Origin of the sequence: Cellulosimicrobium sp. KWT-B (genome assembly GCF_002127155.1) — a bacterium.
Taxonomy (GTDB): domain Bacteria; phylum Actinomycetota; class Actinomycetes; order Actinomycetales; family Cellulomonadaceae; genus Cellulosimicrobium; species Cellulosimicrobium funkei.
On sequence record NZ_NEDO01000001.1, the window covers coordinates 1372655 to 1422465 of the forward strand.

The 49811-nt window shown below is 75.9% G+C and carries 51 protein-coding genes and 1 pseudogene (1 of these 52 cut by a window edge); 21 read left to right on the forward strand and 31 right to left on the reverse strand.

Annotated elements, in window-relative coordinates; all coding sequences use genetic code 11:
* The 3 genes from B9L22_RS05945 to B9L22_RS05955 form a co-directional block, all read right to left on the reverse strand.
* On the reverse strand, positions 1 to 46 hold the start of the coding sequence (locus B9L22_RS05945) for a dipeptide/oligopeptide/nickel ABC transporter permease/ATP-binding protein (RefSeq protein ID WP_086149536.1). 2054 nt of this gene lie to the left of the window's left edge; the window shows 46 of its 2100 coding nt (coding positions 1–46); its start codon is at positions 44 to 46; its stop codon lies beyond the left edge, outside the window.
* Between the two features lies 1 nt (position 47).
* Positions 48 to 1004, reverse strand: coding sequence for an ABC transporter permease (locus B9L22_RS05950; RefSeq protein WP_021481963.1), 957 nt, complete (start codon positions 1002 to 1004; stop codon positions 48 to 50).
* Between the two features lie 132 nt (positions 1005 to 1136).
* A complete protein-coding gene (locus tag B9L22_RS05955; RefSeq protein ID WP_086149537.1) occupies positions 1137 to 2741 on the reverse strand; it encodes an ABC transporter substrate-binding protein in 1605 nt (534 codons plus the stop codon).
* A gap of 100 nt (positions 2742 to 2841) precedes the next feature.
* On the opposite strand from B9L22_RS05955, the gene B9L22_RS05960 reads away from it, so the two are divergent.
* From B9L22_RS05960 to B9L22_RS05985, 6 genes are all read left to right on the forward strand, one after another.
* Complete coding sequence (locus B9L22_RS05960; RefSeq protein WP_086149538.1) at positions 2842 to 3597, forward strand: FadR/GntR family transcriptional regulator; 756 nt, start codon at positions 2842 to 2844, stop codon at positions 3595 to 3597.
* Positions 3594 to 4661, forward strand: coding sequence for a Gfo/Idh/MocA family protein (locus B9L22_RS05965; RefSeq protein WP_086149539.1), 1068 nt, complete (start codon positions 3594 to 3596; stop codon positions 4659 to 4661). The genes B9L22_RS05960 and B9L22_RS05965 overlap by 4 nt, the downstream gene beginning before the upstream one ends.
* Entirely contained in the window at positions 4658 to 5740 is a 1083-nt protein-coding gene (locus B9L22_RS05970) for a Gfo/Idh/MocA family protein (protein WP_086149540.1), read from the forward strand. Before B9L22_RS05965 ends, B9L22_RS05970 begins: the two co-directional genes overlap by 4 nt.
* On the forward strand, positions 5740 to 6522 hold the full coding sequence (nagB, locus tag B9L22_RS05975) for a glucosamine-6-phosphate deaminase (protein ID WP_086149541.1): 783 nt from the start codon (positions 5740 to 5742) through the stop codon (positions 6520 to 6522). The genes B9L22_RS05970 and nagB overlap by 1 nt, the downstream gene beginning before the upstream one ends.
* A 270-nt stretch (positions 6523 to 6792) precedes the next feature.
* Positions 6793 to 7464, forward strand: a complete 672-nt coding sequence (locus B9L22_RS05980) for a hypothetical protein (protein WP_076406800.1) — start codon at positions 6793 to 6795, stop codon at positions 7462 to 7464.
* 220 nt (positions 7465 to 7684) lie between these two features.
* Entirely contained in the window at positions 7685 to 9901 is a 2217-nt protein-coding gene (locus tag B9L22_RS05985) for an exo-alpha-sialidase (protein ID WP_086149542.1), read from the forward strand.
* A gap of 32 nt (positions 9902 to 9933) precedes the next feature.
* On the opposite strand, the gene B9L22_RS05990 is transcribed toward B9L22_RS05985, so the two are convergent.
* From B9L22_RS05990 to B9L22_RS06005, 4 genes are all read right to left on the reverse strand, one after another.
* Positions 9934 to 10602: a YrhK family protein gene (locus tag B9L22_RS05990; protein WP_043653552.1), complete on the reverse strand. Its 669-nt coding sequence runs from the start codon at positions 10600 to 10602 to the stop codon at positions 9934 to 9936.
* Positions 10603 to 10654: 52 nt separating this feature from the next.
* The gene (locus B9L22_RS05995) at positions 10655 to 10966 is read right to left on the reverse strand and encodes an SHOCT domain-containing protein (protein ID WP_086149543.1); all 312 of its coding nucleotides are present in this window, start codon (positions 10964 to 10966) and stop codon (positions 10655 to 10657) included.
* Positions 10967 to 10989: 23 nt separating this feature from the next.
* Positions 10990 to 11466, reverse strand: a complete 477-nt coding sequence (locus B9L22_RS06000; RefSeq protein ID WP_021480863.1) for a DUF6325 family protein — start codon at positions 11464 to 11466, stop codon at positions 10990 to 10992.
* A gap of 103 nt (positions 11467 to 11569) precedes the next feature.
* Positions 11570 to 13909: an arylsulfatase gene (locus tag B9L22_RS06005; RefSeq protein WP_086149544.1), complete on the reverse strand. Its 2340-nt coding sequence runs from the start codon at positions 13907 to 13909 to the stop codon at positions 11570 to 11572.
* Positions 13910 to 14331: 422 nt separating this feature from the next.
* Between B9L22_RS06005 and B9L22_RS06010 the strand changes: the two genes are divergently transcribed.
* A complete protein-coding gene (locus B9L22_RS06010) occupies positions 14332 to 14766 on the forward strand; it encodes a hypothetical protein (protein ID WP_143317094.1) in 435 nt (144 codons plus the stop codon).
* Positions 14767 to 15219: 453 nt separating this feature from the next.
* Here the strand turns inward: B9L22_RS06010 and B9L22_RS06015 are convergent, their stop codons facing one another.
* Positions 15220 to 15591 (reverse strand): hypothetical protein, encoded by a 372-nt coding sequence (locus B9L22_RS06015; RefSeq protein WP_086149546.1) that lies wholly within the window; start codon positions 15589 to 15591, stop codon positions 15220 to 15222.
* 152 nt (positions 15592 to 15743) lie between these two features.
* On the opposite strand from B9L22_RS06015, the gene B9L22_RS06020 reads away from it, so the two are divergent.
* The 5 genes from B9L22_RS06020 to B9L22_RS06040 all read left to right on the forward strand — a co-directional run bounded on the left by B9L22_RS06020 (position 15744) and on the right by B9L22_RS06040 (position 21341).
* Entirely contained in the window at positions 15744 to 16700 is a 957-nt protein-coding gene (locus B9L22_RS06020) for an L-lactate dehydrogenase (RefSeq protein WP_086149547.1), read from the forward strand.
* 134 nt (positions 16701 to 16834) lie between these two features.
* The gene (locus B9L22_RS06025; protein ID WP_086149710.1) at positions 16835 to 18001 is read left to right on the forward strand and encodes a YihY/virulence factor BrkB family protein; all 1167 of its coding nucleotides are present in this window, start codon (positions 16835 to 16837) and stop codon (positions 17999 to 18001) included.
* Positions 18002 to 18103: 102 nt separating this feature from the next.
* Positions 18104 to 19195 carry an acyl-CoA dehydrogenase family protein gene (locus tag B9L22_RS06030; RefSeq protein WP_233139754.1) on the forward strand — a complete coding sequence of 364 codons (1092 nt, stop codon included), beginning with the start codon at positions 18104 to 18106 and terminating at the stop codon, positions 19193 to 19195.
* Positions 19192 to 20601: a PIG-L family deacetylase gene (locus tag B9L22_RS06035; protein WP_233139757.1), complete on the forward strand. Its 1410-nt coding sequence runs from the start codon at positions 19192 to 19194 to the stop codon at positions 20599 to 20601. Before B9L22_RS06030 ends, B9L22_RS06035 begins: the two co-directional genes overlap by 4 nt.
* Complete coding sequence (locus B9L22_RS06040; RefSeq protein WP_086149549.1) at positions 20598 to 21341, forward strand: glycosyltransferase family 2 protein; 744 nt, start codon at positions 20598 to 20600, stop codon at positions 21339 to 21341. Before B9L22_RS06035 ends, B9L22_RS06040 begins: the two co-directional genes overlap by 4 nt.
* 39 nt (positions 21342 to 21380) lie before the next feature.
* Here B9L22_RS06040 and B9L22_RS06045 read toward each other — a convergent pair whose 3' ends face one another.
* Entirely contained in the window at positions 21381 to 22352 is a 972-nt protein-coding gene (locus B9L22_RS06045) for a LacI family DNA-binding transcriptional regulator (protein WP_086149550.1), read from the reverse strand.
* A 157-nt stretch (positions 22353 to 22509) separates the two neighbouring features.
* Positions 22510 to 23028, reverse strand: coding sequence for a VanZ family protein (locus B9L22_RS06050; RefSeq protein WP_086149551.1), 519 nt, complete (start codon positions 23026 to 23028; stop codon positions 22510 to 22512).
* Between the two features lie 55 nt (positions 23029 to 23083).
* Between B9L22_RS06050 and B9L22_RS06055 the strand changes: the two genes are divergently transcribed.
* The 3 genes from B9L22_RS06055 to B9L22_RS06065 all read left to right on the forward strand — a co-directional run bounded on the left by B9L22_RS06055 (position 23084) and on the right by B9L22_RS06065 (position 24793).
* Positions 23084 to 23941, forward strand: a complete 858-nt coding sequence (locus B9L22_RS06055) for an MBL fold metallo-hydrolase (protein WP_086149552.1) — start codon at positions 23084 to 23086, stop codon at positions 23939 to 23941.
* A 67-nt stretch (positions 23942 to 24008) separates the two neighbouring features.
* The gene (locus tag B9L22_RS06060; protein ID WP_086149712.1) at positions 24009 to 24308 is read left to right on the forward strand and encodes a hypothetical protein; all 300 of its coding nucleotides are present in this window, start codon (positions 24009 to 24011) and stop codon (positions 24306 to 24308) included.
* Entirely contained in the window at positions 24281 to 24793 is a 513-nt protein-coding gene (locus B9L22_RS06065) for a hypothetical protein (protein WP_086149553.1), read from the forward strand. Before B9L22_RS06060 ends, B9L22_RS06065 begins: the two co-directional genes overlap by 28 nt.
* 19 nt (positions 24794 to 24812) lie before the next feature.
* On the opposite strand, the gene B9L22_RS06070 is transcribed toward B9L22_RS06065, so the two are convergent.
* Entirely contained in the window at positions 24813 to 26561 is a 1749-nt protein-coding gene (locus tag B9L22_RS06070; RefSeq protein ID WP_086149554.1) for a SpoIIE family protein phosphatase, read from the reverse strand.
* Positions 26562 to 26666: 105 nt separating this feature from the next.
* On the opposite strand from B9L22_RS06070, the gene B9L22_RS06075 reads away from it, so the two are divergent.
* Entirely contained in the window at positions 26667 to 27401 is a 735-nt protein-coding gene (locus B9L22_RS06075; protein ID WP_086149555.1) for an aminoglycoside phosphotransferase family protein, read from the forward strand.
* A gap of 157 nt (positions 27402 to 27558) precedes the next feature.
* Complete coding sequence (locus tag B9L22_RS06080; RefSeq protein ID WP_143317099.1) at positions 27559 to 27945, forward strand: hypothetical protein; 387 nt, start codon at positions 27559 to 27561, stop codon at positions 27943 to 27945.
* Positions 27946 to 28007: 62 nt separating this feature from the next.
* Here the strand turns inward: B9L22_RS06080 and B9L22_RS06085 are convergent, their stop codons facing one another.
* The gene (locus B9L22_RS06085; protein ID WP_086149557.1) at positions 28008 to 28718 is read right to left on the reverse strand and encodes a LysE/ArgO family amino acid transporter; all 711 of its coding nucleotides are present in this window, start codon (positions 28716 to 28718) and stop codon (positions 28008 to 28010) included.
* 11 nt (positions 28719 to 28729) lie between these two features.
* Between B9L22_RS06085 and B9L22_RS06090 the strand changes: the two genes are divergently transcribed.
* Positions 28730 to 29644: a LysR family transcriptional regulator ArgP gene (locus tag B9L22_RS06090; RefSeq protein ID WP_086149558.1), complete on the forward strand. Its 915-nt coding sequence runs from the start codon at positions 28730 to 28732 to the stop codon at positions 29642 to 29644.
* 24 nt (positions 29645 to 29668) lie between these two features.
* Here B9L22_RS06090 and B9L22_RS06095 read toward each other — a convergent pair whose 3' ends face one another.
* From B9L22_RS06095 to B9L22_RS06170, 16 genes are all read right to left on the reverse strand, one after another.
* On the reverse strand, positions 29669 to 30016 hold the full coding sequence (locus B9L22_RS06095; RefSeq protein ID WP_143317101.1) for an STAS domain-containing protein: 348 nt from the start codon (positions 30014 to 30016) through the stop codon (positions 29669 to 29671).
* Positions 30017 to 30061: 45 nt separating this feature from the next.
* Complete coding sequence (locus tag B9L22_RS06100) at positions 30062 to 30325, reverse strand: GlsB/YeaQ/YmgE family stress response membrane protein (RefSeq protein ID WP_009863124.1); 264 nt, start codon at positions 30323 to 30325, stop codon at positions 30062 to 30064.
* Positions 30326 to 30471: 146 nt separating this feature from the next.
* Positions 30472 to 31914, reverse strand: a complete 1443-nt coding sequence (locus B9L22_RS06105) for a condensation domain-containing protein (protein ID WP_143317103.1) — start codon at positions 31912 to 31914, stop codon at positions 30472 to 30474.
* The gene (locus B9L22_RS06110) at positions 31911 to 32609 is read right to left on the reverse strand and encodes a 4'-phosphopantetheinyl transferase superfamily protein (protein WP_086149561.1); all 699 of its coding nucleotides are present in this window, start codon (positions 32607 to 32609) and stop codon (positions 31911 to 31913) included. The genes B9L22_RS06105 and B9L22_RS06110 overlap by 4 nt, the downstream gene beginning before the upstream one ends.
* Complete coding sequence (locus B9L22_RS06115; protein WP_086149562.1) at positions 32606 to 33304, reverse strand: HAD-IA family hydrolase; 699 nt, start codon at positions 33302 to 33304, stop codon at positions 32606 to 32608. The genes B9L22_RS06110 and B9L22_RS06115 overlap by 4 nt, the downstream gene beginning before the upstream one ends.
* Complete coding sequence (locus tag B9L22_RS19940) at positions 33301 to 35361, reverse strand: hypothetical protein (protein WP_086149563.1); 2061 nt, start codon at positions 35359 to 35361, stop codon at positions 33301 to 33303. The genes B9L22_RS06115 and B9L22_RS19940 overlap by 4 nt, the downstream gene beginning before the upstream one ends.
* Positions 35358 to 36746 (reverse strand): MATE family efflux transporter, encoded by a 1389-nt coding sequence (locus B9L22_RS06125; protein WP_158097155.1) that lies wholly within the window; start codon positions 36744 to 36746, stop codon positions 35358 to 35360. Before B9L22_RS06125 ends, B9L22_RS19940 begins: the two co-directional genes overlap by 4 nt.
* An 82-nt stretch (positions 36747 to 36828) precedes the next feature.
* The gene (locus B9L22_RS06130; RefSeq protein ID WP_086149565.1) at positions 36829 to 38067 is read right to left on the reverse strand and encodes an acyl-CoA dehydrogenase family protein; all 1239 of its coding nucleotides are present in this window, start codon (positions 38065 to 38067) and stop codon (positions 36829 to 36831) included.
* A complete protein-coding gene (locus B9L22_RS06135) occupies positions 38064 to 38831 on the reverse strand; it encodes an acyl-CoA dehydrogenase family protein (RefSeq protein ID WP_086149566.1) in 768 nt (255 codons plus the stop codon). The genes B9L22_RS06130 and B9L22_RS06135 overlap by 4 nt, the downstream gene beginning before the upstream one ends.
* Positions 38828 to 39745, reverse strand: coding sequence for a hypothetical protein (locus B9L22_RS06140; RefSeq protein ID WP_143317105.1), 918 nt, complete (start codon positions 39743 to 39745; stop codon positions 38828 to 38830). The genes B9L22_RS06135 and B9L22_RS06140 overlap by 4 nt, the downstream gene beginning before the upstream one ends.
* 73 nt (positions 39746 to 39818) lie before the next feature.
* Entirely contained in the window at positions 39819 to 40103 is a 285-nt protein-coding gene (locus B9L22_RS06145) for an acyl carrier protein (protein ID WP_021482864.1), read from the reverse strand.
* A 73-nt stretch (positions 40104 to 40176) separates the two neighbouring features.
* A complete protein-coding gene (locus B9L22_RS06150) occupies positions 40177 to 41487 on the reverse strand; it encodes a type III PLP-dependent enzyme (RefSeq protein ID WP_086149568.1) in 1311 nt (436 codons plus the stop codon).
* Positions 41484 to 42941, reverse strand: a complete 1458-nt coding sequence (locus B9L22_RS06155) for an ATP-grasp domain-containing protein (RefSeq protein ID WP_143317107.1) — start codon at positions 42939 to 42941, stop codon at positions 41484 to 41486. Before B9L22_RS06155 ends, B9L22_RS06150 begins: the two co-directional genes overlap by 4 nt.
* Entirely contained in the window at positions 42938 to 43978 is a 1041-nt protein-coding gene (locus tag B9L22_RS06160) for a 3-oxoacyl-[acyl-carrier-protein] synthase III C-terminal domain-containing protein (protein ID WP_086149569.1), read from the reverse strand. The genes B9L22_RS06155 and B9L22_RS06160 overlap by 4 nt, the downstream gene beginning before the upstream one ends.
* A complete protein-coding gene (locus B9L22_RS06165) occupies positions 43975 to 44241 on the reverse strand; it encodes an acyl carrier protein (protein ID WP_051028423.1) in 267 nt (88 codons plus the stop codon). The genes B9L22_RS06160 and B9L22_RS06165 overlap by 4 nt, the downstream gene beginning before the upstream one ends.
* Positions 44238 to 46058 (reverse strand): fatty acyl-AMP ligase, encoded by a 1821-nt coding sequence (locus B9L22_RS06170; protein WP_158097156.1) that lies wholly within the window; start codon positions 46056 to 46058, stop codon positions 44238 to 44240. The genes B9L22_RS06165 and B9L22_RS06170 overlap by 4 nt, the downstream gene beginning before the upstream one ends.
* A 229-nt stretch (positions 46059 to 46287) precedes the next feature.
* Here B9L22_RS06170 and B9L22_RS06175 point away from each other — a divergent pair, with 229 nt between their 5' ends.
* Positions 46288 to 46944, forward strand: a complete 657-nt coding sequence (locus B9L22_RS06175) for a LuxR C-terminal-related transcriptional regulator (RefSeq protein ID WP_198947209.1) — start codon at positions 46288 to 46290, stop codon at positions 46942 to 46944.
* Between the two features lie 130 nt (positions 46945 to 47074).
* Here the strand turns inward: B9L22_RS06175 and B9L22_RS06180 are convergent, their stop codons facing one another.
* Positions 47075 to 47593 carry a hypothetical protein gene (locus B9L22_RS06180; protein ID WP_233139759.1) on the reverse strand — a complete coding sequence of 173 codons (519 nt, stop codon included), beginning with the start codon at positions 47591 to 47593 and terminating at the stop codon, positions 47075 to 47077.
* 167 nt (positions 47594 to 47760) lie between these two features.
* Positions 47761 to 48180, reverse strand: coding sequence for a VOC family protein (locus B9L22_RS19945; protein WP_086149572.1), 420 nt, complete (start codon positions 48178 to 48180; stop codon positions 47761 to 47763).
* A 61-nt stretch (positions 48181 to 48241) separates the two neighbouring features.
* Here B9L22_RS19945 and B9L22_RS06190 point away from each other — a divergent pair, with 61 nt between their 5' ends.
* Positions 48242 to 48871 carry a putative glycolipid-binding domain-containing protein gene (locus B9L22_RS06190; RefSeq protein ID WP_233139760.1) on the forward strand — a complete coding sequence of 210 codons (630 nt, stop codon included), beginning with the start codon at positions 48242 to 48244 and terminating at the stop codon, positions 48869 to 48871.
* A gap of 102 nt (positions 48872 to 48973) precedes the next feature.
* Here the strand turns inward: B9L22_RS06190 and arfB are convergent, their stop codons facing one another.
* Complete coding sequence (arfB, locus tag B9L22_RS06195) at positions 48974 to 49411, reverse strand: alternative ribosome rescue aminoacyl-tRNA hydrolase ArfB (protein WP_061268884.1); 438 nt, start codon at positions 49409 to 49411, stop codon at positions 48974 to 48976.
* 255 nt (positions 49412 to 49666) lie between these two features.
* Between arfB and B9L22_RS06200 the strand changes: the two are divergent.
* Positions 49667 to 49811: pseudogene (locus B9L22_RS06200) on the forward strand (superoxide dismutase); the annotation flags it as partial.

The following is a 49811-nucleotide window of genomic DNA, read 5'->3' on the forward strand; positions in this document are numbered from 1 at the left end:
GGCGCAGCCCGGGGGTCGAGAGTCGTTCGGTGAGCTGTCGGCGCACGTCACACCGTCCTGATCCGCGGGTTGACGAGCACGTAGAGCATGTCGACCACGATGTTGATGAGCACGAAGGCGAGCGCCACGGTGAGGGTCACGCCCTGCACGAGGTTGGGCTCGTTGTTGGTGACGCCGTTGAGGATGAGCGTGCCCATGCCGGGCAGCGCGAAGATGATCTCGATGACGACGGCGCCGCCGATGAGGTAGCCGACGCGCAGGCCGAGGACCGTGATCGGGGTGATGAGCGCGTTGCGCAGCACGTTGCGCCCCACGACGACGTGGCGCGGGATGCCCGCGCCGATCGCGGTGCGGACGTAGTCCTTGTCGAGCTCCTCGACGACGGACGTGCGCACGACGCGCGTGAGCTGGCCGACGACGGGGATCGCGAGCGCGAGCGCGGGCAGCGTCATGCGCGCGAGGTAGCCGCCGAGGTCCTCGGACGGGTCGGGCAGGGGCCCGCTCGCGGGCAGCCACCCGGCGCTCAGCGTGACGACCTGGATGAGCAGCACCGCGAGCCAGAACGACGGCGTCGCGAGGGACGCGACGGACACGACGCGGATCGCCTTGTCGGGCCAGCGGTCGCGGTAGAGCGCGGCGAGGATGCCCATGACGAGCGCGGCCACGACGGCGATGACGAGGCCCATGAGCGTGAGCTGCAGGGTGATCGGCAGGGCGCGCGCGACCTCGTCGGCGACGGGCACCTGGCGGGCGCTGAACGTGCCGAGGTCCCCGTGCAGGAGGCCGCCGAGGAACGCGACGTACCGGACGAGGAGCGGGTCGTTGAGCCCGTTGGCCTCGCGGTACGCCTCGCGCGCCTCGACCGAGGCGCCCTCGCCGAGGGCCTGGATCGCGGGGTCGACCTGCGAGAACGACATCACGAGGAACACGAGGAACGTGATGCCGAGGATCATGATCGGCAGCTGCAGGAGGCGGCGTCCGACGAGTCGCAGCAGCGCGCTCATGGTCGACCTCCTGGTGCGTCGGGGGTGCGGTGCATGGTCTGTCCGTTCTGGGTGCCGGGCGGGTACCGGGCCCCTCGCCGGGGCGGGCGAGGGGCCCGGGGTCGGTCGGCGCCGAGGGCTACGCGCCCGCGGCTACTTGACGAGGCCGGCGTCGAGGAACGACAGGCCCGTGATGGGCAGCGGCTTGAAGCCGGAGAGCGTGTCGCCGTCCCACGCGGTCGGCAGCTTGCGGTGCAGCAGCGGGTAGAGCGGCACCTCGGTGGAGATCAGGTCGAACGCCTGGTCCCACAGCTCCTGCTGCTCGTCGCCCGACGTGCGGACCGCGGCGTCGAGGATCGACTGGAGCTCGGCGAACTTCGGGTCGTCGTTCCAGCGGTAGCGCGACTGCGACCACACGTTGTCGCCGTACCACCAGCGCATGAGCAGGTCGGGGTCGTTGCCGAAGACGGACGGGTCGCCGGGCGCCACCATGACCTGCAGGTCGCCGTTGTCGACCTTGGTGTACTGGCCGCCGGACTGGCCGATGTCGAGCGTCGTGTCGACGCCGATCGCGTCGAGGTTCTCCTTGATGAGCGGCGCGATGTCCGCGACCCAGCCGGTGTCGGTGGTGAGGAGCGTGATGGACAGGTCGCTCACGCCGGCCTCGGCGAGCAGCGACTTCGCCTTCTCCGGGTCGTACGAGTAGACGGTCGACGCCTCGTGGTAGTTCGGGTGGCTCTGCGGCAGGAAGCTCGTCGCCGCGGCACCGTTGCCGAGGAGCCCGTTGTCGATGATCTTGTCCATGTCGAGCGCGTAGAAGAACGCCTGGCGCACGCGGACGTCGTCGAACGGGGGCAGGTCGGTGTTGAACATCATGAAGAGCGTGCCGAACGACTGGACCGACTCGACGTCCACGGCGCCCTCGAGCGTCGGGACGTCGATGTAGGGGACGTCCTCGATCGCGCTGACCGTGCCGGAGCTCATCGCGGTGACGCGCGCCGCGGGGTCGGACAGCAGGTTCCACACGAGGCCGGCGGCGAGCGCGGGGCGACGGCCGTTGTAGTCGTCGAAGCGCTCGAACGTGATCTTGTCGTCGGGCGTCGCCTGGGTCATCTTGAACGGGCCGGTGCCGACGGGCAGGGCGTTGAACGCCTCGTAGTCGGACTCGACGAGCGCCTTCGGGACGACCTTGACGACCGAGAGACGCTCGGGGACGAGGCTGAACGGGTACTTGAGGTTGATCGAGACCGTGTCGTCGTCGACGGGGGTGACGGACTCGATGAAGTCGATGAAGCCGGCGTAGAGCGACTCGCTCGCCGGGTCGAGCACGCGCTCGAAGCTGAAGACGACGTCGTCGACGGTGACGGGCGTGCCGTCGTGGAAGACCGCGCCCTCGCGGATGTCCACCTCGTAGTGGGTGTCGTCGACCTGCGCCGGGAGGTCGGTGCCGAGCGCCGCGTAGACCTCGCGCGTCGCGGGGTCGAGCTCGGTGAGTCCCTCGAACACGTGCCAGTTCGCGGCTACTGTCACGGCACCGGTGGTGATCATCGGGTCGAACCCACCGGAGAGGGAGTACGAGATGCCCGCCTCGATCACGGCGTCCTGGTCGATCTCGCCCTGGGCGGCGGTGCCCTCGGTCGGGTCGTCCTGCGCGGCGTCGCCACCCGAGCACGCCGCGAGGCCGAGCGCGAGCACGACGCCCGCGGCGACCGCAGCGACTCCCCGGCGACGGGGAGGTGAGCTGACGTGAAGCTTCATTGGTTCTCCTGACATGAGACCGACACTCTTCCGGAGAGAAGATGTCTGATGTCTGACGTTGTGTAGCATGACACTAGGACCAGAAACCGAAGGGGTCAAGATGGCGACACCACGGCGGAGGAGCTTCGCGACGCTCGACGCCTCCAGAGCCGGCAGCACCGGTGCGACCGCACCGCGGCGGACCACCACCGCCGACCGGATCAAGGACTTCATCCTCGGTGAGGGGCTGCGGCCCGGGGACCCGCTCCCCACCGAGGCCGAGCTGTGCGAGCACCTCGGCGTCTCCCGGTCGAGCGTGCGCGAGGCGATCCGCACCCTGTCGACCCTCGACATCGTCGAGGTCCGCCACGGGCACGGCACGTTCGTCGGCAGCATGTCGCTCGACGCGCTCGTCGAGGCGCTCGTCTTCCGCGGCGTCCTCTCTCCCGGCGACGACCTGCGGGCGCTGCGGGACGTCGTCGAGGTGCGCCAGGCCCTCGACCTCGCCATGGCCGAGCGCATCGTCGCGAGCCTCACCGGGACGTCGAACCCCGAGCTGCACGCCCTCGTCGACGAGATGGTCGCCGCGGCGTCGCAGGGCCAGTCGTTCCCCACCCAGGACCGGGCCTTCCACACCGGCCTGCTCGCGCGGCTCGACAACTCGCTCGTCGGACAGCTCGTCGCCGCGTTCTGGGACGTGCACACCGCCGTGATCCCCAAGCTCGGGCTCTCCGTCGCCGCCGACCTCGACCAGACCGCCCGCGCGCACGGCGCGATGCTCGACGCCGCCGAGGCCGGCGACGTCGACGCGTTCCGTGCCGCCGTCGCCTCGCACTACCAGCCGATCGACCGGGCCCTCGGGGTGACGACCGCGTGAGACCCCAGCACCTCCCCCCGGCCGGGCGACCGTCGAGCCGCCGCCCCGTCGGGATCGCCGTCGTGGGCATCGGGGCGTTCGCCCGCGAGCACCTCACGGCCCTCGCGGCGCTCGACGGCGCGGACGTGCGCTGGGTCGTCGGGCACGACCTGGAGCGCACCCGCGCCCTCGCGGCGCTCGTCCCCGGTGCCCGGGCGACCACGGCCCTCGACGAGGCGCTCGCGGACGACGCCGTGCACGCCGTGGACGTCGTCACCGCGACACCCACGCACGCGCGCGACACGATCGCCGCGGGCGAGGCCGGCAAGCACGTCCAGGTCGAGAAGCCGGCGGCGCTGTCGCTGCCCGAGCTCGACGCGATGGTCGCGGCGACCGAGGGGCGGGGCACGACGCTCGTCGTCGGGCAGACCGTGCGCTTCCAGCCCGCCGTGACGGCGCTCGCCGCCGCGGCCCGCCGGGGCGAGATCGGCACCCCGCGGCTCGCGCACATCTCCTGGTACACGGGACACGCGTGGCCCGCCGGGTGGCGCGGCTGGCAGCTCGATCCGGAGCTCTCCGGCGGGCACCCCGTGCACAACGGCACCCACATCATGGACGCCGCGACGTGGCTGCTCGACGACGAGCCGGTCGAGGTCTTCGCGCGCGGCTTCCGCACGTTCTCGCCCGACATGGAGTCGCCCGACTCGTTCCACGTGCAGCTCCGCACGGCGTCGGGCGCGCTCGCGACGCTCGAGCTCTGCTACGCGCTGCGCCGCCGCGGCGAGCTCGTGCGCCGGGTCGTGCTCGTGGGGACGGAGGGCACGCTCGCGCACTCGACCACCGAGGAGGACGGCCTGCACTCCGACGCCACGACCGCCCCGCCCGTCTCCGTCGAGGGCGCGCTGGGGATCCAGCTCGCGCACTGGCTCGACGTGGTGCGCGGCGACGCGACGCCCGTCGTCACGACGCCGCAGGTGCGGGCCGCGCTCGCGACCGCGCTCGCCGCGCAGCGCTCGCTCGTCTCCGGGCGGCGCGAGCGCGTCGCCGACGTCCCCGGCTACGCGACCACGGGGGTGGCCGCGTGAGCGCCGTCCTGCGCGTCGCGTTCGCGTCGGCCGTGCGCCACGCGGCCGACTACCTGCGCATCCTCGCCGCCGACGACCGCGTCGAGATCGTCGGCGTCGTCGAGGAGGCGGACGCGCCCGGCTGGGTGCGCGACGACTCGCGCGCCGTCGCCGAGCGCGCCGGGGTGCCGTACGCCGAGGTCGCCGACGTGGCCGCGGTCGCGGAGGCCCTGGGCAGCGCGGTCGACCTCGTCGTCGTGTGCGCCGAGCCGACCCGGCACGCGCGCCTGGCGGCGGCGCTGCTGGAGGCGGGCCTCGACGTGCTCGTCGACAAGCCCGTCGCGACGACCCTCGCCGACGCCGACCACCTCGTCGCCGTCGCCGCCCGCACGGGGCGGACGTGCGCCGTCGTGAACCGCACGCACGCGCCCGCGCTGCGCCGCCTGCGCGCGTGGGTCGACGCCGGCCACGTGGGCCTGCCGCGCCACCTGGACCTCGAGTTCCTCGCGTCCGGCGCCCACTTCGCGACGTCGGTCGAGCGCCCGGGCCTCGTCGTCGACCGCGCGCTCTCCGGGGGTGGCGAGCTGCTGAACTTCCTCGGCTACTGCGCCGACGCGGCGCACCACCTCACCGGGCTGCGCACCGTCGAGGTGCACGCGTTCGCGGGGTCGCTGTTCCTGGAGCCGCACCGCCAGGCCGGGGTCGAGGACACGGCGGTCGTCACGCTCGAGCTGGAGCGCGGCGTGACCGCGACGATCACCCTCGGGCGCGTCCCGTTCGCGCCCGGCGGGACGCCCACCACGTCGTCGGTGCGGCTGCTCGGGTCGCACGGCCACGCCGTCGCGGACGACGACGCCCCGGCCGTCGCGCGGTTCGGCGCGGACGGGCGGACGACGATCGCCGCCGACGCGGGCCAGGTCGCCGCGGCGGCGTACCTGCGGCACGTGGTCGGGGCGGTGCTGGCCGGCGGACGGCCGGACTACGGGATCGAGGAGGCGCGCGCGTCGCTCGCCGTGATCGACGCGGCGTACCGCTCGGTCGAGACGGGCGACGTGGTCGCGGTGGAGCACCGGACGGTGCCCGAGGAGGCGAGGGTCTGATGGAGGTCGTGATCGCTCCGGCGGAGCGGTTGGCGGTGCTGGCTGCGGATGCCGTGGAGGCGGTGGTGCGGTCGGGTCCGGGCGCGGTGCTGGGGTTGGCGACGGGGTCGTCGCCGTTGAAGGTGTACGACGAGCTGGTGCGGCGTCATGTGCAGGAGGGGTTGTCGTTCGCGGGGGTGCGGGCGTTCATGCTGGACGAGTACGTGGGGTTGCCGGTCGATCATCCGGAGCGGTACCGCAACGTGATCGAGACGGAGATCGCCTCGCGGGTGGACTTCGCCCCGGGTGCGGTGCAGGGTCCGGACGGCAACGCGCAGGACCTGGTGGCGGCGTGCGCGGCGTACGAGGAGTCGATCGCGGGGGCGGGGGGTGTGGACCTGCAGATCCTGGGGATCGGGACGGACGGGCACATCGCGTTCAACGAGCCGGGGTCGAGCCTGGCGTCGCGGACGCGGATCAAGACGTTGACGGCGCAGACGCGCGAGGACAACGCGCGGTTCTTCGGTGACGACGTGGAGCGGGTGCCGCGGCACTGTCTGACGCAGGGTCTGGCGACGATCATGTCGGCGCGGCACCTGGTGCTGCTGGCCACGGGCAAGGGCAAGGCGGAGGCGGTGCACCAGCTCGTGGAGGGTCCGATCAGCGCGATGTGGCCCGCGACGATCATGCAGATGCACCCGCACGCCACGGTCCTGGTCGACGACGCGGCGGCCTCGCGCCTGCAGCTCGGCGACTACTACCGCCAGACGTACGCGTCCAAGCCCGACTGGCAGGGTCTCTAGCCCGCCGCCCGGGCGGCTCGACACCGCCCGGACTTCACCCGCTCGAGAACTGGACGCCCGTCCAGTTGGGTGTCTAGGTTGAGGCCCAGCCGATGCCCGCACCACAGCCCCCTGCAGGTGCGGGCATCGGCGACGACGGCGGTGCCGCCTCATCGTGTCCGACACGCCCGTGCCCCTGCTGCCCCGGTCCCGCTGGTCCGCGGGGGTACGGCGGCGCCCGTGGACGACGACCGCCGAGACCCGACCGACCACGACCCGACGGGAACCACCATGAGCACCTCGACCGGGCGCCGCGCCGCCGGGCGGGCCACCGCCGCCGCCGCCCTCGCTGCCACCGCCGCGCTCCTCGCGGGGCCGGCCCACGCGGCGGAGGGCGACACCTACGTGCCGACCGAGCCCTCGATGCGCCTGACGACCCTCGCGCCCGTGTGCGAGAGCGACGCCGCGTACCTCGACTACGCGATCGAGGTGGAGGGCACGGACCACGACACCGCGACGGTCACGTGGATCAACCCCGACGGCGAGAGCGTCGTGCAGAGCGGGCTCCCGCTCTCGGGCCGCCTCCTGTGGCCCGGCGCGGTCGTCGACGACTCCGGCCGCGGGGTCGACTGGCCCGGCTGGCGCCTCGAGGACGGCCGGTGGGTCGAGGGCGACGAGTACGACTGGGTACGCCCCTCCGTCGACGTCCGCTTCGAGGTCAACCCCCACGTCGTCGTGACGACCGTCTACCCGCCGGCGTCCCCCGACTGCGCGACGAACCCGCCCGGGCTGGGCGACCCGGCCGGCGTCGTCCCCGTCTCGAGCACGGTCAGCGCCTCCGCGGCGAACCCGGGCCTCGCGGAGACCGGCGTGAGCGCGGCGCTGTACGCCGGGATCGCCGCGGTGCTCGCCGCCGCGGGCACCGCCGTCGTGATCGCGTCCCGCCGGACCCGCCGCGGCTGAGCCGCCGGAGAGCTCCGACCCCACCGACGCCCGTCGGCCGCGCACCCCGCGCGGCCGGCGGGCGTCGCGCTGTCCGCGCGCCGCCCTTGACCCTGCCGACCCGCCGGGCTACCTTCCTGACGTCAGACATCTGACATCATCTGTCCAAGCGTTCTCGGCAGCGTCGCCGCGTTCCCCCGTGACCGTCCGCCCGCGCCGAGCACCGACCGGAAGGAACGGCATGATCGGACACCTCCGCAGACCCGCGCACCGCGCGGTGACCGTCGCCGCGGCGCTCGCGCTCGCGGTGGGCGGCGTCGTCGCCCCCGCCACGACGGCGTCGGCCCACCACACGACCCTCGCCCCCGACTTCGACCTCGCGCCCGCCACCGGCGGACCGGGCTCGTACACCGAGCAGCAGCTCGCGACGAACGGCCAGGGCGGCTTCCCCAACTACCGCATCCCCGCGCTCACCGTGGCGCCCAACGGCGACGTCCTCGCCTCGTACGACGGCCGCCCCACCGCGGCCGACTCCCCCGGGCCGAACTCGATCCTCCAGCGCCGCTCCACCGACGACGGCGTCACGTGGGGGCCGCAGGAGGTCGTCGCCGCCGGGAAGACCACCGCGCCGATCGAGGGCTACTCCGACCCGAGCTACGTCGTCGACCGGGAGACGGGGACGATCTTCAACTTCCACGTGAAGTCCTACGACCAGGGCTTCGGCGGCTCCCGGCCGGGCGTCGACCCGACCGCGCGCGACGTCATCCACGCCAACGTCTCCGCCTCCACGGACGACGGCCGCACGTGGACCCACCGCACCATCACCGCCGACGTCACCGCGGACCTCGGGTGGCGCTCGCGCTTCGCCGCGTCGGGCCAGGGCATCCAGCTCCGCTACGGCCCCCACGCGGGCCGGCTCGTGCAGCAGTACACGATCATCAACGGCTCCGGCCAGTTCCAGGCCGTGTCCGTCTACTCCGACGACCACGGCGCGACGTGGCAGGTCGGGCAGCCTGTCGGCACGGGCATGGACGAGAACAAGACCGTCGAGCTCTCGGACGGGCGCGTCATGCTCAACTCGCGCGACTCCGCCGGGTCGAAGTACCGCAAGGTCGCGTACTCGACCGACGGCGGCGTGACGTACGGGCCGGTCACCCTCGACACCGAGCTGCCCGACCCGACCAACAACGCGTCGATCGTGCGCGCGTACCCGAACGCGCCGCAGGGGTCGGCCGAGGCGAAGGTGCTCCTCTTCTCGAACGCCGCGTCGCAGACCGGGCGCGTCAACGGCACCGTCCGCGTCAGCTACGACGACGGCGAGACGTGGCCCGTCGCGCGCGTCTTCCAGCCGGGCGGCATGGCGTACTCGACGCTCGCCACGCTCGCGGACGGGACCGTCGGCCTGCTCTACGAGCCCGGCGGTGGCGGTGGCGGCATCCGGTTCGCCAAGCTCGACCACGACTGGCTCCTCGCGGCTCCGAGCAGCACGCCGGGCGAGGTCGAGGTCACCGCGGCGAGCGTCACGAGCGCGACGCCGGCCGGCGGCTGGAAGGTCGGCGACGTCGTCACCTACTCGTTCACGGTGACCAACCTGTCCGACGCCGTGACGACCGTCTCGCCGACGGGGAACCTCGAGCGGTTCGACCCCGCGCAGGGCGCGCCGAACTGCCGCTACCGCAACCTCGGGGCGCGCGCGGCGTACACGTGCACGTCCGCCCGGCACACGATCACGCAGGCCGACCTCGACGCGGGCTTCTTCGCCCCGCGCACCACGTGGACGTCGACGTCCGGCACGACCGTCACCACCGTCGAGCACGAGGGTCCGGGCGTGTACTTCGGCGCGCCCGGGAACATCAGCGTGCGCGGGACGCACGCGAACCCGCAGCAGTCGTACGCCGTGGGCGACCGCCTGAGCTTCACGTTCGACGTGCGCAACCTCTCGACGGCCGCGACCCAGGTGGTGCCCACGGGCAACCTCGCCGGGCTCGACCCCGCGAACGCCGCGCAGAACTGCCGGTACCGGAACCTCCCGGCCGAGGGGTCGTACGCGTGCACGTTCGCGCACCACGTCGTCACGCAGGCCGACCTCGACCGCGGGTCGTTCACGCCCGCCACGACGTGGACCTCGACCTCCGGGTCGAGCGTGACGGTCGTCGAGCTCGACGGTCCGACGGTCGAGCTCGCCGCCGCCCCGGCCGCGCTCGCGGTCCAGGCGACGAGCCGCTGCCTCGCCGGCGGCGCGTACGTCGCGGTCACGGCGCGCAACACCGGCGACGAGCCCGCCGACGTCACGCTGCGCACGCCCTACGGCGAGCGCACGGTGGCGGACGTCCAGCCGGGCCGGGCGGCGTACCAGTCGTTCGCGGTCCGCGCGGCGTCGGTCGACGCCGGGAGCGCGAGCGCCGGGACGACCACGGCGGCCGTGGACGCCGACTACGCGGCGACCGACTGCTCCTGACACCGGGAGCGCCCGGCCGGGTGACGCGGGCGTCACCCGGCCGGGACGGCGTCGGTGCGGGCGGGGGCACCGGCCGACCGGCGCGAGAGCAGCGCGGCGGCGAGGAAGCAGACGGCGCCGAGGAGCGTCCCGGCGTCGTCCCACCACGCGCTCAGGTACGTGCCCGTGGACGGGTCGACGTACGCCCCGACGGCGGACGCCGCGAAGGCGACGGAGCCGATCATGTTCAGCCACGTGCCGTGCCACGTGCGCGCGTCGGTGTCCCACAGGTGGCCCCGGTCGCGCGTCGCGAGGACCGCGAGCGCCGACGACACGAGGAACGCGACCGAGCCGTAGGCGTCCGGCCTCCACCCCACCCACAGCGCGGTCGGGGCCTTCACGGCCGCGACGAGGGCCGCCGTCGTGCTCACGTTGAAGCACAGCGTCCCGACGAGCTGCACGGCCGCGGACCACCAGTCCCAGCGGTCGGCGGGCGGCGTGCCCGTGCGGGGCGGGCGGCGCCCGCTCAGGCCGAGCTGGACGAACGCCGCGGCCGTGAAGAACACCGAGCCGACGACGAACGTCACCCCGGTCGCCACGGCGCCCACCGCGCCCGCGTACGGCGGGAGCGCGCCGACGAGGAAGCACAGCGACCCCGCCGCGAACCCCCACGCCTCGCGCCGCAGGCGACGCCCCGGGTCGGCGGTGCGGGTGCGGGTCATGCTCGTCCTTCCGCCGTGCCGGGCCGGCCCGCGCGCCGGCGGACCGGCCGTGTCAGGCGAGGATGCGGGCCTTCTGGGCCTCGAACTCGGCCGGGGTGAGCACGCCCTGGTCGCGGAGCGCGGCGAGCTGCGTGAGCTGCTCGATGCGCGCGTCCGTGGCCGCCGGGGCGGGTGCCGGCGCGGCGTACTGCGGCGGCGGGGCCGCGTACTGCGGCTGCTGCGGCGGGGCCGCGTACTGCGGCTCCTGCGCGGACTCCTGGGCGGCCCAGCGGCCCGCCTGGCGGCGCGAGACACGGTTCGAGACGGCGGTCGCCGTCCCGGCGACGACGGCGGTACGGGCCACGCCGCGGAGCAGTCCTGGCACGGTGGTCTCCTTCCTGGCGCCGGTCAGCCGACCGGCTCGGTGGCGTCCAGCGACGCGATGAGCGCCTGGACCGGGATGCGCCCGCTCGCGACGAGCTGGGCACCGTTGCGACGCAGCGCGGTCGCGAAGGGCGCCGCCCACACGTTCTCGTACACCAGCACGACGGCCGTCATGCCGGGCTCGACGGCGTCCACCGCCTGCGCGAGGTCGTCGTCGTCGAGCAGCCCCGACCGCGCGCCCTCGAACACCGCGAGCTCCGTCGACCCGTCGTCGAGCTCCTCGAGCCCGACGGCCGTCACGCCGCCGTCGTCCTCGCGGCGCACGACCACCAGGTCGAGCACGCGGATGATGCCGCGGTCCACGAGGTCGACGAGGTAGGGGAACGCGGCGTCGCCCGTCGCGCGGTCCGTCGGGAGCTCGACGACGAGGAAGTCGACGGGCCCGCTCTCCCGGAGGTCGTCGAGCCCGTCACCGGGCCCGTCGCTGAGTTCCTGCGTCATCGTGGCGTCCTCCCCGCGTCCGTCCCGCGCGGCGCACGGGCTCGACCCCCAGGCTCGCCCCCGGGCGCCGTCCGCGTCCTCACCCGGGAAGTGTGAAGTCGCGTCACAGGTACGCGACGTGCACGCCGTCGATGCGCCCGTCGAGCGCGAACGGCATCCGGTCCGCGTACGCGCGCGACACCGCGCCCCCGTACGCGCGCCCGACGTCGAGGCAGTCGTTCGCGGAGAACAGCAGCGGCGCGCTGACGGGCACCGTGCCGGAACCGACCTCCTCGCCGTCGAGCCGCAGCACGACGTCGAGCGGGCCACCCGGCCGCGGCTCGGCGTACGTCGTGACGATCTCGACCGTGTGGTCGCCCGCGGTGAGCGGCGCGCCCGACCGCACCACGGTCCGCTGGACGAGGAACAGGTTGTACTCGTAGGTGAGGACGCCGTCGAGCAGGAAGCAGGTCAGCCCGCCGCCCGCGCCCCCGAGCTTGTAGAGCACGCCGTTCGCGGCGTCGGGGACGGAGAGCCGGATCTCGACCCGGTTCGGGCGGTTGCCCAGCGCCGGCGCGCAGAACTCCGGGATGCGCACGGTGTCCCCCGAGAGGTCCCACGCGGTGTACGGGGGACTGATCCGGTCCTCGGGGTGCATGACCGGCACCCACAGCCCGCCGCCCACCGGGAGCGCGTCGTTGCGTGCCGCCTCGATCGCGAAGAGCTCCTTGAGCTCGGCGAGCTTCTCGGGGTGCTCCGCGGCGAGGTCGTGCGCCTGGCTCCAGTCCTCGTCGAGGTGGTAGAGCTCCCACCGGTCCTGGTCCGGGGTCCACGTCTGGATTCCGGCCGACATCCCCTGGACCCACGGCAGGCGCGGGCCGGTCGCCGACGCCATCCAGCCGTCGGAGTAGATCGACCGGCTGCCCATGATCTCGAAGTACTGCGTCCGACGGCGGCCCTCGGCCCCGGCGTCGTCGATCGAGTACGCGAGGCTCGTCCCGTCGATCGGGTCCTGCGGGACGCCGTTCACCGTCTCCGGGTGGGAGATGCCGAGGATCTCGTAGATCGTCGGCACCAGGTCCACGACGTGGTGGAACTGGGTGCGCGGCACGGGGTCGGGCTCGATGTGCCCGGGCCAGCTCACGAACATCGGGTTCCGCGTGCCGCCGAGGTGGGACGCGAGCAGCTTCATGCCCTGGTACGGCGACGACCCGGCCCACGCCCACGCGGCGTGGTACTGGTTGTCCGTCGCGGGGGTGCCGAGCGCGTCGAGGCCCCCGAGCTCCTCCAGGGCTGCGATGTGCTGCTCGACCGTCGAGGGGATGCCGTTCTGGGCGAGCAGCTCGCTGATCGTCCCGTTCTGCCCCTCCCCCGACGAGCCGTTGTCGCCCCAGATGTAGACGACGATCGTGTCGTCCGCGTAACCGAGCCGCTCCACCTCGTCGAGCAGGCGCCCGGCCTGGACGTCCGCGTGCTCGCCGAACCCCGCGGCGACCTCCATGAGCCGTGCCTGGAACGCCTTCTGGTCGTCGGGGATGTCGTCCCAGCCGGCGAGGCTCTCCGGGCGCGGGGTGAGCTCCGCGTCGTCGGGCACCCAGCCCGCCGCCTTCGCGCCCGCGAGGGCCCGCTCCCGGTAGGCGTCCCACCCGTCGTCGAACGCGCCGGCGTACTTGTCCGCCCACTCCTTCATGACGTGGTGCGGCCCGTGCAGCGCGCCGGTGGCCCAGTAGACGAAGAACGGCTTGTCCGGCGCGTTCGCCTTGTGGTCGCGCAGCCACCGCATGGCGTCGTCGGCGATGTCCTCGCTGAGGTGGTACCCCTCCTCCGGGGTCCTCGGCGGCAGGGTCGGGGTCGTGTTGCGCACGAGGTGCGGCTCGTACTGCGACGCCTCGCCCGCGAGGAAGCCGTAGAAGTACTCGAACCCGTACCCGGTGGGCCAGCGGTCGAACGGGCCGGCCGTCGTCGTCTCCTCCGCCGGGGTGTTGTGCCACTTGCCCCACGCGCCGGTCGCGTACCCGTACTGGCGCAGCACCTCCGCGATCGTCGCGCTGCTCTTCGGGATGTGCCCCGAGTAGCCGTCCCAGTCGTTCGCGAGCTCCGCGATCTGGCCGTTGCCCACGCGGTGGTGGTTGCGACCGGTGAGCAGGGACGCGCGCGTCGGCGAGCACATCGCGGTCGTGTGGAAGCGGTTGTACCCGATGCCGTTCGCGCGCACCCGGTCGAGCGTCGGGGTGCGGACGGCGCCCCCGAGCGTCGTCGGGAGCGCGGGCCCCGCGTCGTCGATGAGGATCACGACGACGTTCGGCGCGTCCGGAGGCAGGTGGCGCTCCGGCGGGCGCGGGGAGTACGTCGACTCCTGGATCGTCCGGCCCGCGACGCTGCCGGAGCGGCGGGGCGGGAACGGCAACGACCGCTCCGTGGGCAGGGGCGGTCCGACGACCGTCCGGCGGGGCTCGGTGCTCATCCACTCTCTCCCGTCTGTCCTGGGCCGTGCGGACCGACGCCGTGGCCCGCCCCGGGTGCGGACCTGCCGAGGTGCGGTGGGCGGGTGCGACGTCGTCGCCGACCGGCGCGCAGGAGGTCGGCGCGGCGGAGGGCATCGGCTCGACCGTACGGACGACGAGCGAGGCGCGGCATCACCCGCGACGGGCGAACCGGGTGGGGTCGACGCCGCCGCACCCGACCTCCGCGAGGAGACGCGGACCTGCGGGGACGGGTGCGCACCGCATGACCGGGCGGCGGATCGGCCATGATGGTCCTCGGTGTCGCGCGGCCAGGGTCGTCCTCCGCGACGTGCACGGTACCGGGACCGGTCCCGCGACGAGGGGGGCACTCATGGAGGAGCAAGATGTCGACCGGGCGCACCGGCCGACGAGACCTCGGCGCGTGCGCCTGCCCGTCTGGGCGGGGACGAGCCTCGTGGTCGTCGGGGCGCTGGTCGTCGTGGCGCTCCTCGTCTCGCGGCTCTCCGGCGGCGCCGAGGTCTGCCCCGCGATCGGGTACGCCGATCTCCTCGAGGTGGTGCTGACCGGCGACACCGAGGAGGTGCACCATCTTCAGGTGCGCGACGGCGGAGGCGACGTGTGGCAACCACCGCTGCCGACGGGTCCCGACGCACAGGAGCCAGCCATCGCGACCTCGCGGGAGGGCGCCACCTGGTCCTTCAGTCTTTTCTTGCCGACGAACCCGGTCGGGCTGCGCGCCCTCGACGAGACCGGAGCCGTCCTCGCCGAGACCGAGAAGTCCGTCGACTGGGTCCGCGTCGGAGGGTCGGAAGCGTGCGGCGGCCCGATGGAAGCCCGGGTGGGCTGGACGCTCTGATCACCTCCGAGCACGGACCGGCCGTCGACGACCCACCCGTGGGGCCCGAGCGTCTCCGCGTGCCCTGCCGCCGCCCGATCAGCCAGCCAGGCGACGCAGAGCAGGACGGTCGCGATCGCGAACAGCTCGACGGCCGGGCGCGCAGCGCGAAAGCCCCACGTCCAGGCTCGTCCGTCGTCCATGCCTGAGGAGTCGGGCAGAGGCCGGGTGTCGTCTCGGACGGATCGGCGCGCGGGTGTCGGCCTACGGCGTGGTGGGGGTGTCGAGCGCCTGCTCGGGCAGGACCTCACCGGTGCGCGCGCCGCTCCCCCGAGCGACAGGGGTACGGCACGACGACGCCTCTGCCGCCACCCCCTGAGCCGGTCGGGACTCGTCGCTCCCGGGCTCTGCGGCGCTCGTTGGCGTCAGCCCAGAGCCACGACCACCCTTCCCGACCTTCGCGCGAGAGCCGTCTCAGCTACAGCTGTTCTCGACGTGCTCGGTGACGGCCCTGAACGAGTCCTGGTAGTCGTCGTCGAGCAGGAGCTCGGTCCCGTCGCCGCCGTCGGCGAGGGCGTCCGCGACGTCCGAGGCCGTCGTCGTCACGCGGTCCCAGTCCGCGCTGAGCGCGTCGGGCGCGGTGACCTCGCGCATCGCCTCGGCGTCCTGCGCGAACGCGTCCGCGGCCTCCTCGCGCGTGAGCGACGCCGTGCTGGCCCTGACGGTCTCCGCGTAGGACCGGGCGGCGTCGCAGAAGCTCGGCTCGTCCGCCGTGCAGCCCCCGACCGACACCAGGACCGCACCCGCCGCGGCGACCGCCGCGACCCGGGACCGCTGAGCTCTCATGACCGCCCTCGCCTCACACCCTGCCCGGCCTGGGCGGCCCGGCCTCCCCGGGCGGGCCGAGGAGCACTGCCGATGATGCCGCAGGCCCTCCGGCACCGCCCCCGGACGCCGCGCACGAGCCGCGGCGGCGCCGTCTGCGTAGCGTGGTGCCCATGACACGCGTCGAGAGCTCGAAGGTCACGGTGGTGGGCGCCGGGAGCGTGGGGACCAGCCTGGCGTACGCCGCGCTGATCCGCGGCTCCGCACGGACGGTGGCGCTCTACGACATCAACCGCGCGAAGGTCGAGGCCGAGGTGCTCGACCTCGCGCACGGCACGCAGTTCACGGGGGCGAGCCAGGTCGTCGGTGGTGCGGACCCGTCGGTCGCGGAGGGGTCGCACGTCGTCGTCATCACCGCCGGTGCCAAGCAGGCCCCGGGCCAGAGCCGCCTGGACCTCGCGGGCACGAACGTCCGCATCCTCGAGACGCTGCTGCCGCAGCTCCTCGAGCACGCGCCGGACGCCGTCTACTGCATCGTCACCAACCCGTGCGACGTGCTGACCGTCGCCGCGCAGCAGATCAGCGGCCTGCCGACGTCGCGCGTCTTCTCGTCCGGCACGGTGCTCGACACCTCCCGGCTGCGCCGTCTCGTCGCCGACAAGGCTCGGGTCGCGGCGACGAGCGTGCACGCCGACATCGTGGGCGAGCACGGGGACACGGGGTTCGCGCTGTGGTCGCAGGCACGCATCGGGCCGGTGCCGATCCTCGACTGGGTCTCGCCCGACGGCCACCACTTCACGCACGGCGAGCTCGACGAGATCACGGACCAGGTGCGCCAGGCCGCGTACCGGGTGATCGAGGGCAAGGGCGCGACGAACTACGCGATCGGGCTCGCGGGTGCCCGGATCGTCGAGGCGGTCGTCAGCGACCAGCACGCCGTGCTGCCCGTCGGCACCGTGCACGACGACTACCGCGGCATCGGCGGCGTCGCGTTCTCCGTGCCGAGCGTCATCAGCTCCGGCGGCGTCCAGCAGGTCCTCGACCTCACGATGTCGGCGTCCGAAGAGCGGCAGCTCCGCGCGTCCGCCGACGCCCTGCACGCCGCGCAGCAGGACCTCGGGCTGGAGTAGCCGCCGGCGCGGGGGCGCTCCGCTTGCGGGTGGAGCCCGGCGCACGGAGCGTGGTGCTCGTCCGGGACGCGCCGCGAGGCCGTCCACCGACGCGAGCGTCGTGCGCCGAGGCGACGCCCACCGAGGAGGCCGCCATGACCGACAGCAGCGGACGCCACGCGTCCGGCACCGCACGGGACGAGGAGTCGCGGCCCGCCCCCGACGCCGACCACAAGCCCGACTCCCCCACGGACCTGCGCAAGCCGTCGTGGGGCTTCGCCGTCAAGGGCGCGGTGCGCGAGTTCATGGACGACCAGTGCACCGACCTGGCCGCCGCGCTGACGTACTACGCGGTGCTGGCGTCGGCCCCCGCGCTGCTGGCGCTCGTGTCGATCCTCGGGCTCGTGGGCGACGGCGAGAAGGCCGTCGAGTCGGTGCTCCAGAGCGTCGAGGGCGTCGTGCCGCAGACCACCCTCGACATGATCAAGCCGCTCGTCGAGAACGCCGCCAACACGGACAAGGCCGGGTTCGCGCTCGTCATCGGTGTCGTGCTGGCCCTGTGGTCGGCGTCCGGCTACGTGGGCGCGTTCTCGCGGTCGATGAACCGTATCTACGAGATCGAGGAGGGGCGCCCGATCTGGAAGCTGCGCCCCGTGATGCTGGGCGTCACCGTCATCACCGTGCTGCTCGCGGGCCTGGTCGTCGGGAGCCTCGTCCTGTCCGGGCCGATCGCGCGCCAGGTGGGCGAGCTCGTCGGCCTCGGGGACACCGCGATCGCCGTCTGGCAGGTCGCGAAGTGGCCGATCGCGCTCCTGCTCGTCGTCATCCTCGTCGCGCTGCTCTACCACCTCACGCCGAACATCAAGCAGCCCAAGTTCCGCTGGGTCAGCCCGGGCGCGATCCTGGCGATCCTCGTCTGGGTCGTCGCCTCGGCGGCGTTCGGCCTCTACCTCGGCAGCGGGCTGAGCAACTACGGCGCGACCTACGGCACCCTCGCGGGCGTCATCATCTTCCTCCTGTGGCTCTGGCTGACGAACCTCGCGCTCCTGCTCGGCGCCGAGCTCGACGCCGAGGTCGAGCGCAGCCGCGAGCTGCAGAGCGGCATGCCCGCGGAGGAGCGCATCCAGCTCCCGCCGCGCGACACGCGCGCGAGCGACAAGAAGGCCGCCAAGCGCGCGGAGGCCGTCGAGCAGGCGCGCGCCCTCCGCGAGTCGAACGGCCGGTCGACGGACACCGACAGCGACACCGACTCCCCCGGGACCGGGCGCGCGAGCACGGACGACGACGCCACCGGCCCGGGCACGACGCCGCGCCGCGACTGACCGCGCCGGCGCCGCCGGGCTCGACGCGCCCGGCGGCGCCCCCGCGGTTACGGTCGTGCCGGGTCGAGACGAGGCCCGTCCTCGATCCCCCGGAGCCGCGACGTGCCCGACCTCGCTCGACCCACCACCCCCGGCCTCGTCCCGCTGTCCCTGGGCCCGCCGTCGACCCCGCTCGCCGACCGGCCCGCGCTCGTCGGGACGGACGAGCTCGCCGCGATCGACGCGGCCGGGACCGACGTCGCGGCCCTCCTCGACCACGCGCGGACGATCGGCGCCCGGGCACCGTTCCCCGGCGACGGGCGGACCGCCGAGCTCTGGGGGGCGCTCGCCTCGCTCGCCGGGACGGACGTGGGCGCCGCGCGCGTCGTCGAGCCGCACCTCGACGCCCTCGCGATCCTCGGGCAGGTCCCGGTCCCCGTGGCGCTCGACGCCGTGGGGGCGGGTCCGGACAGCACGTGGGGCGTGTACGCGGCGGAGGGTCCCGGGGTCCGGCTGGAGGCGCACGAGCGCGACGGCGCGTGGGTGCTCTCGGGCACGAAGCCGTGGTGCTCCCTCGCCGCCGACCTCTCGCACGCGCTCGTCACCGCGTGGACCGACGCCGGTCGGCGGCTGTTCGCGGTCGGGCTGCGGTCGCCGGGCGTCGTCCCCGCCGACGGCCCGTGGGTCGCGCGCGGGCTCGCCCAGGTCGTGAGCGCCGCGGTCCGGTTCGACGGCGTCCCGGCCGTGCCGGTCGGGGCACCCGGCTGGTACCTGGAGCGGCCGGGCTTCGCGTGGGGCGGCATCGGCGTCGCGGCGTGCTGGTGGGGCGGCGCCGTCGGGCTGGCGCGGACTCAGCGCGACGCGCTCGCCGCGCGCGAGCCGGACCAGCTCGCGCTCGCGCACCTCGGTGCGACGGACCGCGCGCTCGCCGCCGGGCGGGCGGTCCTCACGGAGGCCGCGAGCGCCGTCGACGCGGGCATCGAGGGCCCTGACGCCTCCCTGCTGGCGCGGCGCGTCCGCGGGGTCGTCGCGGAGGTCGTCGAGGAGGTGCAGCGCCGCTGCGCCCACGCGCTCGGCCCGCGCCCGCTGACCACGGACGAGCGGTTCGCGCGACGCGTCGCGGACCTCGGCCTGTACGTGCGCCAGCACCACGCGGAGCGCGACGATGCGTCGCTCGGCCGCGCCCTCCTCGCGCACGGGACGACGGCGTGGTGACGTTCGACCACCGCGAGCCCGGCACGTCGGAGGACGCGTGGGTGCGCGCCGGGATCCTGGACGTCCCGCGCCTCGACGTGGGCGAGGTCGCGCACCTCGTGGTGCTCGCCGCGCACCCCGACGACGAGTCGTTCGGCGCGGCGGGGCTCGTGCACGAGCTGGCCGGTCGCGGCGCCGCGGTCACCGTGGTGGTCGCGACGGACGGCGAGGCGTCGCACGCGGGCTCGACGACGATCTCGCCCGAGCGGCTCCGCGCCGTCCGCCGCGCGGAGGTGGCCGAGGCGGTGGGCGTCCTGGCGCCCGCGGCCCGGCTCGTGCTGCCCGGCCTGCCCGACGGCGGTCTGCGCGAGCACCGCGAGGACCTCGCCTGGGTGCTCGGCGACGTGCTGGACGCCGTGCTCGCCGGGCCGGGCGGCGAGGGCGTGCCGCCGTCGTCGGTGGTGCTGTGCGCGCCGTGGCGCGGTGACGGGCACCGCGATCACCGGATCGCGGGCGAGGTGGCGGCGGAGGCGGCCGACCGCCTCGGCCTGCGCCTCCTGGAGTACCCGGTGTGGCTGTGGCACTGGGCGGACCCGGGCGACGACGCGGTGCCGTGGCCGACCCTGCGCGCCCTCCCTCTCGGCGCCGGGGCCCGGGACGCCAAGCGGCGCGCCCTCGCGGCCCACGTGACGCAGGTCGAGCCGCTGTCCGCGGCGCCGGGCGACGAGGCGACGCTCGGCCCGGAGATGCTCCGGCACGCGGACCGCGGGGTCGAGGTGCTCGTCGACGCGTCGGGCCGCCGGGTCGCGAAGGAGCCCGCGGACCCGGGCGCGAGCCTCGACGCGGAGTTCTTCGAGCGCTTCTACGCGGGCCGACGCGACCCGTGGGGGTTCGAGACGCGCTGGTACGAGCAGCGCAAGCGGGCCGTCCTCCTCGCGAGCCTCCCGCGGCCGCGGTTCCGGGCCGCGCTCGAGGTCGGGTGCTCGACGGGCGTGCTCACGGCCGAGCTCGCCGCGCGCTGCGACCACGTGGTCGGCGTGGACGTCGCCGAGGCTCCGCTGGCGGAGGCGCGGCGCCGCCTCGGGCCGGAGGTCGAGCTGATGCGTCTCGACACCCCGGGCGAGTGGCCCGACGGCACGTTCGACCTCGTCGTGCTCTCGGAGGTCCTCTACTACTACGGTCGCGACGACCTCGACCGCGCGCTGGACCGGGCGACGGCGTCGCTCGCCACCGACGGCGTGCTCGTCGCGTGCCACTGGCGGCACGACGTCGTCGAGTACCCGCTGGGCGGCGACGAGGTGCACGCGCGTCTCGCCGCCCGCCCGGAGCTCGACCGGCTCGCGCACCACGTGGAGGAGGACTTCGTCCTCGACGTGCTGGTCCGCCGTCCGGCGGTGTCGGTCGCGCGCGCGACGGGGCTGCTGTGAGCGCCCCGGGCGGGTCGGCGGGCGCCGTCGAGCGCGTCGTCGTGGTCGTCCCCGCCCGCGACGAGGAGGAGCTGCTGCCGCGCTGCCTCGCGGCGCTCGGGCGGGCGACGGCCGTCGTCGGGCGGGACCGGCCGGACGTGCGGGTCGCGGTCGTCGTCGTGCTCGACGGCTGCACCGACGGGAGCGCGCGCGTCGCCCGGGCCGCGGGCGTGCGCGTGGTGGAGGTCGCATACGGCAACGTCGGGCGCGCTCGTCGGGCGGGGGTGCGCGCCGGCGTGGCCGACCTGCGGGTGCGCCGGGACGACGCCGCGGCGCGTACGTGGCTCGCGTGCACCGATGGGGACTCCGCGGTGCCCGACCACTGGCTGACGCGTCAGCTCGACCTCGCGGACGCCGGGGCGGACGTCGTGGTCGGCACGGTCCGCCCCGAGCTGGCCGCCCTCTCGCCGGACCGGGCGCGCGCGTGGCTCGCGACACACCGGCCGGGCACGGCCAACGGGCACGTGCACGGTGCGAACCTGGGTGTCCGCCTCACGGCGCACGACGCCGCGGGCGGGTTCGCGCCCGTCGCGGAGCACGAGGACGTAGGGCTGGTGGAGCGCGCCCAGGCCGCGGGGGCGCGCGTCGTGGCCGACGCGGCCGGGGAGGTCCTGACGTCGGCGCGCCTCGTCGGGCGCACGCCCGGCGGGTACGCCCGGCACCTGCGCGAGGACCTGCTCGCGCACGACCTCCCCGCCTGAGGCGCCACCCTCCCGGCGAGCGCAGTCCCGACGGCCGGGTCAGGCGCTCGTGCGCCGCACGACGACGGACGGGAACGTCCGCTCGTCGTCGTGCCGCCGCCCGAGCAGGGCCGCGGTCGCGGCGGCCGCGATGCGCTCCACCGGGTGCGTGGCGGTCGTCAGACCGGGACCGGCCTGCTCCGCGAACGGCTGGTCGTCGAACCCGGTGACGGCGACGTCGTCGGGCACGCGGACGCCGTCCTCCGCGAGCGCGCGCATCGCGCCCACGGCGAGGGTGTCGCTCATCGCGACGAGCGCGTCGACGCCCGGCCAGCGCCGTCGTGCCTCGCGCGCGGCCTCGGCGCCCGCGAGCCACGAGAGGTCGGCGGCGACGACGCGCGCCGGGACCCCCACCTCCCGGACCACGCCCTCGTACGCCTCGACGGCCCGCTGCGAGCCGGGCAGCCAACCCGGACCGGTGAGCATGACGACGTCGCGCCGCCCGGCCGCGAGCACGTGCTCGACGAGCGCGGCGATCCCCGCGGCGGCGTCGACGTCGTACGAGGGGACGCGGCCGTCCGCGGGGCCGATCGCCGCGACGCGCGGGACGAGCTCGCGCGGCACGCTCGCGAGCACGTCGGCCGAGTAGTCGACGAGCAGCACGCCGCCCACGCCGGGGTCGCGCGCGAGGCGTCGCAGCTCCTCGCCGGGGTCGCGGCCGAGCCAGCGCAGCGCCACCCCGACGCCCTGGGTGTCCGCGGTGCGGCTCGCCGCCGCGACGACGCGCGCGACGTAGGGGTCGGCGAGCAGGTCCGCCGACGGCGACCCGACCGCCACCACGACGCGCTCGCCCCGCCCGCTCGCGAGCGCCCGCGCGCCCGGGTGCGGCACGTAGCCCAGCTCGTCGACCGCCGCGAGGACGGCGCGGCGCGCCTCGTCCGACACGCGGCCCGCCCCGCGCACGACGCGCGACGCCGTCGACCGCGAGACGCGCGCGGCGGCCGCGACGTCGTCGAGCGTGGTGGTCGGCATGGCGTTCTCCTGGGCGGGGTCGTGTCGGCGGTGACGGGCGACGCGCCCGGACCACCACGCTAACCCGGGGAGCACGTCCGTGGAAGCGTTCCCACACCGTGTCCGCAGTCGGGTTGCGCGGCCCGCGGAGCCGACGACCGGACGCCCGGCCGCGCCGTCAGGAGGCGCGGGTCGCGGCCACGCGGTCGTCGTCCGTCGTGCGCGCCCGCCGGGCGGCGAGGCGCAGCGCGACGACGGCGATCCCCGCGCCGACGAGCGCACCGATCGAGTTGGAGAGCCAGTCGTTCGTGTCGCACGACCGGCCCAGCGCCGGGACGAGCGCCTGGAACGCCTCGACGAGCGCCGACGCGACGACCCCGCCCAGCAGCGCGACGAGCGGGCGGCGGAGCAGCAGTGCCGCGAGCATGACCGGCGGCACGAACAGCACGACGTTCGCGAACAGCTCGACCCGGGCCGGCGTCGGCAGGGCCCACCCCACCGTGCAGACGGCGTACAGCTCGCGGTCGACCGGGACGAGCGTCAGCAGGAGCAGCGGCACGAGGGACAGGGTGAGCAGCGCGCCGGTGAGGCGGCGGCGCCCGACGAGCCACGAACCCAGGAACGGGCCGACGACGACGAGGGCCGCGAGCGCGAGCGGCGACATCCAGGGGTGCGCGACGAGGAGCGTGGAGATCATGGGGGCGACAGTCTGTCAGGAGACGCGTGTCGGCGGGGCACGGTAGACCTGTGCCATGACGACGACGCCCGCGCCCTCGCCCGCCCCGACCCCGGACGCGGGCTGGTGGATCTGCCGCACGTGCGCCGTCGAGCACGCCGAGCGCCCCGCGGAGTGCGCGATCTGCGCCGACGAGCGCCAGTGGGTGCCCGCCACGGGCCAGGCGTGGACCACGCTCGCCGAGCTCGCCGCGGCGGGCGAGCGCCTCGTGCTGGAGGAGCTCGAGCCCGACCTGTTCGGCCTGACGAGCGAGCCGACCGTCGGCATCGGGCAGCAGGCCAAGATCGTGCGCACCCCGGCAGGCACCCTGCTGTGGGACCCGCCGGGTTACGTGGACGACGCCGCCGTCGAGCAGGTGCGCGCGCTCGGCCCGGTCGTCGCGATCGCCGCGAGCCACCCCCACATGTTCGGCGTCCAGGTCGAGTGGAGCCGTGCGCTCGGCGACGTCCCCGTGCTCGTCGCCGAGGCGGACGCGCACTGGGTCGCGCGGCCCGACCCGGTCGTCGAGACCTGGACCGGCGAGCGCGAGGTGCTGCCCGGCGTCGTGCTGTCGCAGCCGGGCGGCCACTTCCCCGGGAGCGCCGTCGTGCACTGGGCCGCGGGCGCCGACGGTCGGGGCGTGCTGCTCTCCGGCGACACGATCTTCGCCAACCCCGACCGCACGTCCGTGAGCTTCATGCGGTCCTACCCGAACCGCATCCCGCTCTCGGCGGCCGTCGTGCTGCGCGTCGCCGAGCGCGTGGCGCGGCGCCCGTTCGAGCGGCTCTACAACAACTTCGAGGGCGTGATCCCCGCCGACGCCCGCGCGGTCGTGCTCCGCTCCGCGCAGCGGCACGCCGCCTGGGTCCGCGGCGACTTCGACCACCTCACCTGACCGCGCCGCCAGTCAGGGCTGCGACCGCGCGCGGCCCGGCCGAGGATGGGAGCCGGAGGTGACGACGATGCCGAGACGTGTCACAGGGGCCGCGGTGGCGGCGACGGGGACGTGGGTCGACCCGGACGGCGTCCGCATGCCCGCCGGCGAGGTCCACGCGTGGGAGCGCGGCACCAACGCGACGGTGTGCCGCCTGCAGCTCAGCCGCCAGGGTCTCGTGCGGTTCCCCCACGTGACGTGGGCCGACGTCCAGCCCGCGACCGGGCGGGACGCCGACGCCGTCACGTCCGTCTGCCGCCGCTGCGCCGCCGGGACGGGCGCCCGGCGCGACGAGAAGCCGTGGCGCCGGGTCGACCCGCGGCCGTGACGGCGTCCTCCCCGGGTCGCGGACAGGTCGCCCGCAGGGCGCTCTGCGGGCTGGCCGTCGTCGTGGCCGTGGCGTCCGGCTGCGCTCTCGGGACCGGCGAGCCGACGGCGTACTGCCAGCCCGACGACCCGCTGGTGACGCCGCAGCGCGTCGCTCCGGGCGACGACCTGCACGTCGAGGTGGTGGGAAGCAGCGGCAGCGCGGGGTGCGAGCGCGAGCTGCCCGCCCGCGCGCGCTACGAGGTGCTGATCACGGTCGCGGGACCCGCGGACGATCCCGCCACCGGCCGGTACAGCGTCTCCCTCGGCGTGCTCGAGCCCGACGACGAGGGCGACGCGGTGGGCACGTTCCCGGTCCCTGACGACGCGCCGACCGGCGAGGCCGAGGTCTCGGTGAGTCTCCGGCACGCCCCCACCGTGTGCGAGGTCGACCCGACGATCGGGTGCGCTGCGCCGCCGTCCGCGCTCGTCGACGTCGTGCCCTGACGCCGGCGCTCGCCGGAACTCAGGCCGAGACGGCCACCGGGGTTCCAGGGACGTCGCGCCGCACGACCGCCGCCTGCGGACCGGTGCGGAGCGCGACGAGCGCGACGTCGTCCTCCCCGTCGCCGGGGAGGACCTGGGAGAGCGCCGTCCGCACCACGTCGTCCAGGCTCGCGCCCGCCAGGCCCCGGAGCGCGTCGGCGAGCGCGGCGACGTCGTCGCGGATGCTGTGCCCGCGGCGCTCCACGAGGCCGTCCGTGTACAGGACGAGGGTGTCGTCGGTGCCGAGCTCGACCGTGTGGTCGTGTCGGCCAGCACCCGGGCGCAGCCCGAGCGGGAGGTCGTTGCGCACGGTGAGCACCTCCACCGTGCCGTCCGCGCGGACGACGACCGGGGGCAGGTGGCCCGCGCTGGACCAGCGGACGGTCCGCACGCCGCGCGAGCGTTCGTCGTCGCTCTGCTCGATGCGGGCGACGACGGCGGTCGCCACGGCGTTGATTCCCAGGGCGAGGCCGTCGATCGCGGCGTCCACGCGCTCGAGCAGGCAGGCCGGGGTCGCGCCGCTGTCGTAGCCGATGGCGCGCACCAGGCCGCGGAGCTGGCCCATCGTCGCGGCGGCGCCGAGGTCGTGCCCGACGACGTCCCCGATGACGAGGGTCGTCACGCCGTCGGACGCCACGAACGCGTCGTACCAGTCGCCGCCGATGTCGCGGTCGTGGGTCGCGGGCTGGTAGTGCACCGCGACCTCGAGGTCCTCGGGCTGCGGCGGCTCGGTGAGCACGGCCTGCTGGAGCACGAGCGCGAGCTCGCGGGCGCGCGCCGTCTCCTCCTCCGACCGCTCCGCCCGACGGCGCAGCTCGTCCAGGGTCGTCCGCATCCGCGCGGCGTCGCGCAGCGCCGCACCGATGGTCGTCGCGATGCCCGTGAGGTAGCGCGCGTAGTCGTCGTCCCACGGGCGACCGGTCGCCGCCTGGAGGACCAGGACGCCCGCGGCGCCCCGCGGGCTCGCGTCCCGCAGGGGCTTGACGACGCGGCCCCGCGCGACCTCGCGCTGACCGGTCGCGAGGGCGCGCCCGACGGCCTCGGCCTCCGTACCGTCGGCCGCGTGGCCCGCCTCCAGGAGCACGCGCGGGCGCGGACCGTCGATGGCGTAGAACGCGACGCGCGCGACGTCGGCGCTGCGGGCGAGCACCTCGACGACCGGCCGGGCGAACGCGGCCAGGCTGGCGGCCGTCGTCGGCAGGACGGCGTGCAGCTCGCCGAGCGTGAGCAGGCGACGCTGGTTCACGACCTCGCGCGTCGTCTCCGTCGCGATGTCGAGGACGCCCGCGATCCGCCCGTCGTCGTCGACGAGGGGACTGTAGGAGAAGGTGAAGTAGGTCTCCTCGTCGAAGCCCGACCGACGCATGACGAGGGGCATGTCCTCGCTCCACGTCGCGCGACCCTCGGTGAGCACGGCGTCGAAGAGCGGCCCGATGTCGTCCCAGATCTCGGGCCACACGGCACGGACCGGCGCCCCGAGCGCGCTCGGGTGCTTGTCGGTGCCGAGCATGTCCCGGTACCCGTCGTTGTAGAGGAGCGTCAGCTCCGGGCCCCACACGATCATCGCGGGGAACCGGGTGGAGAAGCACAGCCGCACCGCGTGGCGGAGGGCGACCGGCCAGGTCGCGGGCTCTCCCAGCGGGGTGTCCGCCCACACGACCTCGCGAGCGAGGCGACCGACGTCGCTGCCCGACGTCGCCTCGTCAAACCAGCTCGCGTCCGCGTTCACCTCCGCATCGTAGAGGGCTCCGGGCCTCGGGACGGCGCGTGGGGCGTGCTGAGACGGGCCGTTAATCGCTGTTCCACGCTCCGCGCACCGCGCAGGATCGGGGCCATGGACGACACCACGGAGCAGGAGCTCACCGGCGGCAACGTGAACGACGTCGTGCGGCGCGGGGACACCGTGCGGCGCTCGGCGGGCCCGTGGACCCCGACGGTCCAGGCGCTGCTGGCGTGGGTGCGTGCCCAGGGCGTCTCGTTCGTGCCCGCCCCGCTGGGGCTCGACGAGCGGGGCCGCGAGGTGCTCGGCTGGATCCCCGGCGAGACGGGCGGCTGGCCGATCCCGGACTGGGTGTGGACGGCCGCGGGGCGCGAGCAGGCGGCGAGGATGCTGCGCACGGTGCACGACGCCTCGGTCGGCTTCGCTCCCCCGGGTGCCGTGTGGCGCTCGCCGGTGCGCGAGCCCGCGGAGGTCGTGTGCCTCAACGACGTCGCGCCCTACAACATGGTGCACGACGGCGAGCGGGTCGTCGGGTTCATCGACGTCGACATGGCGGCGCCCGGGCCGCGCGCGTGGGACCTCGCCTACCTGGCCTACCGGATGTGCGGGTGGTGCGAGGACATGCCCGCTCCCGCGGACGCCCGGCCCGAAGAACGGCTGGCGCACCTGCTGGAGGCCTACGGGCCGGACGCGGCGCCGGGGGCCGCCGTCGTGCTCCGCACGATGCGCGAGCGCCTGCTCGACCTCGCGGACTGGACCGAGGAGCGTGCCCGGACGACGGGCCGCGACGACCTGCGGGAGCACGCCGCGCTCTACCGGCGGGACGTCGAGCGCCTGCCACGGGGGTGAGGGGGTGGTTGCCGGTGCCGCACCAGCAGGGGGCAGAGATGCGGCACCGGCTGCCCCTCACGCTAGATGCGAACTGGACAAGCGTCCAGTAGCAGGAGCGGGTGAAGTTGACGAAGGTCCCTTCCGCTGACAGCGCTTTCCGCTGAAGATGTGGCCCATGGGGCTGAACTGGGGGAACACCGGACCGGACGAGTACGAGGCGCACGCGCCCGAGGGCGTCTACCGCATCGTCGCGCGCGGCACGGAGTGGTGCCTCGAGAAGCCGTTCCCGACGCCGGGCCGCATCGGCGGCTTCCCGTCGACCGCCGAGGCCATGGCCTGGGGCGACGACCTCCACCTCGCCGCGAGCGGCCCGCGCGTCCGCACGCCGCAGCCCGCGTGGCCCACCGTGGACGAGTTCGCGCGCGTCGTCGACGTCCAGCCGACGGTGCTGCGCTCGTGGATCGCGGTGCACGCCGGCGGCTCGACGAGCCCTCGGCGCCGCATCGACCCGGCGACCCAGCAACGCATCCGCACGTTCTACCAGCTCGACCCGACGCCCTGACGCCGCGGCCCCACCGCACCGTACCCCCCGCGCGACCCGCGCGGTGACCTGCTCCCAGCCTCTCAGCCACCCACCAGCAGGGACACCCCGATCGTCGCCATGACGAGCGCGATCACGCCGTCGAGCACGCGCCACGCCCCGGGCCGGGCGAAGACCGGCGCGAGCAGCCGCGCGCCGAAGCCGAGCGCGGTGAACCAGACGACGCTCGCCACCATCGCCCCGGTGCCGAACAGCCACCGGGCGGTGTCGGCGCCTCCGGCCCCCGCCCCGCCCGCGTGGGCGGCGGCGTAGCCCGCGGCGAGCGACCCCAGCAGCAGGACCGTGTCGAGGTACACGTGCGGGTTGAGCCACGTGAGGGCGAGCGACGTGCCCACCGCCGACCGCGCCGACGTCGCCCCCGCGCCCGACGCCGGGTCGAGCCCTCCGGGGCGCAGCGCCCGCCGGGCGGCGAGCGCCGCGAGCGTCAGGAGGAACGCGGCGCCACCCCAGCGCACGACGGTGAGGAGCACGGGCGCACCCGTCACGAGCGCACCGAGGCCAGCCGTCCCGGCCGCGATGAGCACGAGATCCGAGACCGCGCAGACGAGGACGACGGGCAGCACGTGCTCGCGCCGGAGCCCCTGGCGCAGCACGAACGCGTTCTGCGCGCCGATCGCGACGATGACGGACAGCCCGGCGGCGAGGCCGGCGGCGAGGGGCGCGAGGAAGGACAGCACCCCTCGACGGTAGGGACGCGGCTCGATGAAGTACAGCGACAGATTCTGCAGAACCATAAGATGCGCTCATGGTTGACCTTCAGCCCGACCAGCTTCGCGCGCTCGAGGCGATCGCCGCGACCGGCACGTTCGACGCCGCGGCGCGCCGGCTCGGCGTCACGCCGTCGGCGGTGAGCCAGCGCATGCGTGCGCTGGAGTCCGCCGTCGGGCAGGTGCTGGTGCGGCGGGGCAAGCCCGCGGAGCTGACCCCGCCCGGGCGGGTGCTCGTGCGGCACGCACGCCACCTCGCGCTCCAGCAGGCGGACGTGCTCGCCGAGCTGGGCATCGGGCGGGACGGGCAGGACGCGGGCGACCCGGCCGCGCTGCCCGAGATCACGCTCGTCGTCTCCGGGGACGCCCTGACGACGTGGGCGCTGCCCGCGCTCGCCGAGGCGGCGCGGTGGGCGCGGCTAGAGGTGCTCCGCGAGGACGAGGAGCACTCGATCGGGCTCCTGCGCGACGGGACGGCGGTCGCCGCGGTCACGTCGGTCGCGGACGCGGTGCCGGGCTGCCGGTCGACCCTCCTGGGCCGGATGCGGTACCGGCCGTGCGCGAGCCCGGCGTTCGTCGAGCGCTGGTTCCCCGACGGCCCGACGACGGCCGCGCTGTCCCGGGCGCCCGTCCTCGCGTTCGACCGCAAGGACGACCTCCAGGAGCGCTACCTGCGGCTGCGGGCGGAGGAGGCGGGCACCGCGCTCGACCCGCCACGCCACTACGTCCCGGCGTCGCACGAGTTCCGCCGGGCCGTCGAGCTCGGCATGGGGTGGGCGATGCTGCCCGACCTCCAGAGCGCCCGGGCCGAGCGGGCCGGGCGCCTCGTCGGCTTCGACGACGAGCGCGCGGTGGAGGTGCCGCAGCACTGGCAGCAGTGGCGGCTGCACTCCGCCTCGCTCGACCGGCTCGCGACGGCGGTCGCACGCGCGGCGCGCGACGCGCTGGGATAGCACGTCGCGCGCCGCGGGCGTCGGTCAGACGGCCAGCGCACCGGCCGGTTCGTCGGGCGGGGGCACCTCGTCGGGGCCGACGATCTCGACGAGGTCGAGGGCGTGGCTGAACTCCAGGATCTCGAGCACCTGGGGCGGGACACCGAGGAGCCGCGGTCGCGACTCCTCGGTCACCTTCATGAGGAGCAGGTGCAGCCCCGACGAGTCCATGAACGTCACGGCCGAGAGGTCGACCGTCTTGGGTCGGCCGTCGATCGTGGCGGCGAGCCGTGCCTTGACGGCGTGGGTGACCGCGAAGTCGATCTGGCCCCACATCACCCAGCGACGGCCGCCGTCCTCGACGCGGACTCCCCCGGTGCCAGTGCTCCCCACGACGCTCCCGTCCCCGACGTCACCGACGGTGCGCCGTGCGCACGGTCAGCCCCGGTTGTTCCGGGTGACCGCACCGTACACGCCGAGGGTGATGAGCGAACCCAGGATGGCGAGGAGCCAGGTACGGAAGTCGCCCAGGTCGCCCAGCGAGGTCCCGAAGAACACCGAGCCGAGCCACCCACCGAGCAGCGCGCCCAGGATGCCCAGCAGGATGGTGATGATCACCGAACCGGTCTGCTTGCCCGGCAGGACGGCACGGGCGATGAGACCGGCCACGAGGCCGAGGACGATGTACGCGATCCAACCCATGAGTACTCCTCCGATACGTCGGTTTCCCTGCGGACGTGAACACTCCCAGGCTCCGGCACTCCTCGCACGTGCTGGCGCCGTCTCACCCGCAGCCCGTTGCGGACGTCACACCGCCCGACGCGCGGGCGCGGCCCTCGCTGACCCGGTCAGGGGGCGCGGGGGGCGGTAGGCCGAGGGGCGCGTCGAGGCGACGACGGGGTCGGGGCCCGGGACGCCGCCAGGACCGTGCGCTCGACGTCCCGCACCACGGACGCCGCGGTCTCGTCGTCGAGGCGCGTCACGTCCGCCGTCAGCACGACGTCGACGGCGCCGTCCGGCGCGTCCACGAGGTGCAGCGTGAGCGTGACGCCGCCCTGCTCGTCGGACGCGTCGGCGCGCGCCAGCCGCCGCGACCGCGTGGGTCGTGCGCGCAGCGTCCGGTCGGGCCCGGTGCCGCGCCGGTCGTTGTACCAACAGGTCCCGTCGTGCGCGGTCGTCGGGTCGGCGGCGGCCTCCCGCCGGAGCAGGTCCTTGTCGTAGTACGCCGAGCGGTACGCCGTCATCGCGGCCCGCCAGACGCGCGGCCCGACCTCCTCGAACGGGGCGTCGAGGCCGTCCACGTGGAGCAGGCCCTCCATCGCCGTCGTCACGACGGCGTCCGCGAGCGCCGGCCGGAACCGGTTGCTCACCATGACCTGGAGCGCGAGGTCGTCGCGGCCTGCGGCGGCGGCCAGCGCCCGGCACGACGCCGCGAGCAGCACCCCGGACGTGCTCGTGCGCCACCGGGCGGCCACGCGCTCCGCGGCGGGCCCGAGACGGAGCGAGCGCAGGACGGTCTGCCGGTACCGCGGCCGCGCGGCGGCCACCGCGCCTCCCGCGCCTCCGTCCTCCGTGCCCTCGTCTCCAGGGCCCTCGCGGACGGTGCTCCCGCCGTCCGGGCCCGCAGCGTCGGCGCTCCCCCGCGGGAAGACGACGACGGGCGCCGCCCGCATGGTGCGCAGGGTGCGGGCTCGGGCGGCGGCGTCGTGCCGGCGGCCGTCGTGCGACGTCTGCCAGGCCGCCTCGTCGAGCGGCGTCCACGCGACCCGCTCCGGCGGGGCGCTCCCCGCGGCGAGGGCCGTGAGGTCCGCGTCGAGCACGGGCAGGCCCCAGCCGTCGAGGGCCGTGTGCGCGACGACGAGCACCGTGTGGTGCACCGCGCCGTCGACGGTCACGAGACCGGCGCGCACGGGCAGGTCCGTCGCGTAGTCGAACGTGCGGCCCCAGAGCTCGTGGCGCATGCGTGCGCCCCGCACGGCGACGGCGGCGAGGTCGTCGACGCGCTCCTCGACCACCTCGACCGTCCCGGCGCCGCAGAGCTCCTGGACGAAGCCGTCGCCCCGCGCGTGGATCCGCGTCCGGAGGGAGTCGTGGCGCTCGACGAGCGCCCGCACCACTTCGACCGCCGCGGCGGTGGGCAGCGGTCGGTCGAGCGGACCGCCCCACACGAGGTTGAACTGGTGGTCCTGCGGCGCGAGCGCCGCGAGGGCCCGCCGGATGGCGGTCTGCCCCCACGTGGCTGGCCCCTCGCCCGCGCTCCCGCGGACCTCGACCCGGTGCACGACCCTCATCGGGCCCCCTCCCCTGCGGCGACCGGTCGCGGCACGCGGACCGGGCGGTCGCGCTGCTCCCCCGGCCACGCCCGGACGCGGCACACGTGCGGGCGCGCGCCCGGCGTCGCGCACGCGGCGACGGCTCCGTGCGGGGCCGGCACGTCGGACACCCACCACTCCTGCCCGCGCCAGGCGCCGTCGTCGGCTCGCACGAGCCCTGGGGCCGCGACGTCGAGGCCGAGCACGTCGAGCAGGCGCCCGCCGACCGCCTTGGCGCACGCCTCCAGGCGCGCAAGGCGACGCCAGTCGTCGGCGGCTCCCGCGGTCCGGGCCGCGGGGGCGAGGTAGCGTGCCGCGACGCGAGCGACGTCCACGCGGGGATCGCGCACCTGCACGTCGACACCCACGTCGTCGGCCGCGAGCGCGACGAGCGCGTGCCCCCCGCTCCGGCTGAGGTTCCACCGCTGCCCGACGACGGGCCCCGGCTTCCCGTGCGGCCCCACCTCCCACCGGACGTCCGTTGGCGCCAGGCCCGCGCGCCGCGCGAGGATCGCGCGGGCGGCGACGTGGGCGTGCACGTACCGGGAGGCTTCGGCGGCGACCGCGAACCGCCGGGACCGCGCCCGCTCCGCCGCGCCCAGCAGGGTGTCGCCGCCGAGCACGGGGACCGTCGTGTCGACGAACCAGGCCTCGACGTCGAGGGCTCCGCTCATGCCACGACCTCCAGGCTCGCGACGCGCAGGGGACGGTCGGCCCGCACGAGGACCTCGAGCCCGCCGCGCAGGGGTCGTGCCGCCACCGGCCGCAGATCGGGCACGCGGTGGTGCGCCCCCGGCACGGGCTCGGGCCCGACGGCGAGCACGGCCGCCGTCGCCCCGCGACCCGCCGCCACGCCCGCCGCCGAGTCCTCCAGCACGAGGCACCGCCGCGGGTCGACCCCGAGCAGCCGGGCCCCGGCGCGGAAGCCCTCGGGGTCGGGCTTCCCGCGCGTCACGTCCTCCGAGCACACGAGGCGCCCCGGCACCGGCAGCCCCGCCGCAGTGAGGCGCGCGAGCGCGACCTCGCGCGCCGCCGACGTCACGACGGCCCACGCGCGGGGGTCCAGCCCGGCGAGCAGCTCGGCCGCGCCCGGCACGGCGACGACGCCCTCGGTGTCGTCGCACGAGAGGCGGTGCAGCCACGCGACCTCGCGCGCGACGTCGGCGCCTGGCGCGACGAGGCGGACGACCTCGACGTCGCGCCGCCCGTGCGACGCGGCGACGACGGCCGCGCCGTCGAGCCCGAGGCGGGCGGCCCACGCGAGCGTGTGGCGCTCGATCGCGGCGGACGAGTCGACGAGCGTGCCGTCGAGGTCGAGCAGCAGCGCGTCGCCGCGCCACCGCCACACGCCCGCCGGGCCGCCGCTCACAGCAGCTCCGCCGCGCGCGCGGACCGCGCCGCGGCGTACCGGTCGGCGTACTCCTGCGCGGCGCCCGTCGCGTGCTGGAGGCCGAGCGGCGCGCGGCTCGGGCGGCCGAGCGGCTCGCCCACCGCGCGGGCCACGACGGGCAGGCCGGCCGCCTCGTCCGCGAGCGCCACGAGGAGGTCGGCAGCGTCGAGCCGCTCCCCGCCCGCGGCCGACGCGCGGCGTGCCGCCCACAGCCCGCGCGAGACGTGCCGTCCGCCCGGCACGAGACCGAGGAACCCGCGCACCTCCAGCCGCTCGCACGCGAGGACCTCCACCGTCGCCCGGGTGTCCGCGGTCCGTCCGTCGCCGTGCACGGGGTCGGGGCCGCCAGGTGCCGGGTGAGGGCAGCCCGTCCCGTCGCCCGCGGGGGACACGGTGTCGTCCGACCCGACGGCGGTCGCCGCTACGCCGTGCTCGTCCACGACGCCGTGCTCGTCCACGACGTCCTGCTCGTCCGCCACGAGGTGCTCGGCCGCGCCGTCGAGGTCGCCGTGCGCGGCGTGGTCGGCGACGGCGTCCGCGGCCTGCGCACCGCACGACGCGCAGCCGTGCACGACGACCCGGACTGGCACCGCGGGACCGGCCGCGCGGCAGACGACGACCGCGTCCCGCTCGGCCAGGACCCGCACCGCGTCGAGCGCGGCCGGGTCGAGCCGGTCGTCGCGAGCGGGCAGGTCGGAGCTGTCGTCGCGAGCGGCCGGGTCGAGCCGGTCGTCGCCAGCGGTCGGGCCGCGACGGTCGTCGCGTGCGGCCGGGTCGGCCCGGTCTCCGCGCGCGCCGGGGCCGTGCTGGGCGGGCCCCGCAGGGGACGCGCCGCCCGCCGTGGCGTCCCGCGCCGTGACCGCCCAGGCTGTGCCCGCGGCGAGTGCGTCGAGACCGAACGCGACGAGCTCGTCGACGCGGCTCTCGGGGCGGTCGGCGGGGAGCAGCCCCGAGAGCACCCACGTCCGCACCGCGGCTGCCCGGTGCGCCGTCGTCCCGGGGCCGGAAGGTGGTGGCCAGGCGGTCCGCGCGACGTCGGACCCGAGCAGCCAGCACGCCGCGCCGAGCTCGACGAGCGCGGCGGGCGCGACGCCCCCCAGCCGCGGGCAGACCCCCGCGGCGAGCGCCGCGACGTCGTGCGCGACGACCGCCGGGTCGACGCCGAGCCACCCCGCCCAGGCGTCCCAGGCCCACCCGAAGGGGTGCTCGAGCGGCTCGCCCGCCGCGGGCCGCAGCACGCGCAGCGTGCAGCGCGACCGTTCGAGCGTGACGGCGACCGGCCGCAGGGTCGCCGGGACGCGCGCCGGCGTGCGCTCCGGTCCGGGCCGGTCCCACACGTCCGGGTCGACGACGTCGTCCGCCGGGACGGTGGCGTGCCGGGCGCCGTGCGCGTCGTTGCCCGCGAGGCTGGGGCCGTCGCCGTGCTCGAGCAGGTGCGGGAGCGTCGCGAGGACCGGGTACCGCTCGCGCGCGCAGAACGTCACGACGGCCTCGTCGTCGTCGCGCGCGTCGTCGGGCAGGGTCGCGAGGTGCGCGGCGAGCCGTCGGGCGCCGTCGGCGGGGAGCACGAGGCCGAGCGTCGGCACCCACTCGTCGTGGCCGAGCGGCGCCCAGGCCTGGCCCGCCGCCGCGGCGGCGCGCACGAGGTAGGCGTTGCGCGGGCTGTTCCAGTTCGAGTACAGCGCGACGGCGTGCCGGGGCCGGGCCCGCACCGCGCGCCGGACGAGCTCGGCGAAGCCCGCGACGGGCGTGACGTCGTCCTGGAGCACGAGATGGTGCGTCGCGCCGGGCGCGACGTCGGCCCAGGCGCGCTTCGCGGTGCGCAGCGGGCTGGGCGGACCGTCCGGGTCGGGGTCCTCCACGACGCGGACGTCCAGCGGCGCGCACGCGCGCACGAGGCCGGACACGTCGCCCCGCGCCGGGTGGTGCATGACGACGACGCTCAGCACCGGGTCGCACACCTCGCCCCGCGCGGCGGCCACCCGCCCCGGCCCGGGCTCCCCGGCGCGCGCGACCGCCGCCGCCCCGGCCGTCACGACGCGACCTGCCGCGCTCTGCCGCCGCCCGCGCGTCGTCGCACGAGACGCACCGCGACGGGGAGCAGGACGGCCAGCCCGACGACGTTCGCCACCGCGATCGTCGCGTACAGTGCGGTCGGCCCGCCGCCCGCCCGCGCGAGCGCCCCGCCGACCCCGAGCGACACCGCGTGGTAGAGCACGTTGAGCGTCACGGCGACGCGCCCGTACCCGAGCTGTTCGAGCAGCGTCACGAGGTACAGCACGAGGCCCACGCCCGCGTACGACGGCCCGACGGCCCGCAGGTACAGCGCCGCCTGCGCGGCGACCTCCGGGTCGGCGGAGAGCTGCCCCGCGAGCAGGGGCGCCGCCGCGAGGACGAGGGCGCCCACGACGACGTACGTCCCCGCGACCACGACCGTCCCGGCCCGGAACGTGCGCGGCAGGAGACCGAGCGCACCTGCGCCCCACTGCTGGTTCATGACGATGCTCACCGCGGCCGCGAGGCCGATGGCCGGCACGACGACGAGCGTCTGGACCGTCGCGGCGCCGCCGAACCCGGCGACGACGTCGGTCCCCGAGGGCCCGAGCACCCACACCATGACGAGGTTCGTCACGGTGAGCAGGAGGTAGGACAGACCGACCGGCAGGCCGACGCCGAGGAGGAGCGCGCGCACGTCGACGCCCCGATGGTCCGCCGCGCCCGGTCGGGCGGCGCCGCGCATCCGTCGTCCCGGGGTCGGGAGGAGGCGTGCGCGCACGAGGAGGGCCCACGCGACGCCCGCGCCCACGAGGGTCGACCCGGCGATCGCGACCGGGACGGCGAGGACGCCGAACTCGCCGACCAGCCCGACGAGCCACACGACGAGCACCTGGAGCCCCGCGACGAGCAGCGCCACGGTCGCCGACGCACCCGTGCGGCCCCAGCCGCGCAGCGCGGCGGCCGCCACCGCCGTCGGCACGGACAGGACGCTCGCGAGCACCGTCCAGCGCGCGAACGCCACGAACTCCGCGACGAGCGGGTCCGGCACGGAGAGCACGGTCGCGAGCGCCGGGGCGGCGAGGACGACGAGGAGCGCCACGGCGCCGAGCACCGCACCGCCCGCGGCGACGAACCGCCCCAGGAGCGCCGTCGTCGCGGACGACGGCACGTCGTCCCGGCCGCGCGCGCCGCGCAGGCGCGCGAACCCGACCTGCGTCGAGACGTCGAGGCCCTCCTGGACGGCGAGGACGAGGAACGTCACGGGGATGAACAGCGAGCGCACGTACAGGGCGTCGTCGCCCATGTGGCCGAGGAGCGCCGCGACGACGAGCTGCGCGAGCGCCCCGACGACGAGCGCGGCGCAGATCGGGCCCGCGAGCCGCAGGACGCGCCGGCGCAGCTCCGCGACCGACGGCGCCGACACGCCCGGCAGCCCCGACGCGCCCGGCGGCGCGGCGTCAGGTTCGGGCCCGGGGACGGGCAGGGCCGGTGCCGTTCCCGCCTCCCTAGACGAGCTCGACATGCCGTGCCCTGCCCTGCAGCCAGCCCTGGGCGAGCGTGAGCCGCTGGACGGTCCGCGTGCCCTCCATCATCTCCAGGCCGGGCACGTCGCGGACGAGCTTGTCGAGGTACGGGTGCTCCCACCGCGCGCCGGGGCCGAGCAGCGCGGGCACCGCGCGCGTGACCTCCTCCGCGAGGTCCAGCGCCGTGGCCTTCGCCGCCGCGGGCAGCGTCCCGTCCGCCGGGTCGGCGTCGGCGCCGCGCGCCGCCTGGAGCACGAGGGTCCGGGCCGCGTGGAGACGGTCGTCGAAGGTCTCGAGCAGCCGGCGCTCGTCGGCCCGGAACGACGACCGCTCGGCCCGCACGTAGTCGAGGGCCGCCTGCGTGACGCCCACGGCCAGCGCCGCGACCACGGGTCGGAGCCGGTTGAACGTGCGGACGGCACCGAGGAGCCCGCGGCGCGACGGCGAGAGGTGCCGCCCCAGGGTGTCCTCCGGGCGGAGCGGCACGTCGCGGAGCCGCACCTCGCCGAGCTGCACGGCCCGCATGCCCGTCGTCACGAGCGGCGCGGCGTCGAACCCCGGGCGCGCGGTGTCGACGAGGTAGACCCCGACCCCGAGCGGGCCGGGGCGGTGCCGCGCGAACACGACGCCGAGGCTCGCCCGGGCGACGTTGCCGACGTACTTCTTGTGGCCGCGCAGCACGGCGCCCGGGCTCCCGTCGTCCGCGGCTGCACCGCCCTCGGTCGCACCGCCCTCGGTCGCGCCGTCCGCCGTCGCGCCGCCCGTGGGCGCGCCTCCTGCGACCACCGCGGTCTCGAGCGCGGCGGCGTCGGAGCCGCGGTCGGGCTCGGTGAGCCCGAAGAACGTCCAGGTGCGGGGCTGCGCGACGTGCCGATAGAAGCGGTCGCGCTGCTCGTCGTCCGCGAGGTCGTCCACGACGACCCCGGACATCGACGGTCCCGGCGCCCCGACGACGACGGACGCGTCGCCCCAGGCGAGCGTCTCCGCGACGACGGCGCGCTCGACGCACGTCCGCACGAGCACGGGCACGCCCCGCACGCGCAGCGGGTCGTCGAGATAGCCGGGCGGGAAGCCGCCGAGCTGCCGGTACGGCAGCACGCCGGCGTCGAGGAGCGCGTGCAGCGCGCCCGGGTCGGCGTCGACCGCGAGCGCGCGCTCGCGGAGCGCGACGGCCACGGGGCGCAGGTGGTCCCGCAGCGCCAGGAGGTCGACCGTGGTCATGCGTCCTGCCCTTCCCCGCCGCGGGTCGCCCCGGTCGGCAGCGTCCCGCTCGCGTGGCCGAGCAGGTCGATGGTGCGCGCCAGCCGGGCCGCGTCGCCGTCGACGAACCCCGAGGCGCCGAACAGGTTGTGGACGGCGCGCGACGTGCGGTCGAGCACCGCGGTGGCGCGCGCGAGCGTCGTGGCGGGCACCGGCCCCTCGTCGGCCTGTTCCCCGGGCTCCGCGGTCACGCGCGCCAGCAGCGCCTGCGCCTCCAGGTGCGCGAGCGCCGCGTCCGCGAGGACGAGGCGGACCGGCGGCAGGTTCACCGTCGCCGTGCCGCCGATGCTCCGGCCGCGCAGCCGGTCGACCGCACGGTCGGCCAGCCGTTCGCACAGGCCCGTCCGCGCCCACGCGACCCCGACGCGCCACGCGGCGTCCGCGGCACGGCCGCGCCGGTCGTCCACCGGTCCGGACGCCGCGCGCCAGGCGAGCAGCGGGCTCGCGTCCGACACCACCTCGCCCAGCAGCGCCGCCCCGGGCGGCGGGGCGACGTCGTCGGGCAGCAGGACGCACTCCCCCGGCAGCACCGCGACCGGCAGCACCGCGGCGAGCGCGACGAGCGCCGCGACCGCGCCCTGCTCGCGCGCGACGTCGCGCACCCCGGCGATCCCGGTGACCCGGGCGACCCCGGCCTCCGAGGTCGCTGCACCCCCCGCAGCGCCCGGCGCCACGACGCCGGCGCTCACCGTGCCCGCGTCCCGTGAGACGACCCCCGCGCTCATGCGAGCACCGCCTCGCGGGCGCGGCCGCCGGCCTCCGGGGCCGTCACGGCCCACCGCGGACCGAGGGCGAGCGAGCAGCGGTAGCCGAGCTCGACGCACCGCTCGTGCAGCACGACGGGCGCGTCCGGGGCGTCGTCGTCCGCGAGCACCTCCCAGACGCCCGTCGCCGCGGCCCCGGAGTCGGCGTGCCGCACGACGTCGCCGTCGAGCAGGGGCACGTCGGCCGGGTCCACGTCGACACCGAGGACGACGCGCCGGACGACGGGGCCCGCCTCGCGGGGTGCGTCGGACGACCTCGCCGGCGCGCCGGGACGCACGGGGCGCGAACCTCGCGAGGCACGCGCGACCGACAGGTCCTCGACGGGCCGACCCGCGCCGTCGCGCGCGACGACGAGCGCCACCACGCGGTCCCGCGCCGGGACGCGCGTCGCGGTGGGCGGGAGCGTGCACTGCTCGAGGACGAGCACGACGGCCGTCCCTGCGCGCCCGGCATCGCCCGGCCCGCCGACCGGTCCGCCGCGCGACCCGACAACGGGCCCGCCGTCGGCGAGCAGCTCACCCGCGAGGCGTAGCGCGGTGAACGGGCCCGCGAGCCCCTGCTCCGTGACGCAGAAGGTGGACGGGCCGCCGTCGAACAGGTCCGCGACGAAGCCGCCGAGGAGCCGCTCGTGCTGGAGGTCGGGCGTCGTCACGACGAGCACGACGAGGCGCACGTCGTCGAGCAGCCCACGCCCGCCGAGCGCCGCGTGCGCCGCGCGGATCATCGTCGGGTAGTCGCGGCCCGGCCCGTCCTCGAGCCAGTCCGTCGGCTGGTCCTCGCCGTAGACGTACCGCAGATCCTCCGCGACCGACCGCCGCGTCCCGTCCCCGACGGGCGCGAGGTCGTCGACCGGCACGTCCACGACGGCCCGCACCCGCAGCGCGTCCTCGCGCGGACCCGACCCCGGCGAGGCTCCGGGCCCCGCACCGCTGCCCCCGAGCGGCACGTCAGTTCCGGGTCGAGTGCTCGACGACGAAGTCCGTCAGCGAGCCGACCGTCTCGAGGTGGTGCTGCTCGAGCGACTCCGGGTCGACCTCCATGTCGAGGGAGTCCTCGAGGGCCATGAGCAGGCCGAGGACGCTCGTGGAGTCGAGGTCGAGGTCGTCGAACAGGCGCGTCGTCGCGGTCACGTCGGGCAGCGGTCGTCCGAGGACGCTCGACAGGGCCTCGACGACGGCCCCGACGACGCGCTCGCGGCCGAGGGCCTCCTGCGGCTCGGTGCTGGTGCTCACGATGGTTCCTCCGGGTGGTGGGTCGGCGCCCGCGAGGCGGGCGGTGGCTGGACGACGGCGGACGAGCGGTGGGTCAGGGGACGGCGACGGGCTCGACCCGCGGACCGAGGTCGTGGAACACCTGGCGCGCGAGGAGGTCGTCGGGCGTGTCCGCGTGCCGGACGAGGAACGTCTCGTCGCCCAGCGTGAGCACCTCGGCCGGGTACCCGTGGCTGAGGAAGTGCACCGGCGACGCCGTCGCGCCGTACGCGCCGGAGCGGTCCACCGCGACGAGGTCGCCCGGCGCGAGGTCGGCCGGGAGCGGCACGGCCTTGCCGATCGTGTCGTTGGGGGTGCACAGCGGGCCCGTCACGTTCCACGCGACGTCCTCGGCGGTCGACGCGGGCCCCACGCGGCGCATCGGGAAGTTGCGCTTGACGAACGACCCGATGCCGACGGCCGCCATGTGGTGGTTCGTGCCGCCGTCGGCCACGGCGAACCGCTCGCCCATCGACTCCTTGACGTAGCGCACGCGCGCGACGTACGTGCCGCACAGCGCCACGAGGTAGCGGCCGAGCTCCATGACGAGGTCGGTCCGGGGGTGGCGCTGCACGAACGCCTCGACGACGGGGTTGAGCGCCGCGGTGAGGACCTCGACGTCGAGGTCGCGCTCGCGCTCGAAGTACGCGACGCCCAGGCCGCCGCCGACGTCGACGAGCTCGAGGGGGAACCGCAGGCGCTCCGCGAGCCGTTCGGCGAGCTCGAAGATGCGCGTCGTGTTCTCGACGATCGTGCCCTCGTCGAGGATCCGCGTCCCCATGTACACCTGGACGCCCACGACGCGGGCCGCGGTGAGGCCGGGGCACAGGTCGGGCGCGTCGAGGAGCTGCTGTTCGTCGATGCCGAACTGGCGCGGCTTGCCGCCCATGGTGAGCCCGGAGCCCTTGACCGAGAACGACGGGTTGACGCGCAGCACGACGCGCGCGGGCCGTCCCACCGCCTGCGCGAGCTCGTCCACGAGCGCGAGCTCCGGGAGCGACTCGACGATGATCGCGCGCACGCCCGTGTTGAGGCACGAGACGAGCTCCTCCCGGCTCTTGCCGGGGCCGAGGAACAGGACGTCCTGCGGTGCGACGCCCGCGGCGAGCGCGGTGCGCAGCTCGGCGAGCGACGACACCTCGGCGTTCGCGCCGAGCGCGTGCAGCAGCCCGCACACGCTGACGTTGGGGTTCGCCTTGAGCGAGTAGAAGATCCCCAGCGCGGGGTGCAGCCGCTCGCGCAGCGCCCGGTAGTTCGCGGCGAGCACGTCGCCGTCGTACACGTACACGGGGGTCCCGTACCGCTCCGCGACCGCGGCGAGGTCGGCGCTCCCGGGCGTCGTCGGCCGGGTCGGGGTCGTGGTCATCGGGCGTCTCCTTCGGTGGGGCGGCCGGTGGGCCGCGAGGCCAGCCGCTCCGTCACGGCGCGGTCGAGGCGGGTCAGGGTGTCCTCGTCGGGTGCGACGAGGAGGCCGTGGAGCCGGCCCGCGAACGTCGTGCTCGGCGTCGGCCCGGACGCGCCCGACGCCCCCGCGTTGACCGTGCCGGTCCCCTGGACCACGAGGCCCGCCTCGCCGGGGGCGCCGGGCAGCAGGTCGCCGAGCAGGCCGTGGAGCGCCGCGAACGGGAGCGGCGCGTCGAGCACCAGCGGATACTGGCGCGCGAGCGCGACCCACCCGTCGGGCTGGAACCGCTCCTGGAGCGGGACGGTGTACGTCGACATGTTGCTGCGCGCGTTGATCTCGAGGACGGGCAGGAGCCGGCCATCGGTACGCACGAGCGCGTCGACCCCGACGAGGCCGTGGAAGCCGTCGGCCGCGAGCCGCGCGCCGAGGCGGCCCGACAGCTCGGCCAGCGCGTCGACCTGGTCCGCGGGCAGGCGCGACGGGATGCGGTGGCCCTTGTGGACGCCGCCCTCCGTGATCGCCTCCTTGACGAAGTCGAACGCGACCGAGCCGTCCCGCGCGACCGTGAAGTGGTAGTTGAGGTCCGTCGCCTTGTCGGCCCAGACCTCCACCACGACGGCGAGGCGGTCGTCGCCCGACCGCGCGGCCCGGCGCGCGACCATGCGCACGAGCTGGTCGAGCCGGCGCGGGTCGTCGACGACGAGGATCCCCTTCCCGGAGACGCCGTACGCGTCCTTGACGCCGACGGTCGCGCCGTCCGCGACGAGCCGCGCGGCCTCGGCGCACGCACGCTCGAAGTCCTCGACGGTGCGGCACGCCCAGCCCCGCGCCTGCTCGACGCCCAGCTCGTCGCACAGACCGCGGCTGTAGACCTTGCTGTTGACGGTCTTGGTCGTCGCCGCGTCGGGCAGCACCGAGCGCAGGCCCGTCGCCGTCGCGAGGTCCTCCTCGGCCGACGACGTCCCGTGCGCGAGGAGCCGCACGCCGTCCGCCGCGAGCTCCCCCAGGCGCGCGAGCAGCGCGGGCGAGTCGAGCGCGTCGAGCGTCACCGTGCGCAGCGGGTCGCTCGACCCGGCGACGTGCACCGTGGGGAGCCCGACGCCGAGCGCGTCCAGGTGCGCGAGGTGGTCGGGGTCCGGCTCGGCCTTGAGCACGACGTGGTCGCGCGGGCCCGCGAGGAGCAGCGCGAGCTCGTCCATGCGGTGGACGAGCGCGGCCGTCGCCGACGCGCCGCCGACGGCGGGCAGGCCGACCTCCCCGGCCGCCCACGCGTCCTCGACCTCGACGTTCCCCAGCAGCACGAGCGGCGCGTCGGGCGCGCCCGCGAGCGCGCGCTTCGTCCGCGCGAGGAACGGCTCGCGGCCGGCCGCCGCGGTGGTCTGCGGGGCGATCCCCGTCACCTGCTCGACCGTCATGCCTGCTCCTTCGTGTCGTGGGCCGCGGCGCCGTCGGAGCCCTCGGAGACCCCGGTGACCCCGGAGCCCTCCGAGCCCTCGTGGCGCAGGACCATGGCGGAGAACGTGGCGCCCAGCCCGACGGCGACCATGAGGAACGGGTCGCCGGGCCACAGCCGACCCTCGGCGCGCGCGGCGGCGTAGCCGATGAACGAGTCCGCCCCGAAGCAGTGCCCGGTCACCGGGACGTCGTCGAGCCGGACGCGCGCGAGCGGGAGGCCGAGCCGCGTGCACAGCCGCCGCCAGGACACGCGGTTGACGTTGTGCGGCAGGACGAGCGCGAGGTCGTCCAGCGTGAGGCCCGCGCGCCCGACGGCCTCCAGCACGACCTCGGCGAGCACCTCGGTGTACGCGACGCCGAACGGGCCCGCGAGCTCCTCGGGGAGCGGCACCTGGTGGTACTCGCCCAGCGTGCGGGTCGCGTAGGCGAGGACGGGGCTGCCCGGCGCGGGCACGTCGGCGGACGAGCCTGCCGGTCGCGACGCCGCGACGAGGCACGCCGCCGTGCCCTCGCCCATGATCGTCGTGCCCTCGATGAGCCGGGAGCCCGGGCTGAACGCCTTCTCGCCCGTGAGCACGAGCGCGAGCGCGTCCGGGTCGCCGTCCGACGCGAGGAGGCGCCCCGCCAGGTCGACCGCGAGCAGCGCCGACGCGCACGCGTGCTGGGTGAGCGTCCACACGACCGCGTGGTCCAGACCGAGGCGCGTCGCGGCGTCGTGCAGGGGGTTCACCCCGACCGGGGCGACCGTCGCGATGGTCCGCGCCCCCAGCACGTACCGGACGCGGTGCTCGTTGCCCGCGAGCCCGGGCACCGCCCGCGCCGCGGCGACGAGCAGGTCGGTGAGGGTCTGCCCCGGCGCCGTGCACACCTCGCGCAGCCCGAAGAACCGCTCGAACACGCCGAGCTCGAGGTGGTCGAGACCGAGCTCGTCGGCGAGGTCCCGGATCGGCACGCGCGTCGCGGGCACGTGCGCGCCGACGTCGACGAGGGTCGTCATGCCGCCGTCCCGGGGACGTCGACGACGCTGCGCAGGTGCGCCGCGAGCGCGCGGGGCGTCGGGTTGTCGACGACGGCCTCCGGGTCGAGGTCGACGCCGAGGGCGTCCTCCAGGTCGCCGAGCAGCGCCAGCACCTGGACCGAGCCGAGGCCGAGCCCGGCGAGGTCGGCCCCCGCGTCCACGTCGGCGGGGGCGACGCCGAGCGCGGTGGCGACGTGGCGCAGCACGAGGTCGTCGAAGGCGTCGGGGCGGGGTGCGGTCATGGTCGGCTCCCTGCGAGCTCGGGGTGCGCGCGGTCGCGGGCCGCGCGCAGGGAGTGGAGCGCGGCCAGGTCGCCCCGGCCGTGCAGGTCGCGCGCCCGGCCGCGCTGGATCTTGCCGCTCGTGGTCCGCGGCACCTGGCCAGGACGCACGAGGACGACGTCGTGCACCGCGGCGCCCGAGACCGTCGCGAGGTGGGCCGCCATCTGCCGGACGACGGCGTCCAGCTCCTCCTCGGCGCTCGCCGCACCGCCCGCCCGGGCACCCGGCGTGGGGCGGAACTCCTGGACCGCGCACAGCGTGCCCGGCCGACCGTCCGCCTCGAACACCGCACCCGGGCGGCCCTCGGCACCGGGGTGCAGGCGGCGCAGCTCGCGCTCCAGGTCGTACGGGTAGAGGTTGCGCCCCGCGACGATGAGCAGCTCCTTGATGCGGCCCGTGACGACGAGCTGGCCGCCGTGCAGCGCCCCCAGGTCGCCGGTCCGCAGCCACGGGCCCGTGCCGTCCGCGGCGACGGCGCCGAAGGTCTCCGCCGTCGCGGACGCCGCCGCGTCGCCCCAGTACCCGGCCGCGACGCTGCCGCCGCGCAGCCAGACCTCGCCGACCGCGCCGTCCGGCACGGTGGCGCCCTCGCCGTCCACGACCCGCAGCTCCACCCCGCTCGGCACGCCGCAGCACACCAGGCGCGTGCCCGGACCCTCGACCGCCGCAGCGTCGGGGAGGGCGGACAGATAGGAAGCCTCCTCCGACACGACCAGGCGGCCGTTGGCGAGCGCCGTCTCGTCCGCCGTGACGACGAGCGGGAGGCGCCTGTCGGGGTACGTGGCCGTCAGCGTCGCCTCCGCGAGGCCGTACCCCGGACCGTGCGCGGACCCGCGGAAGCCCACGGGCTCGAACCGGCGCGAGAACGCGTCGAGGACGGCCGGGTCGACCGGCTCGGCGCCGCCGAGCGCCCAGCGCAGGCGGGACAGGTCGAGCTCGGCGAGCTGGTCGTCGCGCACGCGCCGCGCGCACTGGTCGTAGCCGAAGTTCGGCGACGCCGTGACGGTCGCCCCCGTCTCGGTGATGGCGGAGAGCCAGCGGACGGGGCGCTTGAGGAACGACGTCGAGGGCACGACGACCGCCGTCGCCCCGAGGCCGAGCGGCACGAGCAGCATCCCGACGAGGCCGAAGTCGTGGTACCCCGGGAGCCAGCTGCAGAAGACGTCGTCCGGGACGAGGCCGAGCGTCGTGGTGAAGGCGTCGTGGTGGTGCAGCACGTTCGCGTGCGTGACCACGACGCCCTTGGGGCTGCTCGTGGACCCGGAGGTGTACTGGAGGAACGCGACGTCCTGCGGGCCCGGGCGGTCCCGCCGCGCCGGGCCGTCCGTCGCGCCGTCGACCACGGTGACGGCGACCGGGCCGCCGTCGGCGCGCCGCAGCGGCACGGCCCACTCCGTCGTCTCGATCGCGGCGGTCGGGTCGACGAGGACGACGGCGGCGTCGCAGTCCGCGAGCATGCCGCGCACGCGCTCGCGCTGGTACGCCTGCCCGCCCGGGAGGGGGGACGGGACGGGCACCAGCCCGGCGGAGAAGCACGCGAGGAGCCCGACGACGAACGACGCCGTGGCGGAGTAGAGCACCAGCGCGCGGTCACCGGGCTCGTGGCGGGCGGCGAGGCGGGCCGCGAGCGCCGCCGCCTGCGCGTCGAGCTCGGCGTAGGTGAGCGTCCGCCGCTCCCCCACCTCCGGCACGACGACGACCGCGGGGTGGTCCGGGCGCTCGCGCACGTGGTCGCGGACGAGGTCCACGAGAGTCTGGTCGTCCGGCAGCACGCCCACGTCGCCCCCTGCTCGCCGGCGCCGGGACCGTCCCGACGCACGCGGACGCCAGGAAGCACACGCCCCACCCCGGCGGTCCGGGGGAAGCCTCGCAGCGGTTGCTCGCGGTGTAAACAAATTCCCGTGGCCGGAAGAGGACAAATGCCTTCTCTCGACCGCAACCCGTCACATCGGTCCGCACCGCGGGACGGCCCGGGACCGTTGCCGGGGTCGACTACAGTCACACGGCGTGACCTCGACGGAGCGGGACCCGGTCCTCGGGGCCCGCCGTTCCGCGCGGGCCCTCGCGCTGCGCCGCGCGCACGACGTGCTCGTCCTCGACGACGGCAGCGAGGCCTGCCCGGAGCCCCTGTGGCTCCGGGTCCGCGAGCGCGCCCGCCACGCTGCACGCCTCCGCGTCGTGATGCTCGGCGCGGATCGCGGCGAGGTCACGGACGGCACGCCCGCGCAGGACGGCGGCCCCGGTCGTGCGGCGGGTCGGCCCGGTGACGCGAGCGGCAGCGCCCCCGCGGTCGAGCGACGGGTCGCGACCTCCCTCCCGGTGTTGCTCGTCGCCCTCGACGACACCGTCGTGCTCGTGGCGCGCCCCGGGCGCACGCGCGCCGTGACCGACCGCGACGCCGTCGCCGCGCTCCGCGCCCTCGCTGAGTCCGAGTGGGACCGCGCACGGCCCGACGGCGACGCCCTCGCCCCGAGCGAGGACACGCTGCTGCGGCTGCTCGCCGAGGGCAAGACCGACACCGCCGTCGCCGTCCGGCTCGGCGTCTCGCCGCGCACCGTGCGCCGTCACGCCGCCGACCTCATGGGGCGGCTCGGCGCCACCAGCCGGTTCGAGGCCGGCGTCCGGGCCGCGCAGCGCGGCTGGATCCGGATGACCGACCGCTGACGAGACCGTTGCCCGCCGGGGCATCCGCCACTATCCTGGAACGAGCCCGTCGCGCTGAGCGTAGGGAAGTGGACCCGAGACCCGTCCGGATGGTCGTGGCGCTCGGGTCTCGCGCTGTCCGGGCTCGGTGCTAGAGATCGACGACCCGGTTCACCACGGGCTCGCACCGCTGGCGCCAGGAGGTGCCCCTCGCCCAGGCCCAGGCGATCGCGTCGGGCAGCGCTAGCAGCGGTTCGGCGGCCGCGCTCTCGTGCCGGTACGCCAGGCTCTCCGAGCACCCGGCCGCTCGGGTGGCCTCGATGAGGTGTCTGCGGTCACGCTGGACCAAGCTCTCGTCCCGCTCGAGGCAGAGGTGCGTGCGCCGGTCGCGGGCGATGTCCTCGACGAGGGCGCGCAGGCACCTCTCGCGCCGTTCGAGCTCCGTCCGGTACGCAGTTCCTGCCCGATAGACCGTCACCTCAGGGGCCAGTCCGACGAACGCTTCGAGGATCTTCCGGCGACGGGCGTCGCTCTCCCGCTTCATGTGGATGCGCGGCTGGCGGGGCATCGTGAGGTCGCGGACGACCTTTCGCGCCGTGTTCATCGAGCCGGGCAGCACCACGGCTGCGACGAGCAGGTACTCCCGTGCCTTGCTCTCGTCGACGAACACCTGACCGACCATGTGGCCACCTTCCCCTGAGACGACCCGAGGGTACGCGCCGGGGTGCGACACCGGGACCGGCCCAAGGCGTCCGCCCGCAGCGGGAAGCGATCGGCGGCCTCGGGGGCGCCGTCTCACGACCGGGAAAGACGGCCACCCCGCCAGCACGCGGGCGCTCAGCGCGCCGCGTCCGCCGCGACCTGGGCGTCGCTGCGCAGGATGCAGAACTCGTTGCCCTCCGGGTCGGCGAGGACGACCCAGCCGCCGCCGTCGGGCGTGCGGCGGTCGGCGACCTGGGTCGCGCCGAGCGCGAGCAGGCGCTCGACCTCCTCCTCGCGCGACCCGTCGGTGGGCCGCAGGTCGAGGTGGACGCGGTTCTTCAGCTGCTTGTCGTCGGGCACCTCGACGAACAGGACGCGCCCGCGGCTCTCGACGGGCGTCGTCGCGTCGGCCGGCGGGACGATCATGCACTCCTCGTGGCCGGGGAGGTTCGGGTCGTCGGGCACGTCGGTGTACCCGAGCACCTGGGCCCAGAAGACGGACTGCGCGTAGGCGTCCCGCGCGTCGAACGTGGTGTGGGAGATACGAGAGGTCATGGCGCGACCCTGCCACGCGCTCGCCGCGCGGGCACCGGCTTTTCGGCCCACACTGACCGGCGTGAGCCCACGGACGAGGCACGTCGCATGGACCGGCTGGGACGACGACCCCGACCGCCTCGAGGCGGCGACGGTCACCGTCCGCGGCGACCGCCTGGCCGCGCTCGGCACGTCGCGCGCCACCACCTACGCGACGGCGTGGGCGCTGCGCACCGGGCCGGGCTGGGTCACGGAGCACCTCGACGTGTCGGTGCGTGGCCTCGGGTGGTCGCGGCACCTCGACCTCGTCCGGGTGCCCGACGGCGCGTGGCGGGCCGACGTGCGCGAGGCGGGGACGCCGCCGTCGGGCCTGGCCGGGCCCGGCGTGGAGGACCCGGCCACGCTCGACGGGGCGCTGGACTGCGACATCGCGCTCTGCCCGGTGACGAACACGATGCCGATCCTGCGGCTCGGACTGCTCGGGGACGACCCGCCGGCGCACGAGACGCACCTCGTGATGGCCTGGGTCGAGGTGCCGTCGCTGCGCGTCCTGCGCAGCGACCAGGTCTACGCGGCGCGCGAGCCCCTCGACCCCGCGACCGGGCACGGCGTCGTCAGGTACACGAGCGCGACGCGCGACTTCACGGCCGACCTCACCGTCGACGCCGACGGTCTCGTCGTGGACTACCCGGAGCTCGCGCGCCGCCTCTGACCCCGCCGACCACGAGGTTGCCGTCGCTCTCGCGTCGAGGACGACAGGAGGCTCGTGCTCGACCGCGCGCAGGGTCGTGGTCGGTGAGGCGTGCCCGCCCCGTCAGTCCTGCGGCGGGCGGCGCAGGCGCTTGACGTCGGTCCGCCGCTTCTTGGCGGCGATCCGCCGCTCGACGGACCCGCGCGTGGGCCGCGTCGCCCGCCGCGACGGCCCCGGCGGCGCCACGGCGGCGGCCAGCAGCGCGGCGAGCCGGGTGCGCGCCGCCTCGCGGTTGCGCCGCTGCTCCCGGTGCTCGGACGCCGCGACCGTGACGACGCCCCCGACGACGCGGCGACCCAGCCGGTCGAGCAGGCGCGCGCGCTGGGCCTCGGTGAGGACCGCCGACCGGGCGACGTCCCACGACAGCTCGACGCGCGAGTCCGTCGTGTTGACGCCCTGCCCGCCGGGGCCGGACGAGCGCGAGAACCGCCACGACAGCTCCGCCTCGGGGACGACCAGTGCGGTCGTCACGCGCAGGCCGGGGCGGGCGTCGTCGGGCATCCGTCCATCGTGCCCGACGAGGACCCCCCAGCCCAACGGATTCGGGCCCCAGCCCCCTGGCCAACCACGGTCCGTCGAGCACGGGACGAGCGACCGGAAAGGCGCCCTCCCGGTCGCGGACCGCGTGCTCGGCGCAGCCGTTCGACGGGCGGGACGACCCGTCCGACCTGCAAGATCACAGCGCGCCCTCCTTGACCTCAACCGTGGTCGAGGTCCTAGCGTGGCTGCATACCGACGGAAGGAACCTGAGGAACCATGCCTGTCTACACTCTCCCCGAGCTGTCCTACGACTACGGTGCGCTCGAGCCGCACATCTCCGGGCGGATCATGGAGCTGCACCACTCCAAGCACCACCAGGCCTACGTCACCGGCGCGAACACCGCCCTGGAGAAGCTCGCCG

Coding starts and splice junctions, on each gene's coding strand:
- B9L22_RS06110 (WP_086149561.1), bottom strand. CDS start 32,609: ATGAGCGGAGCCCTCGACGTCGAGGCCTGGTTCGTCGACACGACGGTC.
- B9L22_RS06050 (WP_086149551.1), bottom strand. CDS start 23,028: ATGATCTCCACGCTCCTCGTCGCGCACCCCTGGATGTCGCCGCTCGCG.
- B9L22_RS06075 (WP_086149555.1), top strand. CDS start 26,667: ATGGACGACACCACGGAGCAGGAGCTCACCGGCGGCAACGTGAACGAC.
- B9L22_RS06085 (WP_086149557.1), bottom strand. CDS start 28,718: ATGGTTCTGCAGAATCTGTCGCTGTACTTCATCGAGCCGCGTCCCTAC.
- B9L22_RS06060 (WP_086149712.1), top strand. CDS start 24,009: ATGCCGAGACGTGTCACAGGGGCCGCGGTGGCGGCGACGGGGACGTGG.
- B9L22_RS06090 (WP_086149558.1), top strand. CDS start 28,730: ATGGTTGACCTTCAGCCCGACCAGCTTCGCGCGCTCGAGGCGATCGCC.
- B9L22_RS06080 (WP_143317099.1), top strand. CDS start 27,559: ATGGGGCTGAACTGGGGGAACACCGGACCGGACGAGTACGAGGCGCAC.
- B9L22_RS06165 (WP_051028423.1), bottom strand. CDS start 44,241: ATGACCGCACCCCGCCCCGACGCCTTCGACGACCTCGTGCTGCGCCAC.
- B9L22_RS06150 (WP_086149568.1), bottom strand. CDS start 41,487: ATGACCACGACCCCGACCCGGCCGACGACGCCCGGGAGCGCCGACCTC.
- B9L22_RS06100 (WP_009863124.1), bottom strand. CDS start 30,325: ATGGGTTGGATCGCGTACATCGTCCTCGGCCTCGTGGCCGGTCTCATC.
- B9L22_RS06005 (WP_086149544.1), bottom strand. CDS start 13,909: ATGAGCACCGAGCCCCGCCGGACGGTCGTCGGACCGCCCCTGCCCACG.
- B9L22_RS06130 (WP_086149565.1), bottom strand. CDS start 38,067: ATGACCACGGTCGACCTCCTGGCGCTGCGGGACCACCTGCGCCCCGTG.
- B9L22_RS05950 (WP_021481963.1), bottom strand. CDS start 1,004: ATGAGCGCGCTGCTGCGACTCGTCGGACGCCGCCTCCTGCAGCTGCCG.
- B9L22_RS05955 (WP_086149537.1), bottom strand. CDS start 2,741: ATGAAGCTTCACGTCAGCTCACCTCCCCGTCGCCGGGGAGTCGCTGCG.
- B9L22_RS06015 (WP_086149546.1), bottom strand. CDS start 15,591: ATGAGAGCTCAGCGGTCCCGGGTCGCGGCGGTCGCCGCGGCGGGTGCG.
- B9L22_RS06025 (WP_086149710.1), top strand. CDS start 16,835: ATGACCGACAGCAGCGGACGCCACGCGTCCGGCACCGCACGGGACGAG.
- B9L22_RS06160 (WP_086149569.1), bottom strand. CDS start 43,978: ATGACGACCCTCGTCGACGTCGGCGCGCACGTGCCCGCGACGCGCGTG.
- B9L22_RS06000 (WP_021480863.1), bottom strand. CDS start 11,466: ATGACGCAGGAACTCAGCGACGGGCCCGGTGACGGGCTCGACGACCTC.
- B9L22_RS05985 (WP_086149542.1), top strand. CDS start 7,685: ATGATCGGACACCTCCGCAGACCCGCGCACCGCGCGGTGACCGTCGCC.
- B9L22_RS05990 (WP_043653552.1), bottom strand. CDS start 10,602: ATGACCCGCACCCGCACCGCCGACCCGGGGCGTCGCCTGCGGCGCGAG.
- B9L22_RS06020 (WP_086149547.1), top strand. CDS start 15,744: ATGACACGCGTCGAGAGCTCGAAGGTCACGGTGGTGGGCGCCGGGAGC.
- B9L22_RS06055 (WP_086149552.1), top strand. CDS start 23,084: ATGACGACGACGCCCGCGCCCTCGCCCGCCCCGACCCCGGACGCGGGC.
- B9L22_RS06105 (WP_143317103.1), bottom strand. CDS start 31,914: ATGAGGGTCGTGCACCGGGTCGAGGTCCGCGGGAGCGCGGGCGAGGGG.
- nagB (WP_086149541.1), top strand. CDS start 5,740: ATGGAGGTCGTGATCGCTCCGGCGGAGCGGTTGGCGGTGCTGGCTGCG.
- B9L22_RS06135 (WP_086149566.1), bottom strand. CDS start 38,831: ATGAGCGCGGGGGTCGTCTCACGGGACGCGGGCACGGTGAGCGCCGGC.
- B9L22_RS06045 (WP_086149550.1), bottom strand. CDS start 22,352: ATGCCGACCACCACGCTCGACGACGTCGCGGCCGCCGCGCGCGTCTCG.
- B9L22_RS06155 (WP_143317107.1), bottom strand. CDS start 42,941: ATGACGGTCGAGCAGGTGACGGGGATCGCCCCGCAGACCACCGCGGCG.
- arfB (WP_061268884.1), bottom strand. CDS start 49,411: ATGCCCGACGACGCCCGCCCCGGCCTGCGCGTGACGACCGCACTGGTC.
- B9L22_RS05980 (WP_076406800.1), top strand. CDS start 6,793: ATGAGCACCTCGACCGGGCGCCGCGCCGCCGGGCGGGCCACCGCCGCC.
- B9L22_RS19945 (WP_086149572.1), bottom strand. CDS start 48,180: ATGACCTCTCGTATCTCCCACACCACGTTCGACGCGCGGGACGCCTAC.
- B9L22_RS05960 (WP_086149538.1), top strand. CDS start 2,842: ATGGCGACACCACGGCGGAGGAGCTTCGCGACGCTCGACGCCTCCAGA.